This window comes from Streptomyces sp. NPDC051018 (assembly GCF_044456085.1).
Classification (GTDB): Bacteria; Actinomycetota; Actinomycetes; order Streptomycetales; family Streptomycetaceae; genus Streptomyces.
Map to the genome: position 1 here is coordinate 4,632 of NZ_JBITFN010000020.1, position 57,671 is coordinate 62,302.

Below are 57,671 nucleotides of genomic sequence, written 5' to 3' on the forward strand. Positions count from 1 at the left end.
CGACGGCGGTCGCCAATGGTGATCTGTCGCAGAAGGTCACGGTCGATGTGGCCGGGGAGATGCTGGAGCTGAAGAACACCGTCAACACGATGGTGGACCAGTTGCAGTCCTTCGGTTCCGAGGTGACGCGCGTCGCCCGGGAGGTCGGTGTGGAGGGGCGCCTAGGGGGGCAGGCGGGCGTCCCCGGCGCGGCCGGGACCTGGAAGGACCTCACCGACTCGGTGAACACGGCCTTCCGTAATCTGACCGGCCAGGTACGGGACATCGCGCAGGTGACGACGGCGGTCGCCAATGGTGATCTGTCGCAGAAGGTCACGGTCGATGTGGCCGGGGAGATGCTGGAGCTGAAGAACACCGTCAACACGATGGTGGCTCAGCTGTCCTCGTTCGCCGACCAGGTCACGCGTATGGCCCGGGACGTGGGGACGGAGGGCCGTCTCGGCGGTCAGGCGCGTGTCGACGGTGTCAGCGGTACGTGGAAGGAACTGACCGACTCCGTCAACTTCATGGCGGGGAACCTGACCTCGCAGGTCCGGCAGATCGCCCAGGTGACGACGGCGGTGGCGCGGGGTGATCTGTCGCAGAAGATCGATGTGGACGCGCGGGGCGAGATTCTTGAGCTGAAGAACACCATCAACACGATGGTGGACCAGCTCTCCGCCTTTGCCGAGCAGGTGACACGGGTGGCCCGCGAGGTCGGCACCGACGGCCGGCTGGGCGGTCAGGCGCAGGTGCCGGGCGTCGCCGGTGTGTGGCGCGATCTGACGGACTCCGTGAACGGCATGGCGGGCAACCTCACCGCTCAGGTCCGTAACATCGCGCAGGTCGCCACGGCGGTGGCGCGGGGTGATCTGTCGCAGAAGATCGATGTGGACGCGCGGGGCGAGATTCTTGAGCTGAAGAACACCATCAACACGATGGTGGACCAGCTCTCGGACTTCGCCGAGCAGGTGACCATGGTCGCCCGCGAGGTCGGCACCGAGGGCATGCTGGGCGGGCAGGCGGAGGTGCAGGGCGTCTCCGGGACCTGGAAGGACCTCACCCAGTCCGTCAACTCGATGGCGAACAATCTGACGTCCCAGGTCCGCAGTATCGCCGAGGTGACCACCGCCGTCGCCAAGGGCGATCTGTCGAAGAAGATCACCGTCGACGCCAAGGGCGAGATCCTCGAACTGGTGACGACCGTGAACACGATGGTGGACCAGCTGTCCGACTTCGCGGACGAGGTGACCAGGGTCGCGCGTGAGGTCGGTACGGAGGGTGTCCTCGGCGGTCAGGCGCGGGTGCGGGGTGTCACCGGCATCTGGAAGGACCTCAGTGACAACGTCAATCTGATGGCCAACAACCTGACCAACCAGGTGCGCAACATCGCCCGGGTCTCGGCGGCCGTCGCCAACGGCGATCTGACGAAGAAGGTGACGGTCGAGGCCCGCGGTGAGTTCGCGGAGCTGGCCGAGACCGTCAATACGATGGTGACGACCCTGTCGTCGTTCGCGGACGAGGTCACGCGGGTCGCGCGCGAGGTGGGTACCGAGGGCGAACTCGGCGGTCAGGCACAGGTCCCGGGGGTCTCCGGCACCTGGAAGGACCTCACCGAGTCGGTGAACTCGATGGCGTCCAATCTGACCTGGCAGGTGCGGCAGATCGCCACTGTCACCACCGCGATCGCCAAGGGCGATCTCACCAGGAAGATCGACATCGACGCCCGGGGCGAGATCCTGGAGCTGAAGACCACCATCAACACGATGGTCGACCAGCTCTCCTCGTTCGCCGGGGAGGTCACCCGGGTGGCCCGGGAAGTGGGTACGGACGGGCAGTTGGGCGGTCAGGCCCGCGTACGGGACGTCGACGGCACCTGGCGCGATCTGACCGAGTCCGTGAACGAGATGGCCGGGAATCTGACCCGGCAGGTGCGCGCGATCGCCGCCGTCGCCACCGCGGTGACCCGCGGTGATCTCAATCTGAAGATCGATGTGGACGCGGCCGGGGAGATCCAGGTCCTCCAGGACAACATCAACACGATGATCGCGAATCTGCGGGACACCACACTCGCCAATGAGGAGCAGGACTGGCTCAAGGGCAATCTGGCCCGGATCTCCGGTCTGATGCAGGGCAGGCGCGATCTCGACGATGTGGCCTCCCTGATCATGAGCGAGCTGACGCCGGTGGTCTCGGCGCAGCACGGCGCGTTCTTCCTTGCGATGCCGACGGGCGGCAGCTCGGATGTCTCGGGCAGCGGGGAGATCTCGTACGAGCTGGTCATGCGCGGCAGTTACGGCTACTCCGCCGGTCTGATGCCCACGTCGTTCCGGCCGGGAGAGACGCTGATCGGGACGGCGGCGGAGGAGAAGCGGACGATTCAGGTCAATGTGCCGCCGGGGTATCTGAAGATCTCCTCGGGGCTCGGGGAGGCGTCTCCGGCGCATGTGATCGTGCTGCCGGTGCTCTTCGAGGGGAAGGTGCTCGGGGTGATCGAGCTGGCGTCGTTCCAGCCGTTCACCCAGATCCAGCGGGACTTCCTGAACCAGATCGCCGAGATGATCGCGACGAGTGTCAACACCATCAGTGTGAACACCAAGACCGAGGTGCTGCTGAAGCAGTCGCAGGAGCTGACCGAGCAGCTACGCGAGCGGTCGGCCGAGCTGGAGAACCGGCAGAAGGCGCTCCAGTCGTCCAACGCGGAGCTGGAGGAGAAGGCGGAGCTGCTGGCGCAGCAGAACCGTGATATCGAGGTCAAGAACACCGAGATCGAAGAGGCCCGGCAGGTGCTGGAGGAGCGGGCCGAGCAGCTGGCGGTCTCGATGCGCTACAAGAGCGAGTTCCTGGCGAATATGTCGCACGAGCTGCGGACACCGCTGAACTCGCTGCTCATCCTGGCGAAGCTCCTCGCGGACAACGCGGAGGGGAATCTCTCGCCCAAGCAGGTGGAGTTCGCCGAGACGATCCACGGCGCCGGTTCGGATCTGCTGCAGCTGATCAACGACATCCTCGATCTGTCGAAGGTCGAGGCGGGCAAGATGGACGTCAGCCCGACCCGGATCGCGCTGGTGCAGCTGGTCGACTATGTGGAGGCCACCTTCCGGCCCCTGACGGCGGAGAAGGGGCTCGACTTCTCCGTACGGGTCTCTCCGGAACTGCCCGCGACCCTGCACACCGACGAGCAGCGGCTCCTTCAGGTGCTGCGCAATCTGCTGTCGAACGCGGTGAAGTTCACCGACTCCGGTGCGGTGGAGCTGGTGATCCGGCCGGCGAGCGCGGATGTGCCGCAGTCGATCCGGGAGCAGCTGCTGGAAGTCGGCTCGCTCCAGGACCCGGACGCCGATCTGATCGCCTTCTCGGTCACCGACACCGGGATCGGGATCGCGGCGGGCAAGATGCGGGTGATCTTCGAGGCGTTCAAACAGGCCGACGGGACGACGAGCCGCAAGTACGGCGGTACGGGGCTGGGGCTCTCGATCAGCCGGGAGATCGCGCGGCTGCTCGGCGGTGAGATCCACGCGGCGAGTGAACCCGGCCGTGGCTCGACGTTCACGCTCTATCTGCCCCTTCACCCCAGTGAACCGCCGGCCGGCGGCTCGGGGCCGGGGGCCGACCAGATGGCGGAGATCAGCGCTCCGACCGAGCGGCCCGAGCGGATGGTGCCGGGTGAGTCCGGTCCGGCCGCGCTCTTCCGCCGTCGCCGCAAGGCGCTGAGCGGTGCGCGGGAGCGGGCGGCGCTTCCCACGGCCGCAGGGCAGGCGGACGGCGGAGCCGGGTCCGGGCAGGAGGGCGCGGCCGGGAGGGCCCGGGGCGGCCGGGACGAGGGGCCCCAGGAGGCGGCCCCGGAGCCGAGGCGTACGTTCAGCTTCGACAATGAGAAGGTACTGATCGTCGACGACGACATCCGCAATGTCTTCGCGCTCACCAGCGTGCTGGAGCAGCACGGTCTGTCGGTGCTGTACGCGGAGAACGGCCGGGAGGGTATCGAAGTCCTGGAGCAGCACGACGATGTGACGGTCGTGCTGATGGACATCATGATGCCGGAGATGGACGGGTATGCCACGACGACCGCGATCCGCAGGATGCCGCAGTTCGCGGGGCTGCCGATCATCGCGCTGACCGCCAAGGCGATGAAGGGCGACCGGGAGAAGGCCATCGAGTCGGGTGCCTCCGACTATGTGACCAAGCCGGTGGATCCCGACCATCTGCTCTCGGTGATGGAGCAGTGGATGCGAGGAAAGTGAGCGAATTGTGTTCGGATCTCTGTCAGTTGTTGACTGACTGTGGCTGAAGGTGTGTGAGACGGTGTGTTTCGGGGAACCTTCTGGTCTCCCGCTGCGTTTCCGCTGCGTGCACAGTGACATCCCGGTGACAGGGTGTGTCGACGGGCAGGGTGCGGCTACCATGACCGGCACAAGGACGGGCGGCGCAAGGGAGTCGTCCCCTGGGGCGGCGCCCGGTGCGCCCTCCGTGCTCATGGAGCCGGGGAGGCCCCAAGCCGGGGCGAGGAGGACGGGGCATGGTGCAGAAGGCCAAGATCCTCCTGGTCGATGACCGGCCGGAGAATCTGCTGGCGCTGGAGGCCATTCTCTCCGCGCTCGATCAGACGCTGGTGCGGGCATCGTCAGGGGAGGAAGCGCTCAAGGCGCTGCTGACAGACGACTTCGCGGTCATTCTGCTTGATGTGCAAATGCCCGGAATGGATGGTTTCGAGACGGCCGCACACATCAAGCGGCGTGAGCGGACGCGGGACATCCCGATCATCTTCCTCACCGCGATCAACCACGGCCCCCACCACACCTTCCGGGGATACGCGGCCGGCGCGGTCGACTACATCTCGAAGCCGTTCGACCCCTGGGTGCTGCGTGCCAAGGTGTCGGTCTTCGTCGAGCTGTATATGAAGAACTGCCAACTGCGCGAGCAGGCGGCCCTGCTGCGGCTCCAGCTCGAAGGCGGCGGCAGGCCCGCGGCGGGATCCAACAACAAGGAGCCGGCCGGGCTGCTCGCCGAGCTGTCCGCGCGGCTCGCGGCGGTCGAGGAGCAGGCCGAAGCGCTCTCCAAGCAGCTCGACGACGACTCCGCCGACGCGGCGGCCGTCGCCACCGCCGCCCATCTCGAACGCAAACTCACGGGTTTGCGCAGGGCCCTGGACGCACTGGAGCCCGGCACCGGCGGAGCGCCGACGCTGCCCTCGCAGAACTGACGGGGTGGCCGGAAAGGTGCCCCACCGGTAGGTCCCAGCTGGGACGGGCGTCCAGCAGAGGTCCGAAGCCCCTGCGCGCCGTACGCGCGCGGGCCGGGGGAGCGCTGTCGCGGCGTGGCCACCTCGTTCTGATCCGATCCGCGGAAAACGCGCGGCGGCCGGGCAAAAGGCCGGGCAGTGGCGGGGCGGGACAGGCAGGGGCGGGCCCGCCGCGTCGCGCATGAAGGGCCATGCCGCGAGGAACGGCTCGCTCACGCTCGGTGGCTGAGGGGGCGTCACCTCGGCGCCTCTCCGGGGCGACACGTGGGGGTGAACCCGTGGGACACGTGTCCCACGCCTCTCGCACCGGTAACCTCACCATCATGGCCTCACGTACGTCCGGCAAGGGTTCCCAGGGCACGGCCGGCACCGCGAAGCCGCGCCCCGGGCGTACGAGCGGTGCCCCCGCGGCCGCGAAGAAGGCGGCTCCCGCGAAAAAGGCGGCGGCCAAGAAGTCCGCACCCGCGAAAAAGGCAACTGCCAAGCCGCCCAGGAAAGCGGCGGCCAAGAAGCCCGCGCCCAAGCCGGCGCCGTCGCCCACAGGGGGCGTGTATCGGCTCGCGCGCGCCCTCTGGCTCGGTCTCGCGCACGCCGTGGGAGCGATGTTCCGCGGTATAGGGCGTGGAGCCAAGGGACTCGACCCCGCCCACCGCAAGGACGGCCTCGCACTGCTGCTGCTGGGCCTCTCCCTGATCGTCGCGGCCGGGACCTGGTCCAATCTGCGCGGCCCGGTCGGCGACCTGGTCGAGATGCTGGTGACCGGTGCCTTCGGCCGGCTCGACCTGCTGGTGCCGATACTGCTGGGCGCGATCGCCGTGCGCCTGATCCTGTATCCCGAGAAGCCCGACGCCAACGGCCGGATCGTGATCGGCCTCTCCGCCCTCGTCATCGGCGTACTCGGCCAGGTCCACATCGCCTGTGGCTCCCCGGGACGGGACGACGGCACCGAGGCCATGCAGGACGCCGGCGGTCTGATCGGCTGGGCCGCGTCCAGGCCGCTGATCTTCGCCATGGGCGAGGTGCTCGCCGTACCGCTGCTCCTTCTGCTCACGGTGTTCGGTCTGCTCGTGGTCACGGCGACGCCCGTGAACGCCATTCCGCAGCGTCTGCGGCAGCTCGGTGTCAGGCTCGGTCTCATCCAGCCCGGGTACGAGCCCGGCGCGGACGGTGAGGCCACCGGTGACGACGAGCGTTACGAGGAGCAGTGGCGTGATGCCGTACCCGTGCGCGGGCGGCGCTCCGCGCGCCGGAGCGATGCGCCGGAGTACGACCCCGACCAGGCCGAGGCCGATGCCCTCCGGCGCCGCAGGCCCCGCAGGGCGTCCGTGCAGCCCGCCATGGACCGTCCGATGGACGCCGTGGACGTGGCGGCGGCAGCGGCGGCGGCCCTCGACGGCGCCGTGTACAACGGTCTGCCGCCCTCCCCGCTGGTCGCCGATCTGACCAAGGACGTCACGGCCGACCGGCAGCGGGCCGCGTCCCCGGTGCCGTCGGCGCGTGAGCCGGAGCGGCCCCCCGCCGGACCCGGGGCGGGTTCTTCCGTACCGGACCTCACCAAACCCGCGCCCGAGGAGAGCCAGCCGCTTCCGCCGCGTGCCGAACAGCTCCAGCTCGCCGGGGACATCACCTACTCCCTGCCCTCGCTCGATCTGCTGGAGCGCGGCGGCCCCGGGAAGACGCGCAGCGCCGCCAATGACGCCGTGGTCGCCTCGCTGACGCAGGTCTTCACGGAGTTCAAGGTCGACGCGGCCGTCACCGGGTTCACCCGGGGGCCGACGGTCACACGTTACGAGGTCGAGCTGGGCCCGGCCGTGAAGGTCGAGCGGATCACCGCGCTCACCAAGAACATCGCGTACGCCGTCGCCAGCCCCGATGTCCGGATCATCTCCCCGATCCCCGGCAAGTCCGCGGTCGGGATCGAGATTCCCAACACCGACCGCGAGATGGTCAACCTCGGTGATGTGCTGCGGCTGGCGGACGCGGCCGAGGACGACCATCCGATGCTGGTGGCGCTCGGCAAGGACGTGGAGGGGGGCTATGTGATGGCCAACCTCGCGAAGATGCCGCATGTGCTCGTCGCGGGCGCGACCGGATCCGGCAAGTCGTCCTGCATCAACTGCCTGATCACCTCGATCATGATAAGGGCGACCCCCGAGGACGTCCGGATGGTGCTCGTCGACCCCAAGCGGGTCGAGCTGACCGCGTACGAGGGCATTCCGCATCTGATCACGCCGATCATCACCAACCCCAAGCGCGCGGCCGAGGCGCTCCAGTGGGTCGTGCGCGAGATGGATCTGCGCTACGACGACCTGGCGGCGTTCGGGTACCGGCACATCGACGACTTCAACCAGGCCATTCGCAATGGCAAGGTCAAGCTGCCGGAGGGCAGCGAACGCGAGCTCCAGCCCTACCCGTATCTGCTGGTCATCGTGGACGAGCTGGCGGATCTGATGATGGTCGCCCCGCGCGATGTGGAGGACGCGATCGTCCGGATCACCCAGCTGGCGCGCGCGGCCGGGATCCATCTGGTGCTGGCCACCCAGCGGCCGTCCGTCGATGTGGTCACCGGTCTGATCAAGGCGAATGTGCCCTCGCGGCTCGCCTTCGCCACCTCGTCGCTCGCCGACAGCCGGGTCATCCTGGACCAGCCAGGCGCGGAGAAGCTGATCGGCAAGGGCGACGGGCTCTTCCTGCCGATGGGCGCGAACAAGCCGACTCGTATGCAGGGCGCCTTCGTGACCGAGGAGGAGGTCGCGGCCGTCGTCCAGCACTGCAAGGACCAGATGGCCCCCGTCTTCCGCGACGACGTCACGGTCGGCAGCAAGCAGAAGAAGGAAATCGACGAGGACATCGGCGACGACCTCGATCTGCTGTGCCAGGCCGCCGAACTGGTCGTCTCCACCCAGTTCGGGTCCACGTCCATGCTCCAGCGCAAGCTGCGCGTCGGCTTCGCCAAGGCGGGCCGGCTGATGGATCTGATGGAGTCCCGGAACATCGTCGGACCCAGCGAGGGCTCCAAGGCGCGTGACGTTCTGGTGAAGCCCGACGAATTGGATGGAGTGCTGGCCGTGATCCGGGGGGAGTCTCCCTCCTAGGACGTCCGAGGCGTCCTGGGCGTCAGCGCGTCGGGGCGTCACGGCGTCCCGGAGCCAGGCGTCACCGGCCGAGGATCGGAGCGAGGAGGCGGGGACTGGCCTTCAGATGCCGCTCAGACGTCGGTGTCCGCCCCGGCTCCGGCTTCCGCTTCGGCGTCGGTGTCCGCTCCGGTTCCGCCGGCGGTGGCCCTGGCTCCGGTTCAGGTGTCGGTTCGGTGTCGGTTCAGGTGTCGGCGGGTGTCCCCCGGGGCCCGTCCGGCCCCTTCGGGAGAGGCGCCTCCCGCCATTCGGGCGGGCGCGACTCACCCGTACGGGAGGCAGAGCAACCGTTTCCCCCGGCGCTACGTCAAGTTGGAGAAGGGGACGGAAAAATGCGTTCCACCATCACGGATGTGCCGGCCATTCCGATGGCGTACAAAGTCCCTCCGACCGGTTGCCCCACCCTTTCGTACCACCCATAGACTGAACCTCCGGCAGGTGGTTACACGCTCGAAAGGCGCCCTCGTGTCCATCGGCAACTCCCCCGAAGACGACCGGCCTTCCGACCAGGACGCCCGGCCTTCGGTCGGCTACGTGCTCCAGCAGGCCCGTATCGATTCCGGCCTGACCGTCGACGAGGTCAGTGCCACCACCCGCGTACGCGTCCCGATCGTCCACGCGATCGAGGAGGACGACTTCTCCCGCAGCGGCGGCGACGTCTACGCCCGCGGGCACATCCGCATGATCGCGCGCGCCGTCGGCCTCGACCCGGCCCCGCTGGTCGAGCAGTACGACGCCGAGCACGGCGGGCGGCCGGCGCCGACCCCCGCCGCGCCGCTGTTCGAGGCCGAGCGGATCCGGCCCGAGCCCCGCCGCCCCAATTGGACCGCGGCGATGGTCGCCGCGATCGTCGCCGTGGTCGGATTCGTCGGCTTCACCCTCTTCAGCGGCGACAGCGACGACGGCGGCAAGAGCGGTCAGGTGGCGGAGGGCCCCACGGCCGACAAGTCGAGCGGCACGAAGAAGCCGTCCACCGACAAGCCCCCCGGCCCCAAGCCTGTCCCGTCGGGGAGCGACGCCATCGCCGCCGTGCCCAAGGACAAGGTGACGGTGAAGCTGACCGTGCTCCAGGGCAGGAGCTGGATTTCGGCCAAGTCCCACAACGGCAAGCAGATCTTCGACGGAACGCTCGAAAAGGGCGAGTCCAAGATCTTCCAGGACGACCGGCGCATCGACCTCGTCCTCGGGAACGCGGGGGCGATCGAACTGTTCGTGAACGGCAAGCAGGTCCGGAACGAGTTCGAGCCCGGCCAGGTCGAGCGGCTCTCGTACACCAGGGGAGACCCCGAGGCAGGCTAGAACAAGCGATTCCCAGGGCCGGTTCACACGGCTGACACCGCAGCTCGCAGGGCCCCCGGCGCCGCAAGGCCGGGAGCCTCGGGCAAGGGTGCCCGCCTGGACGAAGTAGTGTTGAGCCCATGCCCGAACGCCGTACCGTCGCCCTCGTCACTCTTGGCTGCGCCCGTAACGAGGTGGACTCGGAGGAGCTAGCAGGCCGTCTGGCAGCGGACGGCTGGGAGCTGGTCGAGGAAGCCGCCGACGCGGATGTCGCGGTCGTCAACACCTGCGGCTTCGTCGAAGCGGCCAAGAAGGACTCCGTCGACGCCCTCCTGGAAGCCAACGATCTCAAGGACCACGGCCGCACCCAGGCCGTGGTCGCCGTCGGCTGCATGGCCGAGCGGTACGGCAAGGAACTGGCCGACGCGCTGCCCGAGGCCGACGGCGTCCTGGGCTTCGACGACTACGCCGATATCTCCGACCGGCTCCAGACCATCCTCAGCGGTGGTGTCCACGCCTCGCACACTCCCCGTGACCGGCGCAAACTCCTTCCGCTCAGCCCGGTCGAGCGCCAGGGGGCGACCGATGTGGCCCTCCCCGGGCACGGCGGGGCCGCCGTGCTTCCCGAGGCGCCCGCCGATCTCCCCGAGGGAGTCGCGCCGGTCTCCGGCCCTCGCGCACCACTGCGGCGCAGGCTCGGCACCAGCCCCGTCGCGTCCGTCAAGCTCGCCTCCGGCTGTGACCGGCGGTGCACCTTCTGCGCCATCCCGTCGTTCCGGGGCTCCTTCATCTCCCGGCGCCCCGGCGACGTCCTCGGGGAGACGCGCTGGCTGGCCGAGCAGGGCGTGAAGGAGGTCATGCTCGTCTCGGAGAACAACACCTCGTACGGCAAGGACCTCGGCGACATCCGGCTGCTGGAGACGCTGCTTCCGGAGCTGGCGGCGGTCGACGGCATCGAGCGGGTCCGGGTCAGCTATCTCCAGCCCGCCGAGATGCGGCCCGGGCTGATCGATGTGCTGACCTCCACACCCGGCGTCGCGCCCTACTTCGATCTCTCCTTCCAGCACTCCGCGGCCGGGGTGCTGCGGTCGATGCGGCGCTTCGGCGACACCGAGCGCTTCCTCGACCTGCTGGAGACCATCAGGGCCAAGGCCCCGGACGCCGGTGTGCGCTCGAACTTCATCGTCGGTTTCCCGGGCGAGAGCGAGGCGGACTTCGCCGAGCTGGAGCGCTTTCTCACCGAGGCGCGGCTGGACGCCATCGGGGTGTTCGGCTACTCGGACGAGGAGGGTACGGAGGCGGCCTCGTACCCGGACAAGCTGGACGAGGAGATCGTCGCCGAGCGTCTCGCGCATCTGTCCCGGCTGGCGGACGAGCTGACCGCGCAGCGCGCCGAGGAGCGGATCGGGGAGAGCCTGGTCGTGCTCGTCGAGTCCGTCGACGGCGAGGACGGCGCGATCGGCCGGGCCGCTCACCAGGCGCCGGAGACGGACGGCCAGGTCGTCTTCACCTCCCGCGAGGGACTGGTACCCGGCAGCATGGTCAGGGCCGAGGCCGTCGGTACGGAGGGTGTCGACCTGGTGGCCCGGTACCGCGGTCTTCCGGAAGGGGATCATCAGGTTCCTGCGGTGGGTGCGGTGGCAGCCGGTACGGGTGCGGCTCCGGGGCCGGAGCATGCGGTCACGGTGGGTGCCGGTGCTCCTGGTACCGGTACCGCGGCTCCGGCCGGCGCCGGGCAGACGGTGACCCTGGCCGCCTCGCATGCCTCCGGCGGGCCGGAGGGCGGCCGCCGGGTCCCGGGCGAGGAGGCGGGCAGATGACCGGAGTGCCGGCATCCGCGGGGGGCGGGACCGGAAGGCCCGCACCCGGCGGCAAGCTGGGCGCTGCGGCCGTCAATCAGGCCAGCCTCTGGAACATCGCCAACATCCTGACCATGATCCGGCTGGTGCTGGTGCCCGCCTTCGTGCTGCTGATGCTCCAGGACGGCGGATACGATCCGGTCTGGCGGGCCTGGGCCTGGGCCGCGTTCGCCGTCGCCATGATCACCGACGTTTTCGACGGCCATCTCGCACGTTCGTACAACCTTGTCACCGACTTCGGGAAGATCGCCGATCCGATCGCCGACAAGGCGATCATGGCGGCCGGTCTGATCACCCTGTCCGCGCTCGGCGATCTGCCGTGGTGGGTGACCGGTGTGATCCTCTTCCGTGAGCTGGGGATCACGCTGATGCGGTTCTGGGTGATCCGGCATGGAGTGATTCCGGCCAGCCGCGGCGGAAAGCTCAAGACCCTCGCCCAGGGCACGGCAGTCGGGATGTACGTCCTGGCGCTGACCGGGGGGCTGGCGACGCTCCGATTCTGGGTGATGGCCCTCGCCGTCGTGCTGACGGTCGTCACGGGCCTGGACTATGTACGCCAGGCGGTCATGCTGAGGCGCAGGGGACTGGCCAAGGAGCGCGGCACCGCCCTGGACGAGCGGTGACGCAGGCCCGCACCACGGCGGAGCGGGTGCTCGCGCTGCTTGCGGAGCGTGGCGAGACCCTTGCCGTCGCCGAGTCCCTCACGGGCGGTCTGGTGGCCGCGGAGCTGACCTCCGTACCCGGGGCATCGGCGGCCTTCCGCGGGTCCGTGACGGCCTATGCGACGGCTCTCAAACAGGAGCTTCTCGGTGTGGACGGGACCCTTCTGGCGGAGCGTGGCGCGGTGGACCCCGAGGTGGCGCGGCAGATGGCGGCGGGAGTCCGGACCGCCCTGGGGGCGGACTGGGGCATCGCCACGACCGGCGTCGCGGGCCCCGAGCCCCAGGACGGCCGCCCGGTCGGAACGGTCTTCGTGGCCGTATCGCGACCCCGCGGAGGTGAGAAAGTGGCCGCGCTGCGGTTGAACGGCAGCCGGGCGGAAATCCGTAGAGAGAGTGTACGGAGCGTGCTCGGGCTGCTCTCCGGCGAACTCCGGGAAAATGCGCGGGCACAGGATACGGAACAGAACGGGGGGAATTGATGTTTGCAGCCCTGAGTGAACACGACATCGCTCCCCGCACGGCCGCAGCGCGAGGCGGTACGGTGGGGCGTGAAGGATGCGGCTACGCGGTCCGAGGAGGGAGCCACCGATGATTCTGCTCCGTCGCCTGTTGGGTGACGTGCTGCGTCGGCAGCGCCAGCGCCAGGGCCGTACTCTGCGCGAAGTCTCCTCGTCCGCCCGAGTTTCGCTCGGCTATCTTTCCGAGGTGGAGCGGGGGCAGAAGGAGGCTTCCTCCGAGCTGCTCTCCGCGATTTGCGACGCGCTTGACGTACGGATGTCCGAGCTCATGCGTGAAGTGAGCGACGAACTCTCGCTGGCCGAGCTGGCCGAGTCGGCAGCGGCGAGTGAGCCGGTGCCTGCGCCAGTACGCCCGATGCTCAATTCCGTCTCCGTGACGTCGGTGGCGGGTGTGCCGACGGAGCGGGTGACGATCAAGGCGCCGGCGGAGGCCGTCGACGTCGTTGCTGCCTGACCCGTCGTCCCTGCGGCCCCTGTGCCGCCGGTGCGAGGTTCGGAGCGGTCCGGTTCGAGTGGCTCGGTTCAGGTCCGAGCCGTAGTGAATACGGGCCGAGCCCCGGTCGCTGCCCCGTGAGGGCGGCGGGCCGGGGTTTCTGCGTTGGGCGGGGTTGTTGCGTTGGCCGGGGCTTTTCGTTGGGCGGGTTTTTTCGTTGGGCGTGAGTGGGTACCCGCGGTGATGGCCTGGTCATGGGCGTGGAGACGGGTACCAGGTGTGCGGTCTGCCCGAGGCGCGGGGTGCCGGGGCGGTGCTCCCGGGTGGGGGTGGTCGCTCAGGGGTGTGCGTGGGGCGCGGTGGCTGTGCGGGGTTCTGGGGCCGGTGGCCGGTGACCTGTGGCTTCGGCCCTCCGGGATGATCGACCGACCGGATCAGTACCGGGGTGAGGGCGGTGAGGGCATCGCGTACCCCCCGAAATGTTCCGTCGAGGCCGATATGTCATGGTGGGACATGGTTGTGCAATCGACTGGAGGAACGCATGTCTGTCGTGAAGAGCCCGCTGTCCGATGCCGACCTGAAGACGGTCGGAGAAGCACTTCAGGGGGCGCTCGTCGATCTGGTGGACCTCGGGCTCGTGGCCAAGCAGGTCCATTGGAATGTCATGGGGCCGCGCTTCCGTTCCGTCCATCTCCAGCTCGACGAGGTCGTCGACACCGCCCGGCTGCACTCGGACACCGTGGCGGAGCGCTGCTCGGCGATCGGGGTGACCCCGGACGGGCGTGCCGCCACCGTGGCTGCCCAGAGCGCGATCGGCACTACCCCCGACGGCTGGATCAAGGACGTCGACGCCGTCCGCATCCTGGTGGACGGGCTCGGCGCGGTGATCGCCCGTATGCGTGAGCGCATCGCGGCGACCGCGGATCCGGACCCGGTGAGCCAGGACATCCTGATCGGGCTCACGGCCGACCTGGAGAAGCACGCGTGGATGTTCCAGGCCGAGAGCGTCTGACCTGGTCGGTGGCGCCTGGCGAGCCGGAGGTTCTGTGGTCGGCAGGTTCGGTGGTCCGGGAGGTTCGGCGGTTCCGTGACCTGATCGATCAGCCTTCTGGTGGGCGGTGGCCGCCTGCCGCATCCGGGGGCGTCCGTCAGGCGGCCCCTGATGGCGAGGAAGAGGGTCCCGAGGCCCCCGAGGAGTTGCGCACTCCTCGGGGGCCGTCGTGCTTCCAGGGGCGGGGTGCCGGGCACGGGCCGAAGGTCTGCCGGTGGCGGACAGGGGGTGTGGCGTCCGGGCGATACGGATTCGGTGCCGGTGCCGGTGTCTGCCCGGGAGCTGTGACTACACCTTGCAGAATCCGTCCTTCAGGGCCTGGTTGAGCTCCTTGCCCTGTGACTCGCTCGTGTTCACACCCTTGTAGCTGAAGCGCTGCGCCGCGAGCCAGTCCAGCTTGGGGGCCTTCGCGTGGATCGCCGCGCACTGGTTCAGCGCGCCGAGGACGGCCTTCTCCTCGTGCTTGGCCGCGTCCGGGGCCACCTTGGCGATGGTGGCGATCAGTTCGGCGCGCTCGGCCCCGGTGGGCTCCTCCGGGACGCCCGCGGCCTTGCGGGCACTCGCCTGTTGCTCCGAGGTCACTCCGTCGGCAGTGCCGGTGCCCTGGGTTGACGGCTTGTCCGAGGCCCGCTTCTCCGGCTCGGGCTCCGCACCGCAGGCGGTGAGAGTCAGGAGCACGCTGATGACGGCGGCCGTGGTGATGCGGGTACGCATGTTTCTCCTGGGACAGTTGTTGGGACCGTCATCATCGAGCACCTGTGCGCATGGCGTGGGGAAAACGGCGAAGCGCGCACCCCGGCGGGGTCATCGGTGTCCTGGCACACCGGACTTGTCATGCCTTGGCGGTCGCGGTCGGCGGGAGCGGGGGTGCGTTGTGGGCGTGAACCGCGTGCGTCCGGCGTTCTCGGGGTGGAGTGGGTCCATGGGCGTGTGGGGGGTGCGGGGCGGGAGGGCCCGCGAGGCGGACAGGAGGGCTTCTCGGGCTCAGCCGGGCCCCGAATGGGCGTGCCGTCCGTTCTGCATGGTTCTGGATGCGGCACGGGTGGTCCCGGGGGAGACTTCCGATGGATGTTCCGGGCGCAGGTGCGTGGACCGGGAGCGTACGGGCCGTGTGAGCCCCCTGGGCGGGCCCGGCGCCCGGTGCCGGGCGTACGACTGTCGTGCCGGTGCCAGGTGCTGATGTATGCGTTTGGCGCCTGGCCGGTACTTCGGGCCGGTCCGGTGTACGGGTCCGGCGAACGGAGCCATGGACCCGTGGACAGGCGTGTGGGCACTCCGCGCGCGCCCAGGTCCCGTGCGCCGGGCTTGCATCCGGTGCGCCTCCCTCGGTGGGGTGGCGCCGGGCTAGCGTGGACCGGAGGGAGGCAGCCATGGTGCGACGCGAGTGCGTCCTCGTGCCGGTGGCCGCTCGCGGGCTCGTGCTGGCCGTGCTGATGGGCGGCGGGCTGTGGTGGTGGGCCGTCCTGAGGCTGGTGCTCGTACCGGAGCGGACCGGGCTCGTGGAAGGAGCCGTGGCCGCAGGCGGGTGGGGGCTGAGCCTGCTGCCGGTCCATGTGACGGCGTTCAGAGGCACTTCCGCGGGTGCGGGTGCGGGTGCCGGTGGTACGGGTGGTGCTGTGGGTGCCGATGGTACGGGCGCTGTCGGGGATGCCGGGGGCGGTGAGGTCACCAGGGCATGGCGACACCGCCGTTCGGGCGGATGATCTGACCGGTTGTGAACGAGGAAGCGTCCGAGGCCAGATACAGCACCGCGTGGGCGATGTCCTCGGGCTCTCCGACGCGGCCGAGCGGGGAGATCCGGACCATCGCCGCCTCTGCCTGCCGTTGGAGCGAGGCGTCATGGCGGTCGGTCATGGGTGTACGGACCCAGCCTGGGGCGACGGCGTTCACCCGGATGGCGTGCGGCCCCAGTTCCGTCGCGAGGGTCCGGGTCAGCTGGACCACCGCCGCCTTGGCCGCGCTGTAGCAGAGGAGGCCGGAGTTCGCGGCGTCCACGGCCCCGGAGGCCATGGTGACGAGGGAGCCGGCGGTGCCCGCCGCGATCATGGCGCGGGCCGACTCCTGGCACGCGTACAGGACGCCCTTGAAGTTGACGGCCAGCACCCGGTCGAGGTCCTCGTCCCGGGTCTCCAGGACCGTGCCGCTGTGCATGATCCCGGCGATGGCGGCGAGGATGTCGAGCCGTGCCGCCGCGGTCACGGTGGCGACCGTGGCCTTCACCTGCGCGCGGTCGGTCACATCGAGTGGGTGGACGTACGCCGTTCCACCGGCGTCGGCGATCAGTTCGCGTGTGCCGGCCAGTCCCTTCTCGTCGATATCGGCGCAGTGGACCGTGGCCCCGGCCTCGGCCAGCAGCGCGGCGGATGCCCTGCCGATCCCGCCCGCCGCCCCGGTGATCAACGCGGTCCGTCCCGTGAGGTCGTACGCCTTGAGTGGCATGCCGGGACCGTACGACCGAATCTGATGGGTAGTCAATTATCTTGCCGGGCACCGGCCCACGGGGCGGCGGGTGGGTTCGGCCGGGGAGTTCGTCGACCGGCCGGTCCAGCGGGTGGCTCGCCGGGCGGCCGGTCCGTCCCGTCCGCCGGTCCTCAGGGGGCGGTTCCGTCAGGGCGCCGATGCGTCAACGGCTGGTCCGCGAGGCTGCCGATCTGGGAGGTGACTGGCCCGTGAGGCGGCTGATCTGGGAGGCGGCTGGCCCGTGAGGGGGGCCGGTCCGTCAGGCGGTCGGGCCGGACTGACAGCCCGGGCACCAGTAGGTGACGCGCTCGCCTCCGCCGCCGTCGCCCTGGGTCGCCTTGCGGATGAGGGATCCGCAGCGCAGACAGGGCAGGCCCTCGCGGCCGTAGACGTACAGCCGGGAGCTGCGGGCGGCAGCGGTGCCTCCGGGCGTGGTCCGGCGGTCGAAGGTGCTCTTGTTCGCGTCGAGGAGCCGGTGGGCGGTGACGACCAGCCGCTCGGGAACCCCTTCGGGCAGGCCGCCGACCGGGAGCCAGGGAGTCACCCGCGCCAGGAACGCCAGCTCCGACTTGTACACATTGCCGATCCCGGCGAGATTGCGCTGGTCGAGCAGAGCCTCGCCGAGTGCGCGGCCCGGGTCGGAGAGCAGATTCGCCAGGGCCGTCCCCGTGTCCCAGTCGGGGCCCAGCAGATCCGGTCCGAGATGGCCCACGACCCCGGCCTCGTCCTCGGTGCGCAGCAGCGCCAGCACGGGCAGCCGGTAGCCGACGGCCGTGTGGGAGACATTGCCGAGGACGGCCCTGATCTGGTGCGCGGGGCCGCCGTGCCAGCGCCGGCCTGTTTCGAAGACGCGCCAGGCACCGTCCATCCGCAGATGGGAATGGAGGGTGAGGCCGCCCTCGATCCGGGTGAGGAGATGCTTGCCGCGCGGGGTGACGTCCAGCACCGTCCTGCCGGTGAGGTCGGCGGTGGCGAACCGGGGAACCCGCAGGTCGAACCGGGTGAGGCTGCGCCCGGCGAGGGCGTGGTGCAGGCGCTTCGCGGTCTGCCAGACGGTGTCTCCTTCGGGCATGACATCCATGATGCGGGACGGTGGCGTCCGCTGTGTCAGGGCCGCAGTCGCAGCCCCCGGGGTGTGGCGTGGAAGCCCGCCGACTCCAGGAGCCGGGAGAGGGGCGAGGACAGCGCCGGGACGCCGTTGGCCCGCTCTACCGTCACGGTGCCGAGCGCGCCCGCCCGGGCGGCTTCCGCGAGGGCCCCTGCCGCCGCGAGGAGCGCGGGGGAGTCGTGGTCGGCCGACCAGGCCAGCAGCGACTTTCCGCCACGCTCCATGTACAGCGTCAGCTCGCCGTCGACCAGGACCACCAGTGAGCCGGCCTTCCGGCCGGGCTTGTGGCCGGCCCCGTCCGGGGGCTCGGGCCAGGGCAGGGCGGCTCCGTACGCGTTGGCGGGGTCGGCGGCGGCCAGGACCACCGCCTCGGGCGCGGTACGTCCGTCGCCGCGCTCCCTGGCGGTCGCCGCCGCGCGCAGCCGGTCCACCGCGCCGTCCATGGCGAACTGGGCGGCCCCCAGCCCCTCCACCACATAACCCCTGCGCGCCTGGCCGCTGTCCTCGAAGGCGGACAGGACCCGGTACGTTGCCGAGAACCCGCCCTCGACCCCCTCGGCAGCGACCGCGCCCCGGGTCACCACCCCGTGGCGGTCCAGCAGGGTACGGGCCAGCGCGTGCGCGCGGTGCGTCGGATCGGGCTCGGCGGCCGGGAGCAGCGACCATCGGCCGCTCACGGTCGGCGGGCCGCTGCGGGAGGCGGGCCGGGCCGCCGCCGTGAGGCTTCCGTATCTGCCCCGGGGCACGGTCCGCTTCGCCCGGTGGGCCGTGGAGCCGGCGGTGCGGCCCGAGCCGAGCAGCGAACGCAGCGGTGACAATGTGTCATTGGTGAGCCGCCCGGACCAGGCGAGATCCCAGATGGAGTCGGCCAGCTGCGGATCCGTGGCGTCCGGGTGGGTGGTGGCCCGGACCTGGTCGGCGATCTGACGGAAGAACAGGCCGTACCCGGGCGCGAGGGCGGTCAGTACGGATTCGTGGAGTGCGGTGAACTCCAGGGGATGGGGCCGGGGGAGGAGCATCGGCGCGGCATCGGCGAGATAGAGGGAGATCCAGCCGTCCTTGCCCGGCAGAGCGCCCGCGCCCGCCCAGACGACCTCGCCGGTGGTGGTCAACTCGTCCAGCAGGGCCGGGCCGTACCCCTGGACGCGGGAGGGCAGGATCAGCTTCTCCAGTGCGGAGGCGGGGACGGCGGCTCCCTGGAGCTGCTCGATCGCTCGCGCCAGCCCGTCGATCCCGCGCAGACCGTGGCCGCCCAGATGCTGCCACTGGGGGAGGAAGGTGGCGAGCGCGGCCGGCGGGACGGGCTCCAGCTCATGGCGCAGCGCCGCCAGGGAGCGGCGGCGCAGCCGGCGCAGCACGGTCGCGTCGCACCACTCCCGGCCGATGCCGGAGGGATGGAACTCGCCCTGCACCACCCGGCCTCCCGCGGCCAGCCGCTGAAGGGCCCCGTCCGTGACGGCCGCGCCGAGACCGAAGCGCTCCGCCGCCTGTGCCGAGGTGAACGGGCCGTGGGTGCGGGCGAACCGGGCCAGCAGATCGCCCAGCGGATCCCTGACGGGCTCGGTGAACGCCTCCGGGACTCCCACCGGCAGCGCGGTGCCCAGCGCGTCCCGCAGCCGGCCGGCGTCCTCGACCGCCGCCCAGCGGTCCTCGCCCGCGACCCTGACCCGGATCGCCCGGCGGGACTTGGCGAGCTCTTCCGGCCAGCGTGGATCCGAGCCGCGCTCGGCCAGTTCGGCGTCGGTCAGCGGGCCCAGCACCCGCAGCAGATCGGCGACACCCTCCTCGTCCTTGATCCGACGGTCCTCGGTGAGCCACTGGAGCTCGCGCTCCAGCTCGGTGAGGACATCGGGGTCGAGCAGCTCACGCAGCTCGGCCTGGCCCAGCAGCTCGGAGAGGAGCCGGGAGTCCAGGGAGAGGGCTGCCGCGCGCCGCTCGGCGAGCGGTGAGTCCCCCTCGTACAGGAACTGGGCGACATAGCCGAAGAGAAGTGAGCGGGCGAAGGGCGAGGGCTCGGGTGTCGTCACCTCGACCATCCGGACCCTGCGGGACTCGATGTCGCCCATCAACTCGGTGAGTCCCGGCACGTCGAAAACGTCCTGGAGGCATTCCCGCACCGCTTCGAGGACGATCGGGAAGGAGCCGAACTCGCCGGCCACTTGGAGCAGCTGGGCCGCGCGCTGGCGCTGCTGCCACAGCGGAGTGCGCTTGCCGGGATCGCGCCGGGGCAGCAGGAGGGCCCGCGCGGCGCACTCGCGGAACCGTGAGGCGAACAGCGCGGAGCCGCCCACCTGGTCCGTGACGATCGAGGCGATCTCGCCCTTGTCGAAGAGGGCGTCGGCCGCTCCTACGGGGGCCTGCTCGCTGTCGAACGCCGTGTCCGTATGGACCGGGTCCTGGTCGAGCAGGTCCAGGCCCATCAGATCGGCGTCCGGGAGCCGCAGCACGATGCCGTCGTCGGCGTGCATCACCTGTGCGTCCATGCCGTACCGCTCGGCGAGGCGGGCGCCGAGGGCCAGTGCCCAGGGTGCGTGCACCTGGGCGCCGAAGGGGGAGTGGATCACCACCCGCCAGTCGCCCAGCTCGTCGCGGAACCGCTCCACGAGGATCGTCCGGTCGTCGGGCACATGCCCGCAGGCGCGGCGCTGCTCGTCGAGATAGGCGAGGACATTGTCGGCGGCCCAGGCGTCCAGGCCCGCGGCCAGCAGTCTCAGCCGGCCGTCCTCCTCGGAGAGGGCGCCGACCTCCCTCAGGAACGCGCCCACCGCGCGCCCCAGTTCGAGCGGTCGGCCCAGCTGGTCGCCCTTCCAGAACGGCAGCCTGCCCGGCACCCCGGGGGCGGGGGACACCAGCACCCTGTCCCGGGTGATGTCCTCGATACGCCAGGAGGTGGTGCCCAGGGTGAAGACATCGCCCACCCTCGACTCGTACACCATCTCCTCGTCCAGCTCCCCGACCCGCCCCCCGCCCTTCTTGGGGTCCGCGCCCGCGAGGAAGACGCCGAACAGCCCGCGGTCGGGGATCGTGCCGCCCGAGGTCACGGCCAGGCGCTGTGCGCCCGGCCTGCCGGTGACGGTGCCCGCCACCCGGTCCCAGACCACACGGGGACGCAGCTCGGCGAAGGCATCGGAGGGATAGCGTCCGGCGAGCATGTCGAGGACGGCCGTGAAGGCCGATTCCGGCAGCGAGGCGAACGGCGCGGCCCGGCGCGTCAGCGCCAGCAGGTCGTCCGCCTGCCAGGTGTCCAGCGCGACCATGGCGACCAACTGCTGCGCCAGCACGTCCAGCGGATTGGACGGGATCCGCAGCGCCTCGATGGAGCCCGTGCGCATCCGCTCGGTGACCACGGCGGCCTGGACCAGATCGCCCCGGTACTTCGGGAAGACGACACCCGTGGAGACCGCGCCGACCTGATGGCCCGCACGGCCCACCCGCTGGAGGCCGGAGGCCACGGACGGCGGTGACTCGACCTGGACGACCAGATCCACCGCGCCCATGTCGATGCCCAGCTCAAGGCTGGAGGTGGCCACCACGGCGGGCAGCCGGCCCGCCTTGAGATCCTCCTCCACCAGGGCGCGCTGCTCCTTGGAGACCGAGCCGTGGTGCGCGCGGGCGAGCAGGGCAGGGGCGCCCTGAGCGGCACCCGACTGGGCCATGATCTCGGCCGGTGTGCCCGCCCCGGGCCGGCCGGTGGCGGAGTCGGGCGAGTCGAACGGGGTGCCGGTGGCTCTCTCGTACGCGATCTCGTTCAGCCGGTTGCACAGGCGCTCGGCCAGGCGGCGGGAGTTGGCGAAGACGATGGTGGAGCGGTGCGACTGGACGAGATCGGCGATCCTCTCCTCGACATGCGGCCAGATCGAGGGTTTGTCGCCGCCGTCACCGGAAGAGCCCGGCGAGGACTCGGAGGCCGGTGACCCGCCCAGCTCCCCCAAATCCTCGACCGGTACGACCACCGACAGATCGAACTCCTTGCCCGACCGGGGCTGGACGATCTCCACCTTCCGCCGGGGGGAGAGATACCGGGCCACCTCGTCCACCGGGCGCACCGTCGCCGACAGACCGATACGGCGGGCGGGGCGCGGCAGCAGCTCGTCCAGCCGCTCCAGCGACAGGGCGAGATGCGCGCCCCGTTTGGTCCCGGCGACCGCGTGCACCTCGTCCAGGATCACCGTCTCCACGCCCGCGAGCGCGTCCCTCGCCGAGGAGGTGAGCATCAGGAACAGCGACTCGGGTGTGGTGATCAGGATGTCCGGCGGTCTGGTGGCCAGGGACCGGCGCTCGGCGGGCGGGGTGTCGCCCGAGCGGATACCGACCCGGACCTCCGGCTCGGGAAGTCCCAGCCGCACCGACTCCTGGCGGATGCCGGTGAGCGGACTGCGGAGATTGCGCTCCACATCGACCGCCAGGGCCTTCAGCGGTGATACGTACAGCACCCGGCAGCGCATCCTGGCCTCGGCGGGCGGGGGCGTGGACGCCAGCCGGTCCAGAGCGGCCAGGAAGGCCGCGAGCGTCTTGCCCGAGCCCGTCGGGGCGACGACCAGGACGTCCGAGCCCTCCCCGATCGCCCGCCATGCCCCTTCCTGCGCGGCGGTGGGCGCGCTGAAAGCTCCCGTGAACCAGCTCCGGGTCGCGGGAGAGAAGGAGTCGAGCGCAGTCCTGGCCATGCCCCCCATCGTGCACCGCACCACTGACAATCGACGGCCGCTCCGGGAAAGTGCAGCTCAGAAGGGGTGCGGCGGCGGATGCGGCGGCGCGGGAGGCACAATGGCCGCATGAGCGGTCCGGTACGGAGCGAATCGGCGAGGCACTGGCGGTACGACGGGCTGCCGGGCCTCGAACTGCTGCGCGCCCGCTATGTCCGGCACACCTTTCCCCGTCACAGCCACGAGAGTTTCCTCCTCGGCTCGGTCATCAGCGGCGTGGAACGGATGCGGGTACGGGAGGGCGTCGTCGACGCGGGCCCCGGCGAGGTCATCCTGTTCAATCCGGAGCAGCCGCACGCCGCCCGCTCCAAGGACCCCGACGGCTGGGCTTACATCGCCCTGTACCCCGCGGCGGAACTGGTCCGGGAGATTGCGCGCGAGGTGAGTACCGTACGCGGGACGCCCGGCTTCCGCGAGGTTCTCGTCGACGACCCCGGAACCGCCGCGCTGATCCCCGGCGTCTACCAGGCGGCCGAGGCGGGCAACGCGCTCGCCGCCGACAGCCTTCTGCGGGTCGCCGTGGCCAGGCTGCTCGGCAGTCACGGCGGCAGCCCGGCCTCCTCCCGTACGCCGAGGACATCCGGCGCCCGTACGGCGGCCCTGGCCAGGGCCCTGCTGGAGGAGCGTATGACCGAGCCGCCCTCCCTGGAGCGGCTCGCGCTCGAACTCGGCACCAGCCCCTTCGCGCTGCTGCGTGCCTTCAAGGCGCAGTACGGAATGCCGCCGCACACCTGGCTCACCGACGCCCGCGTACGCCGTGCCCGTGGCCTGCTGGACTCCGGGACAGCGCCCTCCGAGGTGGCGGTCGCCGTGGGCTTCAGTGACCAGCCGCATCTGAACCGTCATTTCACCCGGATCGTGGGTGTGCCACCCGGCGCGTACCGCAAAGAGCGCGCGGGGCGTGCGCGCTCCTTAGGCGCATCGCGGCCTTCTGGAGCGGGCCCGGCACGGAGCCCGAATCCGCTGCCGCCCCAGGGCCGGGGGCCGTGGGGGAGCCGGGGCGCGGTGCCCGGGGACGGGAACCGCGACGGAGACGGGACGCCGCGTGCAGGGCGCAAGAATGTACAAGAACGGTGAGCCGTCTTCCGCGTAGCCTGCGCCGGATGGCAGAGAAGACCGCTCCCATGGAGAGCCCTCCCCCAGACCGCCCGGCGTCCTCACCGAGGACGCCGGGTACCGCCGAGCCCGCGTCCAAGCCGGACTCCGCCGTCGTCCGTGACGCGCTGGGCGTGGGTGTGGCGGTCGGACTCTCCGGATTCGCGTTCGGTGTGACCTCCGCCGGGTCCGGGCTCAGTCTTCTCCAGACCTGCGCGCTCAGCCTGCTGGTCTTCACCGGAGCGTCGCAGTTCGCCCTGGTCGGAGCGATCGCGGCGGGCGGCAATCCGTTCACGGCCGCCGCCGGGGCCTTCTTCCTCGGCGTGCGCAACGCCTTCTACGGACTGCGGCTGTCGCAGCTCCTCGCCCTGCCCCGGTTCGTACGGCCCCTCGCCGCGCACTGGGTGATCGACGAGACGACCGCCGTCGCCCTGGCCCAGCCGACACGGCGGGCCGTGCGCCTCGGCTTCACCGTGACGGGCGCGACGCTCTATGTGCTGTGGAACCTGACCACGCTCCTCGGGGCGCTGGGCGCCGAGGCCATCGGGGACACCGACGCCTGGGGGCTGGACGCCGCAGGCCCCGCCGTCTTCCTGGCGCTGCTCGCGCCCATGCTGCGTACCGCCACCGAGCGGGCGGTGGCCGGGCTCGCCGTCGTTCTCGGGCTCGGCCTGCTTCCCGTGCTGCCCGCCGGAGTGCCCGTGCTGGTCGCCGCACTGGCCGCGCCCGCCGTGCTGTGGGTCAAGGGGCGGGGGATGAGACTCGGTACCGCAGGAGCGAAACGTTTCGGAGATGCGGGCGGCGGGAGCGCCCCCACGGCGACGGAGAGCAGCGACGGCACGGAGGACGACGAGGTGGGGACGGCGGACGGCAGGGAAGGGTCCCCGGACGGCCGGGGAGACACGCCGGAGGACAGGAAAGCCGGGCCGGGCGGCCGAGCAGGCACGGCGGACGGCGGAGCGCGGGACAGCCGGGAGGACGGTGGGAAGCGATGACCGTCTGGATCGCGATCGGAGCGACCGTCGTCGGCTGCTATCTCGTCAAGCTGGCCGGGCTGCTCGTCCCCGCCAGCGCCCTGGAACGCCCGCTCGTCCAGCGCCTGGCGGCCCTCCTCCCGGTCGCCCTGCTGGCCGCCCTCACCGCTCAGCAGACCTTCAGTTCGGGCGGCAGCCTGGAAGTCGACGCCCGCGTGGCCGGGGTTGCCGCCGCCGCCCTGGCACTGGTCCTGCGGGCGCCGTTCCTGGTCGTCGTCGCGGCGGCGGTGGTGGTCACGGCGGGGGTGCGGGCGATCGGCGGCTGAGGTGCCCGGGCCGATGTGCCCAGCCGAGGTGGCCAAGGCAAGGGGCCAGGGCCGAGGCGCCTGCGCTCAGGTGCCCGGGCTGAGTGCCCGAGTCGCCTGCACTCAGGTGCTCGCCCCGGGGGGTCTGCGCTCAGGTGTCAGGTGCTCGCGCGGAGCCGCCCGCGCCGGTCAGCCGATGACGCGTCCGTACGCACCGAGCGTGCGCAGCGCCTCGATCGTCACCATGGGCCGGGCCTCCAGCGCGATCGTCGGTGCCCACTGACGCCAGGTGACCGGCCAGCCGCCGTCCTCCCGCTGCTCGCCCGCCAGGTGCTCCAGCGAGCGTTCCATCTCCCTGTCCGTGAACCAGCGCCGGGCAAGCGACCGGGGCGTAGGGGCGTAGTCGTACGGATGGTGGTGCTCGCCCGGCGCGTAACCGTCGGCGACCGGGTAGTCGCCCGGCCGGGCGGGGTCCAGCACGGCGAGCCGCTGCTCGCGCACCAGCCGTCCCAGCCGGTCCGCGGCGGCCTCCGCACGGGCACGGTCCGGGACACCGTCCAGGAAGGCGACCGCGGCTTCGATCTCGTACGGATGGGACTTCTCCAGCGACTCCACGGCCGCCCAGCAGAAGTCCGTGGCACGGAACAGCCAGGCGTGCCACACCTCGTTGCGGTGCAGCAGCCCGACCACCGGGCCGGTCGTCAGCAGCTCTCCCGGCGGGTTGTCCACGACGGGGATGAACGGCGCCGCCGGATAGCCGCGCTGTGAGGGATGGATCGCCGGGAGAGCGCCGTCGGAGGTCGACACATCGGTGAAGTAGCGGCACATCCGCTCCACGCGCAGTCCGCCGCAGCGGCCGATGGAGTCCAGGACGCGCAGGGCGTGAGCCGTGTGCAGGGGCTGACTGACCGGACCGCGCAGATCCGGTTCCAGGGCGTGGCCGTAGCCGCCGTCCTCGTTGAGATACGGGGAGAGCGCCGCCTCCACGGCTTCGGGGGCGCCCCCCAGGAAGTGGAACGCGAAGCGCCGTTGTTCGAGCACCCGGGCGGTGAGCCAGATGAAACGCTCGGCACGGGCGAGGGGCGAGGCAGATGAGGGGCTTGTTCCGGATCCGGCCATGTCCCGACCGTACGGCGGAAAGGGCCGGCACGGTACGGAAGAGGCGGGTCGCACCCCCTGGGGCGGGATACTGACGTCATGCGGTTGACGATTTTCTGGGAGCGGATGGCGGACCACTTCGGGCCGGCGTACGCGGAATCCTTTGCGCGGGACCATGTGATGGCCGAACTCGGTGGCCGTACGGTCCATGAGGCGCTGGACGCGGGCTGGGAGACGAAGGACGTGTGGCGGGCCGTCTGCGCTGCCGTCGACATCCCTGCCGACAAGCGGTGATCCGCCCGGAGGGCAACCGGGAGCCCGATGAATCCCGGGGCCGTCGCCGAGTGGCCCGAGACCTTCAGGAACCCGGAACGCCTCGGGCACCCCGGAGGTCCGGGGCGATCGGAAGGCGCCGGGGGCCCGGTTCCCGCGGGGCGCCCGGTACGCGTTCGCTCCGGTCCTCGGGAGAACGCCGGGCGGCTCCTCACGGGCGCGGGACCTGGGCGACACTTTCCCGGTGGCCCCGATGAGCGACAGACATGATCAGGACAGAACCGACCGGAGAACCGTGCCTGCCCAAGGTGTGACCCCGAGCCAGTCGGCCGACGGCACCCCCGAGAACGCGCCCGGAGGGGGCGCCGCTTCGGGTGTGCCCTCGGAAGGCGTGACTCCGCCGAACGTCCCGCCGACCACTTCGGTGACCGGCGCCTCCGGGGCAGCCCGGATGCCCCGCTGGCTGCCCCGTGCCATCGTGCTCGCGCTGGCCCTCTACGCGTGCTTCCAGCTGGGCAGCTGGGCCTTCCACCAGCTCATCGGGCTGCTGATCAACCTCCTCATCGCCTTTTTCCTGGCGCTCGCGATCGAGCCCGCCGTGGGCAGGATGGCGGCCCGTGGAATGCGGCGAGGACTCGCCACCTTCCTGGTCTTCTTCGGAATCCTGGTCGCGGGGATCGGCTTCGTGGTCCTGCTCGGGTCGATGCTCGCCGACCAGATCGTGACCATGGTCGAGGACTTCCCCGAGTATCTGGACTCGGTCATCAACTGGATCAACCAGACCTTCAGGACGGAACTCTCCCGGGTCGAGGTCCAGGACAGCCTGCTGCGCTCGGACTGGCTCCAGAAGTACGTCCAGAACAGCGCGAGCGGGGTCCTGGACGTCTCCGCGACCGTGCTCGGCGGGCTGTTCAAGCTGCTGACGATCTTCCTGTTCTCGTTCTACTTCGCGGCCGACGGACCGCGGCTGCGCCGCGCGATCTGCTCCGTACTGCCGCCGGCCAAGCAGACCGAGGTGCTGCGCGCCTGGGAGATCGCCGTCGACAAGACGGGCGGCTACCTCTACTCGCGCGGTCTGATGGCACTCATCTCCGGAGTCGCCCATTTCGTCCTGCTGGAGATCCTGGGGGTGCCCTATGCCCCCGCGCTCGCCGTCTGGGTGGGTCTGGTCTCACAGTTCATCCCGACCATCGGCACCTATCTGGCGGGCGCGCTGCCGATGCTGATCGCCTTCACCGTCGATCCCTGGTACGCGGTGTGGGTGCTCGGATTCGTCGTGGTGTACCAGCAGTTCGAGAACTATGTGCTCCAGCCCAAGCTGACCTCGAAGACCGTCGACATCCACCCCGCGGTGGCCTTCGGCTCGGTCGTGGCCGGCACGGCCCTGCTGGGCGCGGTCGGCGCGCTGATCGCGATCCCCGCGGTCGCCACCCTCCAGGCGTTCCTGGGTGCGTATGTGAAGCGGTACGACGTGACCGACGATCCGCGGGTCCACGGCCACCGGCGGCGAGGCGGTCGGCTGCTGGACCGGATCCGCGCGGTGCCGGGGATACGGCGCCCCGCTCCGGACACCCCGGGGGCCCCGGGCGCTTCCGGCACCCGGGACACACCGGATTCTCCCGGTACTGCGCCCGACTCGCCGGACCGCGACTGAGGTACCGCCGGGGCGCATCGGCGGCCCGGGCGAGGTGAGCCGCGGCAAGCGACCCGTCATCCGGGGCCGCTCCCGTCCCCGCGCCCGGCGGTGGGTGGCGGCCCGGCGGCCGGGTCGGGGCTGGTGGGAAGGGGTCCGCGGCACCGGCGGATGGGCTCACGGGCGGGCGAGAACAGGCGGCGGCGCGCCGGGGCGTGTGCTTGACACTGAAATCGAACATCCATTCTTATGGAGGTTCCGGCGCTCCGGGAATCCTGGAGTTGTCCACAGGCTGGAGGGCGTCGGGGCCCATTGTCAGTGGCAGGGGTTAGCGTCTTTGACGTGAAGCGATCGACTCAAGCAAATCGGGTGGAACCCATGGCAGGAACCGACCGCGAGAAGGCGCTCGACGCCGCGCTCGCACAGATTGAACGACAATTCGGCAAGGGTGCGGTGATGCGGCTGGGCGAGCGGCCGAATGAGCCCGTCGAGGTCATCCCCACCGGGTCGACCGCGCTCGATGTCGCGCTCGGCGTCGGCGGGCTGCCGCGCGGCCGCGTGGTGGAGGTGTACGGCCCCGAGTCCTCCGGTAAGACGACCCTGACCCTGCACGCCGTGGCCAATGCGCAGAAGGCGGGCGGTGCGGTCGCCTTCGTGGACGCCGAGCACGCCCTCGACCCGGAGTACGCGAAGAAGCTGGGCGTCGACATCGACTCCCTCATCCTGTCCCAGCCGGACAACGGCGAGCAGGCCCTTGAGATCGTCGACATGCTGGTCCGCTCCGGCGCGCTCGACCTGATCGTCATCGACTCCGTCGCCGCGCTGGTGCCGCGGGCCGAGATCGAGGGCGAGATGGGCGACTCGCATGTCGGTCTCCAGGCGCGGCTGATGAGCCAGGCGCTCCGGAAGATCACCAGCGCGCTGAACCAGTCGAAGACCACCGCGATCTTCATCAACCAGCTCCGCGAGAAGATCGGCGTGATGTTCGGCTCGCCGGAGACCACGACGGGTGGCCGCGCGCTCAAGTTCTATGCCTCGGTGCGTCTGGACATCCGCCGTATCGAGACCCTGAAGGACGGCACCGACGCGGTGGGCAACCGCACACGTGTGAAGGTCGTCAAGAACAAGGTCGCGCCGCCCTTCAAGCAGGCCGAGTTCGACATCCTGTACGGGCAGGGCATCAGCCGCGAGGGCGGTCTGATCGACATGGGCGTGGAGCACGGTTTCGTCCGCAAGGCCGGTGCTTGGTACACGTACGAGGGCGACCAGCTCGGCCAGGGCAAGGAGAACGCGCGCAACTTCCTGAAGGACAATCCCGATCTCGCCAATGAGATCGAGAAGAAGATCAAGGAAAAGCTGGGCGTGGGCGTCAAGGCGGAGGCTCCGGCCGCCGAGCCGGGGACGGACGTGGCGGGTGCCGCGGCTCCCGCCGATGAGGCGGCGAAGTCCGTGCCCGCGCCCGCCGGCAAGGCCAAGGTGGCCAAGGCGGCGGCGACCAAGAGCTAGCGATGGCCCGGCGCACCGAATGGCCGGGCGACAGCTCCGACTCGTCGAGGGCCGGGAAGGAGCTGTCGCCCCAGGATCCGGCGGAGCGGGCGCGGGCGATCTGTCTGCGCCTGCTCACCGGCACCCCGCGTACCCGTAAGCAGCTCGCGGACGCGCTCCGCAAGCGGGAGATCCCCGAGGAGGTCGCGGAGGAGATCCTCTCCCGCTTCGAGGATGTGGGCCTGATCGACGACGCGGCGTTCGCCGGGGCGTGGGTGGAGTCCCGGCACCACGGCCGGGGCCTTGCCCGGCGCGCGCTGGCGCGCGAGCTGCGGACCAAGGGCGTGGACGCCGCCCTGATCCATGACGCGGTCGAGCGACTGGACTCCGAGCGCGAGGAGGAGACCGCCCGCGCGCTCGTCGCCCGCAGGCTCCCCGCCACCCGGGGCCTCGACCGCGACCGCCGTATCCGCCGACTCGCGGGAATGCTCGCCCGCAAGGGGTACGGGGAGGGGATGGCCCTTCGCGTGGTCAGACGGGCGCTGGAGGAAGAGGGGGAGGACATGGAGGACATACCCGGGGGTTTTTAGTGCGGCGGCCGGACGGTTCACCGCACTGGTGACGCCCGAGGCGCGGCCGTCCCACCGGGCGGGAGCCGGCCGTCCGTGCCCGGAGCGCGTGTCATACGCCCGCGCTCCGGTGCACATCGGGCGGGTGCCGGCTCCACCGGCCAGGATGCCGGCCTCACCGGCCGACGGCGGGCTGCGGCCGGCTCAGCTCTCTGTCGGGAGACCGGCCGCCTTCCAGGCCTGGAAGCCACCGATGAGGTCGGTCGCGCGGTAAAGGCCCAGACGGCGAAGGGAGACGGCAGCCAGGGAGGACGCGTAGCCCTCGTTGCAGACGACCACCACGCGGAGGTCATGGCCGACCGCCTCCGGAGCGCGATGACTGCCCAGCGGGTCCAGCCGCCACTCCAGTTCATTGCGCTCCACGACCAGGGCGCCGGGGATCAGTCCGTCGCGCTCGCGCAGGGCCGCGTAGCGGATGTCCACCAGCAGGGCTCCGGCTGCGGCCTCGTCGAATGCCTGCGCGGGCCCTATCCGGTCCAGCTCCGCACGGACCTGTTCCAGGAGTTCGTCGATGCCGATCGGCTCGCTCACTGCCAGTCCTCCGGACGCTCGACCTGCTCGAGACGGAGCACCGCGCCGGTCCGGCTGAAGCGGCGGATGAGCGGCAGCGGCGGATAGTAGGCGTGGACCGAGACGGCGTGCCCGGAAGGCGACTCGTTCAGCACCTCATGTACGTGGTGCCGGCCGAACGCGCGCCCCTGACCCGCCGTCACCCGCCGCTCGCGGTCCAGGTCCTCGTGCAGTTCGAGGGTCTTCCAGCCACCCGCGGGAAGCCGTACGGCGAGGGAGTTCTCGGTCAACTCACCTGCCGCTGTGGCGAAGGCGCCCAGGGACTCGGCGTGGTCGTGCCAGCCGGTGCCTGTGCCGGGCGGCCAGCCGATCAGCCACGCCTCACTGCCGCCCGGCCCTTCGAGACGTACCCAGGTGCGGCCCTCGGGGTCGAGGGGGAGGGAGGCGACCAGCTCGGCGTCGGCCGCTGCCTCCCGTACGAAGTCGAGCAGTTCGGCCGAGGTCGGTGACGCGGCCGGGGAAGACGTAGTGGATGTGCCGGGAGACGGGAAGGCGGATGGGGACATGGAGAACCGTCCTGGGAAATCGCTGGGGGCGCGCGGACACGGCGGGTGTCGCGGCGCGGGGAAAGGGCGAATTCAGCAGGACGGTCGACACACGCAGCCCGCGTAACGGAGGAGATCCATATGGACCCTCCGCCACAGGCGCACATCGGTGTCGGTCACGCTCCGGAGTACACCATGCGGACCCTCCATGGTCAATTGACGTCCGCGGTACGGTCACTGCGCGCCGAAGAAGGGGCGCCGCCGCGCGCCGCGTCGGCCGCCGCGTACAACTCCGCGGGCCGTACACCGCTGAACGCGGCGACGAGGTGTCCGTCCGGGCGTACGAGCAGGACCGCGTGTGCGGGTGCGCCCGGGTAGTTTTCCGTCACCAGCAGCTCGGCGCGTACCGGCAGCGCGGACACCGCCGCTGCCAGCCTCGGCATCACCCCGGCGCTCTGCCAGTGCCGCCGGTCCCAGACCCCGGTACCGGGCGCGACCAGCAGGACCAGCAGCTGTCCCCGCCCCAGCCGGTCCCGGAGCCGGGCGCTCGTCCCGTCGGGCGCCGTCACCCGTACGTCCTCGACCGGGGCGCCCGCCTCCGTGCCGACGGGGATCTGCGAGGGAGCGTATTCGGGTGCGAGGGGGGAGTGCGCGTAGACGGGGGGCGCTCCCAGGGGACCCTGCCCCAGATGCCCGTCGGTGAGGAGGGTGTCGTGGCCGCGCGTGGCGCCCGGCAGATAGGTGCGCAGGGCGTTGCCGCCGCGCAGTATCGGCAGTGCCTGGTCGGCGGCGCGCAGCCTGGCCGCCACACAGGTCCGGCGCTCGGCCTGGTAGCTGTCGAGCAGGGTGGGGGACCCGCCGTGGTGCCAGGCGAGCGCGAGCTTCCACGCCAGGTTGTCGGCGTCGCGCAGTCCCTCGTCCAGACCTTGTGTGCCGAGTGCGCCGAGCAGATGGGCCGCGTCGCCGGCGAGGAAGGCCCGGTCCACGCGCCAGCGGCGCGCGAGACGGTGGTGGACCGTGTAGACGCCGGTGTCGAGGAGTTCATAGGGCGGGGTGCCGTCGCACCAGCCTGCGAGGGTGTCGCGTACGCGGGCCACCAGGGTGTCGGGGGTGACCAGTTCGCCCCCGGACGGCAGCAGCCAGTCCAGCCGCCACACGTCGTCCGGCAGGGGCCGTGCCGTGACCTCCTCGCCGCCCGAGCGCCAGGGCGGCTGGCGGTGCAGCAACGCTTCGTCGGGCCAGGGGAGTTCGGTGCGCAGGGTCGCCACGGCGTGCCGTTCCACCGCCGTCCGCCCGGGGAAGCGGATGCCGAGGAGCTTGCGGACGGTGGAACGCGCACCGTCGCAGCCCACCAGATGGCTGCCGCGCCACCAGGTGGCCCGTGGACCGCGGGTGTGGACGGTGACTCCCCGGGAGTCCTGTTCCAGGGAGTCCAGCCGGCTCTCGGTGACCGGTTTGATCAACGGCTGGGCGGCGACCGCGTCCCGCAGACCGCGGGTCAGGGCGTGCTGGGGGATGTGGAGGGGGGAAGGGACGGTGTCGGTGCCCAGTGCCTGCTGCCGTACCTCCTGCTTGCGACGCAGGGAGCGCCAGCCCGTCCAGCGGGCTCCCTCGTCACGCACCGTGGTGCAGCCCAGCCGCTCCATCAGGGCCGCGGTGTCCGGGCGCAGTACCACCGTGCGGGCGGGCCGCGGTTCGTCTCTGCCGCCGCCCTCGTCGAGCACGACGGAGGGCACGCCCTGCTGTGCGAGGGCGAGCGAGAGCGCGAGTCCGACCGGACCGGCGCCGACGACGATCACCGGGTCCACGGCGTGACTCCTCGGGCTCGGACGGTCGTACGGCTGGGTGCGGTGGAGCCCCGGTACGCGATCACAGAACGTATGCAACCTACTGGGGGTGCCTGCGTCAAGTGACGAGGGAGCGGCATGGCGCCCACTGATCCCGCCGAAGCGGAAGAGGCGGGTTGGGCGGAGGAAAGAGGCGGAAAAGGGCGAGAGGGAGAGCGTAGACGGGCGGGGGAGCGCCGCAGGGGTGCCACGCCGGGCGCGCAGAGAGGCGGTGGCGCCGATGCGCCACCGCCTCCTGTGGAACGGGGAACTCCGATCCCACCTGTGCGGACCACGTCAGGTTGGCCACCGCCTCCGGCACCGGTGCGGTCCCGGCCTCCCGGTCACCGGGCGGCCGCCACCGTCCGGGCGGCGGACCCGAGCGCCGCCCGGACGGTGGTTCGGAGCGCCCGACACCTCCTCGTCCGCCGGAACTTCCGCGAACCTGCCGTCGGCCGGACACGAACCTCCGCCGTGAACCCGGCGGGGCCCTGCGTTGGCCGGATGTGAACCTTCGCCATGGGCCCTGCCCGGGCCCGCCCCAGGCCAGGTGCGGGCCCGGGCGGCCGGCCGGGAACCGCCGCCGGCCCGACGGATTACGCGGTCGGCCGACCGGGACCTCCGGCGGCCGTACACCGGAAGTCCCGATGGCACTCCGTCAGACCTTGCTGATCCCCGTGCCCATCTCCTCGATGTCGACGACCGCTCCCGTGCTCTTCTTCGCGCGCCGTACCCGGCCTTCCAGCCAGCTCGCGAAACCGGTGAGCGCGAAATTGAGGGCGATGTAGATCAAGGAGATGACCGTGAGTGCGGCGATGGTGTTGGCGCCGTAGTTGGCGGTGATCGCGCGGTTCTGGTACAGCAGTTCGGAGAAGCCGAGGATCGCTCCACCGAGGGCGGTGTCCTTGACGATGACCACCAACTGGCTGACCAGCGCGGGCAGCATCGCGGTGACCGCCTGCGGCAGCAGGACGTACGTCATGGTCTGGCCCTTGCGCATCCCGATCGCCTGGGCGGCGTCGGTCTGGCCCCGGGGCAGCGAGAGGATCCCGGCCCGGACGATCTCCGCGATGACGGACGCGTTGTAGAGGACCAGCCCGATGATCACCGCGTACATCGGCCGCAGATCCGAGTCCACATCGGAGAACTGGACGAGGAACTGGGAGGCGAAGACCATCAGCAGCAGGACCGGGATGGCGCGGAAGAACTCGATCACCGCTCCCACCGGGCCCCTGACCCAGGCGTGGTCGGAGAGCCGGCCGATGCCGAGAGCGGCGCCGAGCGGGAGGGCGATGACGACGGAGACGGCGGCCGCCTTGACCGTTTCCCAGAGCCCCGGCAGCAGGAAGGTGGTCCACGCCTTGGAGTCCTTGACGAACGGGCTCCACTTCTCCGCCGCCAACTGGTCCTTGTCGGCCATGGTGGCCAGGACCCACCACAGGGTGAGGCCGAGCGCCACCAGGAACAGCACGGTGTAGGCGATGTTCCGGGCCTTCGCCTTGGGACCCGGCTCGTCGTACAGAACGGAACTCATCGTTTCACCGCCACTCGCTTGGCCACCCAGCCCAGCAGCAGACCGGTCGGCAGGGTCAGGACGATGAAGCCGAAGGCGAAGACGCCGAAGACGGCGAAGAGCGCGTCGGACTCGTTCTCGACCATCGTCTTCATCAGGGCCGATGCTTCCGCGACACCGATCGCCGACGCCACCGTGGTGTTCTTGGTGAGTGCGATCAGCACATTGGTGAGCGGTGTGACGGCCGAACGGAACGCCTGGGGAAGAATGACCAGGGTCAGTACCTGGAAGAAACCGAAGCCCAGGGCGCGGGCGGACTCCGCCTGGCCGACGGGAACGGTGTTGATACCGGAGCGCAGCGCCTCGCACACGAAGGTGCCGGTGTAGGCGATAAGGCCCAGGACGGCCATCCGGAATCCGATGTCCGCGAGGTCCTTACCGCCGAGGGTGACACCCATGGTCGAGGCCAGGCCCAGGGAACAGGCGACGAGGACCACCGTCAGCGGGGTGTTGCGGACGATGTTGACGTAGCCCGTGCCGAAGGCCCGCATCAAGGGGACGGGGCCGACGCGCATACCGGCCAGCAGTGTTCCCCATATCAGGGAGCCCACCGCCGAGTAGACGGTGAGTTTGACCGTCATCCAGAACGCGTCGAGCAGGTCGTACTGCGGGGAATCGAGGAAATCGAACACGTTGACCCGCGATCTCTCCTGGTGGGTAGATGGCGCGTGCCACCGGCCGCCGAGGCCGGTGGCACGCCACCGCTGGCCTCAGCTCGCGTCGATCGCCGGCGCGGGCTCGTACTTGTAGTTGGCCTTGCTGAAGTTGGCCTGGACGAACTTCTCCCAGGAGCCGTCGGACTTCATCTTCTCCAGCGCCTTGTTGATCTTGCCCTTGAGGTCGCTGTTGCCCTTCTTGACACCGATGCCGTAGTTCTCGTCGCTCAGCTTGAGGCCGGCCAGCTTGAACTTGCCCTGGTGCTCGGGCTGGGAGGCGTAGCCGGCCAGGATGGCGTCGTCCGTGGTCAGAGCGTCGACGGACTTGTTCTCCAGGCCGGTCAGACACTCGGAGTATCCGCCGAGTGTCTGGAGGTCCGCCTTGGGGGCGAGTTCGTCCTTGACGTTCTGGGCGGAGGTCGAGCCGGTGACCGAGCAGAGCTTCTTGCTGTTGAGGTCCTCGGCCTTGGTGATGCCGGTCTCGTCGTTGCGGATCAGCAGATCCTGGTGGGCGAGGAAGTACGGACCGGCGAAGTCGACCTTCTCCTTGCGCTTGTCGGTGATCGAGTAGCTGGCGGTGATGAACTCGACGTCACCGTTGGCCAGCATGGTCTCGCGCTGGGCGCTCGGAGTCTGCTTCCACTCGATGTCCTTGGCGTCGTAGCCGAGTTCCTTGGCCACATAGGTCGCGACGTCGACGTCGAAGCCGGTGTACTTGCCGTCCTTGGTCTTCAGACCGACACCGGGCTGGTCGAACTTGATCCCGATGACGATCTTGTCGCCGCCGCTGCCGGAGTCGCCGTCGTCGCTGCCACACGCGGTCGCGGCCAGGGAGAGGGTCAGAACCGAGGCGATCGCCGCGGTTGCCTTGCGGGCGCGGAGCTTCATGGTGAAATCCCTTACGTCGTGGTTCGCCGTTGCGTGAGCCTGTCCGCCGGCTGTCGCGGGGCCCGGGTGCGGAATCCGGTTACGGGCCCGTCGGATCGGTACGGGCCCGGGCCGGACACGTACCCGGGGCGGCCGGAACCGAGGGGAGGCGCCGATCCTTTGGGACAGCCGGTGTGCTGAGGGGGTGACGTGACTGCTGGGGTCAGTGGTGCAGGATCTTCGACAGGAAGTCCTTGGCCCGGTCGCTGCGCGGGTTGCTGAAGAACGCGTCGGGCGCGGCCTCTTCGACGATCCGGCCGTCGGCCATGAAGACGACCCGGTTGGCGGCCGAGCGGGCGAAGCCCATCTCATGGGTGACCACGACCATGGTCATCCCGTCCCGGGCGAGCTGCTGCATCACTTCCAGCACCTCGTTGATCATCTCGGGGTCGAGCGCCGACGTCGGCTCGTCGAAGAGGATGACCTTGGGGTCCATCGCCAGCGCCCGGGCGATCGCGACCCGCTGCTGCTGCCCGCCGGAGAGCTGCGCGGGGTACTTGTCGCACTGCGAGCCGACGCCGACCCGGTCGAGCAGCTCACGCGCCCGGCGCTCGGCTTCGCCCTTGTCCTTCTTCCGGACCTTGATCTGGCCCAGCATGACGTTCTCCAGGACCGTCTTGTGGGCGAAGAGATTGAACGACTGGAAAACCATGCCGACATCGGCGCGCAGCCTGGCGAGTTCACGGCCCTCCTGGGGCAGTGGTTTTCCGTCGATGGAGATTGCACCGGAGTCGATTGCCTCCAGGCGGTTGATGGTGCGGCACAGAGTGGACTTACCGGACCCGGAGGGCCCGATGACGACCACGACCTCTCCTCTGGCTATGGTCAGATCGATGTCCTGAAGAACATGCAGCGCACCGAAGTGCTTGTTGACATTGCTCAGTACGACCAGGTCGTCCGCGGCGGGAACGGCATCCCCGACGACCTTGGACACTGACACTCCGCTCATCGGCCCACAGCTCCGTCCTCGTCGATTGGGAGGACCTTAGTGACGCGGTGCGACCAGCGTCATTACATCTGAGCGGAAATTGAGGATAACGATCCGGCCTCCGGCAGGTACTTTCGGTGAAGGGGTTTGAGAGGTGGCGTACCGGGTGGATAACGGAAGCCTGGAGGGGCTGAATCCCTCTTGACTGCCCGGTGGGAAATCGGCCTAGATGCCGTGGTACACCGGAGCGGGTACGCCGATCGTCCAGCTCGACCGCACCACCGTAGGGGGGCCATGAGACTGCTGCTCGTCGAGGACGACGACCATGTCGCCGCCGCCCTGTCGGCGGTGCTCGCCCGGCACGGGTTCGAGGTGGTGCATGCCCGCAACGGCGAGGAGGCACTGCACGCCGTACTCCCCGCCGCGCACCCCGGCAAGGCGCCTTTCGGGGTCGTGCTGCTCGATCTCGGGCTGCCCGATCAGGACGGGTACCAGGTCTGCGGAAAGCTCCGCAAGATCACGTCGACACCCGTGATCATGGTGACCGCGCGGGCCGATGTACGGTCCCGGATCCACGGCCTCAACCTCGGGGCCGACGACTATGTGGTCAAGCCGTACGACACCGGTGAGCTGCTGGCCCGTATCCACGCGGTCGCACGCCGGACCTCCCACAACGAGGAGGCGGCCGCGGCCGCCCCGGACCACTTCCTGCGGCTCGGTCCGGTGAGCATTGAGCTGCCCACCCGGCGCGTCAGCGTCGGCGGTGACGATGTGCAGCTGACACGCAAGGAATTCGATCTCCTGGCGCTGCTGGCCCAGCGGCCGGGGGTCGTCTTCCGCCGGGAGCAGATCATCAGCGAGGTGTGGCGCACCAGCTGGGAGGGGACAGGTCGCACCCTGGAGGTCCATGTGGCCTCCCTGCGCTCCAAGCTGCGGATGCCCGCGCTGATCGAGACCGTGCGCGGTGTCGGCTACCGGCTCGTCGTGCCGAGTGCGTGACCGACCTCTGTGCGTACCCGACTCCTTCCGCTGCTCATCGTCCTCATGGCGGGGGTACTGCTCGCCCTCGGCTTCCCGCTCGCCGTGAGCATCGCCGCCGCGCACCAGCAGAAGGTGGTCGTCGACCGGATCGACGACACCGTACGGTTCGCCGCGCTCGCGCAGTTCGTCACCGAGGGCCCGGGCGGAATCGATGAACGGGGGTCCACGCTCAAGGACCAGCTCAAGCGCTACCACGACACCTACGGCATCAACGCGGGCGTCTTCCACCGCGACGGACAGCGCTTTATGGCCCGGTCGCCCGAGAACTGGACCGTGCCCCCGGACGGCTCCGGTCAGCAGGCATTCAGGGAGGCACTGTCGGGACGGCGCAGCCAGGACCCGCCTCAGGTCTGGCCCTGGCAGGACGACGGCCGCCTGGTCGTCGCCTCGCCGGTCGTCCGGGACGGCGATGTCGTCGCCGTCGTCTTCACCGACTCGCCCACCGGGCAGTTGCGGGCCCGGATCCTGCGGGGCTGGCTGCTGATCGTGGCGGGGGAGAGCGCGGCGATGCTGCTCGCCGTGGGCGCGGCCTTCCGGCTCACCGGCTGGGTGCTGAGGCCCGTACGCGTGCTGGACGCGGCCACCCACGACATCGCGACCGGACAGCTGAACTCGCGTGTCGCGGTGGCCGGCGGCCCTCCGGAGCTGCGGCGCCTGGCCCGTTCCTTCAACGAGATGGCCGACAACGTCGAAGGGGTGCTGGAGCAGCAACGGGCCTTCGTCGCCGATGCCTCCCATCAGCTCCGCAACCCTCTGGCCGCTCTGCTGCTGCGCATCGAACTCCTCGCGCTCGAACTGCCCGACGGCAACGAGGAGATCGCCTCCGTCCGCACCGAGGGCAAACGCCTCAGCCAGGTCCTCGACGATCTGCTCGACCTGGCGCTGGCCGAGCACTCCTCCGCCGCCCTCGGACTCACCGATATCGGTGAACTGGCCGCCGAGCGCGTCGCCGCCTGGCGTCCTCTGGCCGAGGAGAAAGGCGTCCGGCTCATCGGGGACACCTCCGCCGTCACCGCTTGGGCTGACCCGATCGCGCTCTCCAGCGCACTGGACGCCGTCGTCGACAACGCGCTCAAGTTCACCCCGCCCGACGAGGCGGTGACCGTCGCGGTCGCCTCCCATGGCAACACCTCCACGATTGTGATCACCGACGGTGGTCCCGGGCTGTCGGACGAGGAACTGGCCCGTATCGGCGACCGCTTCTGGCGCAGCGGCCGCCACCAGAACGTCAAGGGCTCCGGACTCGGCCTCTCCATCTCCCGTGCCCTCCTCTCGGCGGGGGGCGGCACGATCTCGTACGCCCACCATGAGCCTCGGGGCCTGAAGGTGACCCTCAGCGTCCCCCGTACACCCCCGGCGGTTGTGCCCCGGGCGGACTGAACCGCCCGGCGCCCCGCCCCGGGGCCCACCACGGTCCCGCGTCATGACGCATGCCCCTCGGGCAGGTCGCCGCCGGTGGGAGTCATGAGCGGTGGGCCCGCGCGGATTGGGCCATGGCCCCGCTTGGGCCGACCGGTCTCAGCGGGTTGCCGGTCCGTGCAGACCGCAGGCACTGCGTGACCGCCGGTTCCCCGACCGCGCGGCCCGCGCCACCGCGGGCTGCGCGGGCTCCGTCAACGCCTACGGCTTGACCGAGCTGTAGTAGCGCTTCGCCCCTTTGTGCAGGGGCAGCGGAGCCGTGTATATCGCGGTCCGCAGGTCCACCAGCTGGGCCGGATGGACCGTGCGGCCTATTCGGTCCCTGCTCTTGATCACGGTACGGGTGAAGCCCTCGACCATCGCCTCGTCCATGGTGTCCGTGGTCACCAGGAGATTGGCCACGGCCATCGTCGCCACCGGGCGACCGCCCTGCATCTGGAGATAGGCGTCGGGCGGCATCACGGCCAGGCGGTAGTAGCTCGTCGCGTCGCTTGTGGTGTGCACCTCCTCTATCAAGCCGGACTCCAGTGGCACCAGGCGTATCGGATAGCGCTCCGACATCTTCTCGACGGCGCTGGTCGGCAGCCCGCCCGACCAGAAGAAGGCGTCGAGTCTGCCCTTCTCCATCCGGTCAGGTGCGGTGTCTATCCCCAGCGGCACGGGTGTGACGTCCCTGTCCGGGTCGAGCCCCGCCGCGAGGAGCAGCCGCTCGGCGATGATCCGGACGCCGGATCCCTCCTGCCCGACCCCGACGCTCTTGCCGCGCAGGTCCCCGACCTTCCGCACACGCGAGTCCCGGGGCACCACCAGTTGCACATAGTCGTCGTACAGCCGGGCACAGCCCCTCAGCCGATCGGCCCCCGGCCTGCCCTCTCGCTGGTACTTAGCCACGGCGTCGGCCGTGGCGATGGTGAAGTCGGCCTCTCCCGAGGCCACCCGGGCGAGATTCTCCTGCGAGCCCTCGCTCTGCCGGAGGTCTATGTCGACATCCGGCAGATCGCGGGCGAGGGCGTCCTCCAGCAGGACGCCATACCGCTGGTACACGCCGTTCTGGACGCCTGTGCTGAAGGTGATCCGGCCGCTGGGCGCGGAATCCCCGAGAGACAGGACCCACCACAGGAGCAGACCGAGCACCACGACGAACGCCGTGGCCGCGATGAGAACGCGACGACGGCTGACGCGGAGCAGGACCTGGAACATGCTTGCGATCCTGCCAGTCCGCTCGCCGTGCTGGCCAGGCCCTGTCCAGTTGACGCCAAAGGTGGAACGGGGGCCTCCGAACACCTGCGCCCGTCCAACGGCTCCGGGACGCCGCCCCCAGGCCCGATGGCCCTGGTGGATACGGGTCCGGGGTACCGGGCCGGAGGCGCTCGCACCACCGCCTACTCTTGATGCATGAGCAGCAGGGACCGGAGCGGAGCAGTGGACGTCAAGCGAACGTACGAGGTGCGCACCTACGGGTGCCAGATGAACGTCCACGATTCCGAACGGCTCTCCGGCCTGCTGGAGAACGCCGGGTACGTCCGCGCGCCCGAGGGCGCCGACGGCGACGCCGATGTCGTCGTCTTCAACACCTGCGCGGTCCGCGAGAACGCCGACAACAAACTCTACGGCAACCTCGGACGCCTCGCCCCCATGAAGACCAAGCGGCCCGGCATGCAGATCGCCGTCGGCGGCTGCCTCGCCCAGAAGGACCGCGACACCATCGTCACCCGCGCGCCCTGGGTCGACGTCGTCTTCGGCACGCACAACATCGGCAAGCTGCCCGTCCTGCTGGAGCGCGCCCGGGTGCAGGAGGAGGCGCAGGTCGAGATCGCGGAGTCGCTGGAGGCGTTCCCGTCGACGCTGCCGACCCGCCGGGAGTCCGCGTACGCCGCCTGGGTCTCCATCTCCGTCGGCTGCAACAACACCTGCACCTTCTGTATCGTGCCCGCGCTGCGCGGCAAGGAGAAGGACCGCCGCCCCGGCGACATCCTGGCCGAGATCGAGGCCCTCGTCGACGAGGGCGTCTCCGAGATCACCCTGCTCGGCCAGAACGTGAACGCGTACGGCTCCGACATCGGCGACCGCGAGGCATTCGGCAAGCTGCTGCGGGCCTGCGGGCGGATCGAGGGCCTGGAGCGGGTCCGGTTCACCTCTCCGCACCCCCGTGACTTCACCGACGACGTCATCGCCGCGATGGCCGAGACACCGAATGTGATGCCCCAGCTGCACATGCCGCTCCAGTCGGGTTCGGACGGTGTGCTCAAGGCGATGCGCCGCTCCTACCGGCAGGAGCGATTCCTCGGAATCATCCGGAAGGTGCGCGCCGCGATCCCGCACGCCGCCATCTCGACCGACATCATCGTGGGCTTCCCCGGCGAGACCGAGGAGGACTTCGAACAGACGATGCACACGGTCCGCGAGGCCCGCTTCGCGAACGCCTTCACCTTCCAGTACTCCAAGCGCCCCGGCACCCCGGCGGCGACCATGGAGGGCCAGATCCCCAAGGAGGTGGTACAGGCACGTTACGAGCGGCTGGTCGCACTCCAGGAGGAGATCTCCTGGGAGGAGAACAAGAAGCAGGTCGGCCGCACCCTCGACGTCATGGTCGCCGAGGGCGAGGGCCGCAAGGACGGCGCCACCCACCGCCTGTCCGGCCGGGCCCCCGACAACCGCCTGGTCCACTTCACCAAGCCGGCCGACGAGGTGCGGCCGGGCGACGTGGTGACCGTCGAGATCACGTACGCGGCCCCGCACCATCTGCTCGCGGAGGGCACGACGACTTCGGTACGCCGGACCCGCGCGGGGGACGCCTGGGAGAAGCGGAACGCGACGGACGCCGCGAAGCCCGCCGGCGTGCTGCTGGGTCTGCCGAAGGTCGGCGTCCCGGCCCCGCTGCCCGCCGCGGCACCCGGCTGCGGGACCGACTGACTGCTCGGATCACCCGGGCCCTTCGGCGCGGCCCCCGCCCGGAGCGACGCCGACACGGCCGTGTCCTGCGTCGCCGGGGCCCCGTACCGTTCCAGCTGTCGTCCCGTCCGCCGTCCGCACGCGGTCCGCCGACCCCGCTTGTCCCGGGCCGCCGCACCCGCGTCAGGCCGCCGATCACGCATTAAGGTGACGATCATGCTTGTCGCCGCCGCAGTATGCCCCTGCCCGCCGCTGCTCGTGCCCGAGGTCGCCGCGGGCGCCGCGCCCGAGCTCGACGCGGCGCGGACCGCATGCTCCGACGCGCTCGGAGTGCTCGCCGCCGCGCGGCCCGATCTGCTCGTCGTGGTCGGTACCGCGGGGCAGGAGGAGCGCGGTGCGTACCCGGCGGGAGCGACGGGTTCGTTCCGGGGGTTCGGTGTCGAACTGGAGGTACGCCTCGGCGCCGGGGACCAAGCGGAACGGCGGCTGCCGCCGTCCCTGGCCGTCGGAGCGTGGCTGCTCGACCACAGCCGCTGGGGCTCCCCGGTGGAGGGTCTCGGGATCGCCGACTCGCTCGCCCCCGGGCCGAGCCGGGAAAAGGGCCGGGAGATCGCCGGTCGGGCCGAACGGGTGGCCCTTCTGGCCATGGGCGACGGAAGCGCCTGCCGTACGCTCAAGGCCCCGGGCTATCTGGACGAGCGTGCCGCGGGCTTCGACGCCCTCGCCGCCGATGCCCTCGGTAGCGCCGACACCGGAGCACTGGCAGGGCTGGACGTGTCTCTGGCCTACGAATTGAAGGTGGCGGGCAGGTCCACCTGGCAAGTGCTGGCTGGAGCCGCCGAGGACGCGGGACTCACCGGCCGGCTCCTCTACGAGGACGCCCCCTACGGCGTCGGCTACTTCGTGGCCTCCTGGTCCTAGGCCCCCACAGAGTGCCCCAGGGCTCATGGAACCCGCTGCCGGGCCGGAAACACCGGGAGCTCCTCTGGGGGGAGCGTGCGGGCCCGGCGGCAGGGCCGAAACACACCGGACGGCCGCGGAGCGCTTGGTTCCGTGGCCGTCCGTGCGCCGTTTCCGCGCCCCGCTCAGGCGGCGGGCGGCGGCGAAGCGGGAGGCGGCGGGGTGCCGCCGTCGTCCTTGTGGGCGATGCGGTCCAGTGCCTCCTTGGCCTTGCCGGTACCGGACTCGATCTTCCCGCTGTACTTGCCCTTGGTCCGCGAGTCGACCGCCTTCGCTGCCTTGTCCAGGCCGCTCTCGATCTTGCCCCCGTGCTGCTGCGCGAGGTCGGAGACCTTGTCCTTGGCCGGGGCGAGCTTGGCCTTCAGCGTGTCCATGAGGCCCATGGGCCACCTTCCCTCGTAGCGACGGCGGCAACCGGCGGCTGCCGCCCGTACCGACTACTTGCGGGCGCCCTCTCCGGTCTCGCTGTCCGCGGCATCCCCGGCCGACTGCTGCCGGGGAATCTCCACGCCCTCGGCGACCGCGGCCACGACCTCCTCGGCCTCAGGGGCCTCGGCAGCCGCGGCCGTATCGCCGCTTCCGGTGTCAGCCGATGCCTCGACGGTCGTCCGGGACTTACGGCTGAACCATGAGAAAACGCCCATATTTACTCCATAGCGTACTCGTGCGGCCGAGGTTCCGCGCCGCCGGGTGCGCCCTGTTGCGTCTCCCCGGGAACGCCGGTCCGAAACCGGCGCGCGAAACCTCGGAACAGGCAACGAAGGCCCCGCTCCGTCGTCACCTCGCTCGTTCGGGGACACGTGCGGGCGTTTGGGAGACTGGGACCGTGAGAAGTGCAGCTCCCGCTCCGCGGGTCATCGCCGTCGTCGGCCCCACAGCGGCCGGAAAGTCCGATCTGGGTGTCTTCCTCGCCCAGCAGCTGGGCGGTGAAGTCGTCAACGCCGACTCCATGCAGTTGTACCGGGGGATGGACATCGGCACCGCCAAGCTGACGCCCGAAGAGCGCTGCGGTGTCCCACACCACCTCCTCGACATCTGGGACATCACGCAGACGGCGAGTGTCGCCGAGTACCAGAAGCTCGCGCGGGCCGAGATCGACCGGCTCCTCGCAGAAGGCCGTACCCCGGTCCTCGTCGGCGGCTCGGGGCTGTACGTACGAGGAGCCATCGATGCCCTCGAATTCCCCGGCACCGACCCCGCCATCCGTGCCCGGTTGGAGGAGGAACTGATCACCGCGGGCTCCGGAGCCCTGCACGCGCGCCTCACCGCGGCCGACCCCGAGGCCGGAAGCGCGATCCTGCCCAGCAACGGGCGCCGGATCGTCCGGGCGCTGGAAGTGATCGAGATCACCGGCAAGCCGTTCACCGCCAATCTGCCCGGCCATGACGCCGTCTACGACACGGTCCAGATCGGTGTGGACGTCGCTCGCCCCGAGCTCGACGAGCGGATCGCCAGGCGTGTCGACCGGATGTGGGAGGCGGGGCTCGTCGACGAAGTACGTGCACTTGAGGCGCGGGGGTTGCGTGAGGGGCGTACGGCATCACGCGCTCTCGGCTACCAGCAGGTCCTCACGGCGCTCGCGGGAGAGCGTACGGAGCAGGACGCGCGCGACGAGACCGTCCGCGCCACCAAGCGCTTCGCGCGCCGTCAGGATTCGTGGTTCAGACGCGATCCACGGGTGCATTGGTTGAGTGGGGCGGTGGAGCACCGAGGGGAACTTCCGCGACTGGCGCTGACGTTGATCGAACGAGCGGTTACAGCCTGATCACGTGATGGCATCGGGACGCCATGCCCGTCAATCAGGCGCCCCCGACCGTGCCATCATCGAGCATCGATCGACGTGGAGTCCGAGTTGGGAGGGCGCGTGGCGATGGAGGCCGGCCCTCACGACACCGAGCAGCAGCCACGGGACGCCGTGGACGGAGTGGCCCGTCTGAGCCCGGACGGACCGGACGACCAGGACCTGCTGACGGACGAGGTCGAGGTCGAGTTGCGTCCCGCCCGCAGGCTGCGGATCTGGCAGCTCGCGCCCATCGTGACCCTGGCCGCGGTCGGTTCCCTGATGTTCGCCTTCCCGCTCGCGTTCGGTACGGGTGACGGCGGTGCCGTCGTCGCCATGCTGGGCCTGCTGATCAGCTGCTGTGCCGCCGGCTGGGGCGTGATGGCCGCCCGCCGCGTGGGCCACACCTGGCCGGGCCTGCCGCCGCGCGGTTCCGGGGAGCGTCCGGACTGGCGTGTTCTCGCCCTCTACGTCGGGGTGGGCCTCCTGATGGTCGCCCTGGCCGTCTGGCGCGTGGCCCGCCTCCGCTGACTCCCTGAGCAGCCGGGCGTCGTCGGCGGCCGATGTGGTCCCCGTCGCGCTGCGCGGGCCGCTGTCGGCCCCTCCTCGTACGATGGACGTCGTGACCACCGCACAGCCTTCACCGACCGCGTCGACCGGTGCCATCGCCTTTCTCAAGGGGCATGGCACCGAGAACGACTTCGTGATCGTCCCCGACCCCGGCAACGAGGTCGACCTGCCCGCCTCCGCCGTCGCCCGGCTCTGTGACCGGCGCGCGGGCATCGGCGGCGATGGCCTTCTCCATGTCGTGCGCTCCGCGGCGCACCCCGAGGCCCGGGCCATGGCGGACGAGGCCGAGTGGTTCATGGACTACCGGAACGCGGACGGATCGATCGCCGAGATGTGCGGCAACGGCGTCCGTGTCTTCGCCCGCTACCTCCAGCTCGCGGGCCACACCGGGGCAGGCGACCTCGCCGTCGCCACCCGCGGTGGTGTGAAGAAGGTCCACCTCGCGAAGAGCGCGACACCCTCAGAGGACGGCGACATCACCGTCTTCATGGGCCGCGCCACCCTTCCCGGGGAGAGCGTCACCGTCACCGTGGACGGCCGCGCCTGGCCCGCGCGCAACGTCGGCATGGGCAACCCGCACGCGGTGGTGTTCGTCGACGACCTGGACCACGCGGGCGATCTGCGCTCCGAGCCCTCCTTCGCCCCGGCCGCCGTCTACCCGAACGGGGTCAACGTCGAGTTCGTGGCCGACCGGGGCGAGCGCCATGTCGCCATGCGGGTCCACGAAAGGGGCTCGGGCGAGACCCGCTCCTGCGGCACGGGCGCGTGTGCCGTGGCCGTCGCCGCGGCCCGCAGGGACGGTGCCGACCCTTCGGCGACCGGCGTTCCCGTCACCTACACCGTGGATCTGCCCGGCGGACGGCTGGTCATCACGGAACGGCCCGACGGTGAGATCGAGATGACGGGACCGGCGGTCATCGTGGCGGAGGGTCATCTGACACCTGCCCTCCTCGCACACTCCGGAACCGCCACCGGATAGAGCTTCGCTCGAATGGGTGATCCGGTTCACGCTCGGCAAGAGCCGGACTGCTCCACGTGGTGGGCTCGGTAGCATCAAGCACCGGCCCGGAGGGCACCCCTGCTCTTCCCACCGCCGGTCGAATGCCGCCCGGAGGTGCCCCATGAGTGCAGAGGCCGCCAACCCTGGTGCCCACAGCCGCAGACGCGGCCGCCCCAGGATCGACCTCCGCAGGCTGGGCCGCGCCGCGCTCCTCGGCCCGGCCGGCCGGGACCGCCTGCCCGATGCGATCGGGCATGTCGCCGATGCGCACCGGGCGCACCACCCCGACGCGGATCTCGCGACCCTGCACAAGGCCTATGTGCTCGCGGAGACGTCCCACCGGGGGCAGTTCCGCAAGAGCGGCGAGGCGTACATCACCCACCCGCTCGCCGTCACCCTGATCCTCGCCGAACTGGGCGCGGAGACCACCACCCTGACGGCGTCGCTCCTCCACGACACCGTCGAGGACACCGAAGTGACGCTCGAGCAGGTCAAGACGGAGTTCGGGGCGGAGGTCGCGTATCTGGTCGACGGGGTTACCAAGCTGGAGAAGGTCGACTACGGCGCGGCGGCCGAGCCCGAGACCTTCCGCAAGATGCTCGTCGCCACCGGCAACGACGTCCGTGTGATGTCCATCAAGCTGGCCGACCGGCTGCACAACATGCGCACCCTCGGTGTGATGCGCCCCGAGAAACAGGTCCGTATCGCCAAGGTCACCCGCGAGGTCCTCATTCCGCTCGCCGAGCGGCTCGGTGTACAGGCGCTCAAGACAGAGCTGGAGGACCTCGTCTTCGCGATCCTCCACCCCGAGGAGTACGAACGCACCCACGCCCTGATCGCCGGCAACACCACGGCGGGCGCCGCGCTCGACTCCATGGCCGAGCGCTTCCGGGCCGTACTGCGTGACTCCGGAATCACCGCCGAAGTCCTGATCCGGCCCCGGCATTTCGTCTCCGTGCACCGCGTCAGCCTCAAGCGCGGCGAACTGAGGGGCACCGACTTCGGACGGCTGCTCGTCCTGGTCGGCGAGGACGCCGACTGCTACGGGGTGCTCGGCGAGCTGCACACCTGCTTCACACCGGTGATCTCCGAGTTCAAGGACTTCATCGCCGCACCCAAGTTCAATCTGTACCAGTCGTTGCACACCGCCGTCGCCGGGCCGGACGGTGCGGTCGCCGAAGTCCTCATCCGGACCCACCAGATGCACAAGGTGGCCGAGGCCGGAGTGATCGCGCTCGGCAATCCGTATCCGCCCGCGGAGGGACCCGGGGCGGAACCGGCCGAGGGGGAGCGCGCCGACCCGACACGGCCCGGCTGGCTCTCCCGGCTGCTGGAGTGGCAGGAGTCCACCCCCGACTCCGACACGTTCTGGACTTCTCTCCGCGCCGATCTGGCGCAGGACCGCGAGATCACCGTCTTCCGCGCCGACGGCCGGATGCTCGGACTTCCCGCGGGCGCGAGCTGCGTCGACGCGGCCTACGCCCAGTACGGCGAGCTGGCCCACGCCTGCATCGGGGCCCGCGTCAACGGCCGTCTGGCGACGCTGAGTACCGTTCTCAAGGACGGCGACACCGTCCATCTGCTGCTCGCGAACGACGCGCAGGACCCGCACCAGACCCACGGCCCGCACCACCAAGGGGCCCGGCCCGGATCCGGCCTCCGGAGCGGCGCCCCCGAGGCCGAGAGCGCACGGCTTCCGCGTGACGGCGAGGGTGCGCGGGTCAACCCGGACACCGTGTCCGGGCCGTCGCCCGACTGGCTCGACCATGCCCGCACGCCCGCCGCGCGCATCGCCATCACCGCGTGGCTCGACGCCAACCCGGCAGGTGAGGACGTGCCGGCGGTGACGCGCCGCAGGCCCGTTCCCGCCGCCGCCGGCCGTCCCAGCACCGCGGACGCCGTCGTCGACGTGCCGGACGCGACCGTACGGCTCGCCGGGTGCTGTACGCCCGTGCCGTCCGACCCGGTCACGGGCTTCGCGGTACGTGGCGGAGTGGTGACCGTGCACCGTGAGGAGTGCCCCGCCGTCTCCCGGATGAAATCCCTGGAACGCGAGCCGGTCACCGTGCGCTGGGGAGACGCCGCCGGCTGCCGGGTGACCCTGGTCGCCGAGTCGTTCGGCCGCCCCCGGCTGCTCGCCGATCTCACCGAGGCCATCGCCGCCAAGGGCGCGGCCGTCGTCTCGGCCACCGTCGAACCGCCGAGCCAACAGCGTGTACGGCACACGTACACCCTGCAACTCCCCGACGCGGCCGGACTTCCCTCGCTGATGCGTGCCATGCGCGATGTGCCGGGGGTGTACGACGTCAGCCGCACCCAGCATCCAGCGGCCACCGGATGACCTCGTTCGGGTGGCGTGACGCGCGGCGCCGGGACCGGCGCCGCAGCTCGCTGGTAGCGGTAGTGCATGCTGCCCGAACCCCCCGCTCCCTCCGAGTTCCCCACGGGATCCCACCCGCCTCCCCTCGCGCGCCGCGGTGGGCCACGGCGGCTGCTGCGCGCGGCCCTGCCGGCCCTCGCGTCCGCCGCCCTCGTCGCCGCGGCCGTTCCGCAGCCCGCGCCGCCACCGCTCGGTATCGGTGACCCGCTCTTCCCTCAGCTCGGCAACCCCGGATACGACGTCCTCGCCTACGACATCGATCTCACCTACCACGGCAGCAACACCACCCCCCTGGACGCCGTGACCACGATCGACGCGCGTGTGACCGAACGCCTGGAACGGATCAACCTGGACTTCACCCACGGCACCGTGCACGCGGTCAGGGTGAACGGCGTCCGCGCCGACTTCGTGACCGCCGGGGAGGACCTGGTGGTGCAGCCGGTCAGGGCACTCCCGCGCGGCGCACGCGCGCGTGTCACCGTCGAGCACACCAGCGACCCCCGGGGTGCGAAGGAGGCCGGCGGCTGGCTGCGGACCGGTGACGGGCTCGCCATGGCGAACCAGGCGGACGCCGCCCACCGGGTGTTCCCGTCCAACGACCACCCCGCGGACAAGGCGTACTTCACCTTCCGTGTCACCGCCCCCAGCGAGCTGACGGCAGTGGCCAACGGCGTCCGGAAGTGGCGGAAGCGGAACGGCTCGACCACCACCTGGGCGTATCGCACCCGCCACCCCATGGCCACCGAACTCGCCCAGGTCTCCATCGGCCGCTCGGCCGTCCTGACCCGGGAGGGGCCCGGCGGACTGCCCCTGCGCGATGTGGTGCCCGCGAAGGACACCGCGGTCCTGGAACCCTGGCTGCGGAAGACACCGGCCCAGCTGGAGTGGCTGAAGCGGAAGGTGGGCCGCTACCCGTTCGAGACCTACGGAGTACTCGTCGCGGACGCCCGTACCGGCTTCGAGCTGGAGACGCAGACCCTTTCCCTCTTCGAGCGCCCGCTCTTCACCACTGCCTCCCTCCCCGAGTGGTACGTCGACTCGATCATGGTCCATGAGCTGGCCCACCAGTGGTTCGGCAACAGCGTCTCCCCCCGTTCCTGGTCGGATCTATGGCTGAACGAGGGGCACGCCACCTGGTACGAGTCCCTCCACGCGGAGGTGAACGGCGGCTACACCCTGGAGGCGCGGATGCGCGAGGCGTACCGGCGCTCCGATCAGTGGCGGGCCGACGGCGGCCCGCCCGCGGCCCCGAAGCCCCCGGCGCCGGGACAGAAGATCAGTCTCTTCCGGCCGGTGGTGTACGACGGTTCCGCCCTCGTCCTGTACGCCTTGCGGCAGACGATCGGGGCGGACGCGTTCGACCGGTTGCAGCGGGCCTGGGTCCGGGAACACCGTGACGGGACGGCGAGCACGGCGGACTTCACCCGGCTCGCCTCGCGGATCGCGGGACGCGACCTCACGGCCTTCCTCCGGGCTTGGCTGTACGAGAAGCGCACACCGCCGATGCCGGGCCATCCGGACTGGCGGAGCACCGCCCCGAGAGCCGGGGCCGAGGCTCCCGCGCGGCGACAGCCCGAGGTCCGCGGACACCCGTGGGCCGGGGCCCGGAGTACGGCGGACCGGGCACCGCGGAGCGTGGCGGGCGGACGTCCCCGGCCCGGTAAACCGGGATGACGGGCCCGGTGGCACCGTGCGACCATCGAGATGTCGGGCGATGCCGCCTGTGCCGGGTATCCGTCGCGTTCGAGGTGCGAAGTCATCGCGCACGCCATACGGGAATCAATCGGGACCGTCACACGTTGTGACCGACGAAGGCTGTTCGGAGGCCCGACCCTCCGATGCGGCCGGCAGTGCAGATCTCCCATCGACGTAAGGATCCAATGACCTCCTCTTCATCCCCTTCCCAGGACGAGCAGAGCTTCGACAAGCAGAGCTTCGCCGAGACGCGCACCGAGAGCCTTCGGGCCGATGCCCTGATGGAAGAGGACGTCGCCTGGAGCCACGAGATCGACGGAGAGCGGGACGGCGATCAGCTCGACCGCTCCGACCGTGCCGCGCTGCGGCGCGTCGCGGGCCTCTCCACCGAGCTCGAGGACGTCACCGAGGTCGAGTACCGGCAGCTGCGCCTGGAGCGTGTGGTGCTGGTCGGCGTATGGACCTCGGGGACGGTGCAGGACGCGGAGAATTCCCTCGCGGAGCTCGCGGCCCTCGCAGAGACGGCGGGTGCGCTGGTGCTCGACGGCGTCATCCAGCGCCGCGACAAGCCGGACCCCGCCACGTACATCGGTTCGGGCAAGGCGCAGGAGCTGCGGGACATCGTTCTCGAATCCGGCGCCGACACCGTCGTGTGCGACGGTGAGCTGAGCCCGGGCCAGCTGATCCATCTGGAGGACGTCGTCAAGGTCAAGGTGGTCGACCGCACCGCCCTGATCCTCGACATCTTCGCCCAGCACGCCAAGTCCCGAGAGGGCAAGGCGCAGGTCGCGCTCGCGCAGATGCAGTACATGCTGCCGAGGCTGCGCGGCTGGGGTCAGTCGCTGTCCCGGCAGATGGGTGGCGGCGGCAGTGGCGGCATGGCCACCCGAGGGCCCGGTGAGACCAAGATCGAGACGGACCGGCGGCGGATCCGCGAGAAGATGGCGAAGACTCGCCGCGAGATCGCGGAGATGAAGACCGGCCGTGAGATCAAACGGCAGGAGCGCCGGCGCAACAAGGTGCCGTCTGTCGCGATCGCCGGGTACACCAACGCCGGGAAGTCCTCGCTTCTCAACCGCCTCACCGGCGCCGGAGTCCTCGTGGAGAACGCGCTGTTCGCCACGTTGGACCCGACCGTACGCCGGGCCGAGACACCGAGCGGCCGTCTCTACACCCTGGCCGACACCGTGGGGTTCGTCCGGCATCTGCCGCACCACCTCGTGGAGGCGTTCCGCTCCACCATGGAGGAGGTCGGGGACTCCGATCTGATCCTGCATGTGGTGGACGGTGCCCATCCCGCGCCGGAGGAGCAGCTGGCCGCCGTGCGCGAGGTGATCCGCGATGTGGGCGCGGTGAACGTGCCCGAGATCGTGGTGATCAACAAGGCGGACGCGGCCGATCCGCTGGTGCTCCAGCGGTTGCTGCGCATCGAGCGGTACGCGATCGCGGTCTCGGCGCGGACGGGCCAGGGCATCGACGAGCTGCTCGCGCTCATCGATGTCGAACTGCCCCGGCCCGAGGTCGAGATCGAGGCTCTCGTTCCGTACACCCAGGGCGGTCTGGTTTCACGGGTGCATGCCGACGGCGAGGTTCTCTCCGAGGAACACACCACGGAGGGCACCCTGCTCAAGGCGCGTGTCCATGCGGAGCTGGCCGCCGCGCTGGCACCCTTTCTTCCGGTGACCAGCAGCTGACCGTTGCGTACGGCGGGTAGGAGTCCCGCGACCGCGGGTACGGGTGCGCTCGCCCGTCCGGCGCGGTTCCGACGGCCACCGAAGCGCCCGTTCCTCCAGGTGAGGGGCGGGCGCTGTGCTGTGCCGGGACGGCTGCCGGGGGACCGGGCCGATGAGCCGCCCGTTCGCCCACCGCGTAAGTGCTCGGCCGAGCTCAGAAACGCTCGAGTCCTGTGCCGGACGCCTTGGAGCGGACCGGCACAGGACTCGGAGGACGGTGCTCGATGAACCGTCCGGCGGGCTACCGGCCCGCGAACTTCTTGCTGACGGCGTCGTAGATGCCCTTCGCCTCCGGGCCGAGGCGCGGTCCGGCGAGCCAGCCGGCCGAGACCGGGCCGATCGAGGTGTTGGACACCAGGGCGGGCTTGCCGTCCTGGCCCCTGGCCACCCAGCCGCCGCCGGACGAACCGCCGGTCATGGTGCATCCGATGCGGTACATCGTCGGCTGATCGGCCTTGATGGAGAGCCGTCCGGGCTTGTCCCCGCACTGGAACATCCGCTGGCCGTCGAAGGGCGGCGCGGCCGGGTAGCCGGTCGCCGTCATCCTGTCGATCTTCGGTGCGGCCGGGGCGTTGAAGTCCACCGGCAGTGCCGAACCGACCGTCTCCTCCAGCGACTTGCCCGAACCGCCTTTCTCGGGGGTGACATGGATCACGGCGAAGTCATAGGGCGCGCCCTGGCCACCGGTCGGAGCACCCTGGTTGATCCACTGGTCCGAGGTCTGCGCCCAGTCGCCCCACCACACACCGTGCGGAGCGATCTCTTCCTTGGGCGCGCCCTCCAGCTGTGCGGTGGGCCTCGCGGTGTCGTTGTACGAGGGGACGAAGGCGATGTTGCGGTACCAGCCGCCCTTCTTTCCCGCGTGGACGCAGTGGCCCGCCGTCCACACCATGTTCGATTTGCCCGGGTTGGCCGGGTCCTGGACGACGGTCGCGGAACAGACCATCGAGCCCTGGGGGCCGTCGAAGAAGACCTTCCCGGCCTCCGGGGCGTTCGTCCGGTAGGGAGGCTTCACCTGCTGTGCCTCGACAGCGGCGGGGGTCGGGTCGGTGACAGCCTCATCGCCGGAAATGTCGTTGTCGACCGGCTGCTCCGGAGGCTTGTCGGCGTCCCGCATCCGGTCCGGGTCCCACAGGCCCTCGATGATCGGGTTGATGTAGTCCGTGGCTTCGCGGAGCCACTTCTCCCGGTCCCAGTTCTTCCACTCGCCGTCGCGCCACTTGTCCAGATCGATCCCGTGCTCCTTGAGCCTGTCCTTGATGTCGTCCGGGATGGTGATCCCGCCGTCGGTGGGCAGGCTCGTGGGAACGGTCGGCTTGTCGCCCGCGTTGTCCTCGCCCGGGCCGCAGGCGGTGGCCGTCAGCGCGAGCGCGGCGGCTATGGAAGCCGCCGCCAGCATTGGGCGAATGGGTCGCATGTCGTGATCCCCCTGGGACTTCGGTGCTTTTGAGCTTCTGAACAGTGGAACCGCAGTGGTGAACCGTGCAACTGCCGGAACCGCCGGGAACCTTACAAGCCCGCGCACCTCCCGGACGAGGCCCCCCATGGTTCCGGTGCTGATGGGGACGGCTCACAGGCGCTCGTCGGTTCCGTGGCTCCACGGTTCCACCACCGCGAACGATCTTTTCCCCGCCCGTGATCCACGGCGTCCACCGTCGTTGGTAGATACGGGGATACGGGAGTCGCAGAGACAGCGTGCGGCCTCGGACGGCGGCGTGGGGACGCCGTACCGATGTGCGACGCACCTGTGACAGCGCAACAGTTACCGCTGGAGGTCCAACAGCCGTGGCCGTGACCGAACCTGCGCCCGCGCCGCCGTCCCCGCACGAGGGGATCCTGCCACGCGAGTCCGCCGCCCGGACCTACGCCCGTTCGCTGCCCATCGTTCCCGTACGCGCGAAGGGCCTTACGATCGAGGGCGCGGACGGACGGCGTTATCCGGACTGCCTCTCCGGTGCGGGGACACTCGCCCTCGGGCACAACCACCCGGTGGTACCGGAGGCGAGCAGCAGGGTCGTCGACTCCGGGGGGCCTCGGCAAGTCCTGGACCTGGCCACCCCCGAGAAGGACGCCTTCACGACCGAGCTTTACGCCACCCTGCCCCCGGCATTCGCCCGAGACGCGCGGATCCAGTTCTGCGGACCGGCGGGCACGGGCGCCGTCGAAGCCGCGCTCAAGCCTGTCCGTACGGCGACCGGGCGCGGTGGGCTGCTCGCCTTCACCGGCGCGTACCACGGCATGACCGTGGGCGCCCTCGGCGCCTCCGGCGGCGCCACCGATGTCCGTGTGACCCGGCTGCCGTTGCCGCAGGACTACCGCTGTCCGTCCGGTGTGGGCGGCGAGCGCGGTGCCGAACTGGGTGCCCGCCGGATCGAGAACCCCCTGGACGATCCGAAGAGCGGGGTCCCCGCGCCGGCCGGGATGATTCTCGAACCGGTGCAGGGGGGAGGGCGGTGTCTTCCCGGCCCCCGGCACCTGGCGGCGCCGGATACGTCGGACCACCGCCGGCCGAGCGATCCCCCTGATCGCAGACGAGGTACAGACGGGGGTCGGGCGCACCGGCACCTTCTGGGCCGTGGAGCAGAGCGGGATCGTGCCCGATGTGATGGTGCTGTCCAAAACGATCGGCGGCTCCCTTCCCCTCGCGGTGATCGTCTACTGGTCCGAGCCCGACGCCCGGCGGCCCGGTGCCCACGGCGGCACCTTCCGCGGGAACCGGGCCCCCGTGGCGGTCGGCGCCGCCACCCTCGCCTTCGTACGTACGCAGGGGCTCGCCACACACGCCGCCGCCCTCGGCGCGAGGGTGCTGGGCCAACCGCGGGCGCTTGCCGCGGCACACCCCGTCGTCGGCGATGTACGAGGACGCGGCCTCATGCTCGGCGTCGAACTCGTCGGCCTGTACGCCGAACCGGCGGACACGCTGATGCACCGCCCTCGCCCCAGTTGGCCTCAGCGCTCCGGCAGGAGTGCCTGGACCGCGGGCTGATCGTCGAACCCGGCGGACGCCACTCCGCTGTCGTACGGCTCCCTCCTCCTCTCACGCTCACCGATGAACAGACCGGGTCCGTCCTCGGCCGCTTCGCCGAAGCCCTGGCCGCGGCCGAACGCTCCACTCGGCCGGAGCGCTGACCGGCCCCCTGCCACCGGGCCCTCGTCGGGAGTCCGGGCGCATCCGGCGCACCCGTTACCCGGCCACCCCTCCGATACGTCCGGCAGGACCGAAGCCGCGGAGCCGGCAGCCGGCACCCGTCGTCCGCACAGAACAAGGAAGCCCTCCGTGAACGCCACCCCCACCCCCGCACCCGACACGTCCCCGGCCACCGGGACCCACGGCCCGGCGGCCCACCTCCGAGGCCAGGGCAGAACCCACGGCCCCGACACGGCCGGGGTGCCGACGGTGCCGCGCCAGCACACGGGGACCCAAGGCGAACAGCGTTCGCACCCGGCGACTCCGGGCCCGGAAGCCCCGGCAGGGGAACTCCTCGACCATCCGGACCCCCACCGGGCCGCAGACGCGGCAGCCGTCGAGAACCTGCTCCGCTGCTGGGTGCGGGAGAAGGACATCGACCGGCCCTATGGGCCGACCCTCCGCATCCCGCTCCACAGCAGCGGCACGGCGCTGCTCGTCCCCGTCCGCTACTGGTCACCCGGGGGCTGGCACCGCTTCGGCGCGCCCGTACTGGAAGAAGCGCTGCGCGACGCACCCGCCGTCGACGCCGTAACACTCGCGGCCCTCATCAGCCGGGAGGCCGGACAGAGCACGGGAACCGACCTCGTCGGCCGGGTCGCCGACTCCGTGCGCCATACAACCGCCTTTGTCGCCGAGCGCCGTGCCCGTCCCGGACCCTCGCCCGAGGCTGACCTCTTTCTCACCGCCGAGCAGTCCCTGCTGCTCGGCCACCCCCTGCATCCCACGCCCAAGAGTCGCGAAGGGCTCTCCGAGACCGAGGCCCGTCGCTACGCCCCCGAGTTGTACGGCTCCTTTCCTCTGCACTGGATGGCGGTCGACCGGTCCGTCCTGGCCACCGAGTCGGCCTGGACCGAACAGGGCCGTCTCCTGAGCGCCGAGCAGCTCACCACCCGGCTGCTCGGGGACCTTCCGTTGCCCGAGCACACCGTCCCCCTGCCTCTGCACCCCTGGCAGGCCCGTGAGCTGATGCACCGGCCCGCCGTCGCGTCCCTGATCGACGCCGGGCTCCTCCACGACCTCGGTCCGTACGGCGACCCCTGGTATCCCACATCCTCCGTCCGGACCGTCCACCGCCCCGGCGCACCCGCCATGCTCAAGCTCTCTCTCGGTGTACGCATCACCAACTCCCGTCGTGAAAACCTCCGCAAGGAACTCCATCGCGGGGTCGAGGTCCACCGGCTGCTGCGGACCGGACTCGCGGGGCAGTGGCGCGCGGCCCACCCCGGCTTCGACATCGTCCGAGACCCCGCCTGGCTCGCCGTCGACCACCCCACCGGCAACGGGAAGGTCTCCGGTGCATCCCCGGGCGCCCCCGAGCCGGTGACCGGACTCGACGTGGTCCTGCGCCACAATCCCTTCGGCTCCCGGGACGACGCCGTCTGCATCGCGGGGCTGACATCGCTCCGGCCCTGGCCCGGCCGTAACACGGTGCACTCGCGGCTCGCCGACATCGTCACGCACCTGGCCGCGCGCACGGGCCGACCGACCGGAGCTGTCGCCGCCGAGTGGTTCCTGCGCTACCTGGACCAGGTCGTCCGCCCGGTGCTGCGGCTGGACGCCATCGCGGGCGTCGCCCTCGAAGCACACCAACAGAACACGCTGGTACTCCTCGACCCCGACGGCTGGCCCACCGGTGGCCGCTACCGCGACAACCAGGGCTACTACTTCCGGGAGTCCCGTCGTGCCGAACTCCAACACCGCCTTCCCGGTATCGGCTCACTCAGCGATACTTTCGTCTCCGACGAGGTCACCGACGAGCGGTTCGCCTACTACCTCGGCATCAACAACGTGCTCGGTCTGATCGGAGCTTTCGGAGCACAGCGCCTCGCCGATGAGCGCGTCCTCATCGCCGCCTGCCGACGGTTCCTCACGTCGGCGGCAGGCCTCGGCTCCCCACTTCCCGCCCTGCTCCTGGAAGCACCCACCCTGCGCTGCAAGGCGAACCTTATGACCCGTCTGCACGGCCTCGATGAACTCGTCGGCCCTGTCGACACCCAGTCCGTCTACGTCACCATCGCCAACCCCTTCCACTCCTGAACGGTCTCCCCGTCCCCTGCCATGTCCTGTCCATCTCCTTCATCCCCTTCCGTCCGCTTGCTGCGGCCCGTGGTGTTGCAAGCCCGTCAC

General features: G+C 70.6%; 44 protein-coding genes and 2 pseudogenes. 29 read left to right on the forward strand and 17 right to left on the reverse strand.

Going from position 1 to position 57,671, the window contains the following annotated elements; genetic code table 11:
* The 9 genes and pseudogenes from ACIBCM_RS27935 to ACIBCM_RS27975 form a co-directional block, all read left to right on the forward strand.
* On the forward strand, nt 1–4,223 hold a 4,223-nt coding region (locus ACIBCM_RS27935), incomplete at its 5' end, for a HAMP domain-containing protein (RefSeq protein ID WP_399247884.1).
* Nucleotides 4,224–4,498: 275 nt separating this feature from the next.
* Nucleotides 4,499–5,182 (forward strand): two-component system response regulator, encoded by a 684-nt coding sequence (locus ACIBCM_RS27940; RefSeq protein ID WP_389272257.1) that lies wholly within the window; start codon nt 4,499–4,501, stop codon nt 5,180–5,182.
* Nucleotides 5,183–5,544: 362 nt separating this feature from the next.
* Nucleotides 5,545–8,316: a DNA translocase FtsK gene (locus ACIBCM_RS27945; RefSeq protein ID WP_399247886.1), complete on the forward strand. Its 2,772-nt coding sequence runs from the start codon at nt 5,545–5,547 to the stop codon at nt 8,314–8,316.
* 504 nt (nt 8,317–8,820) lie between these two features.
* The gene (locus ACIBCM_RS27950) at nt 8,821–9,654 is read left to right on the forward strand and encodes a helix-turn-helix domain-containing protein (RefSeq protein ID WP_399247888.1); all 834 of its coding nucleotides are present in this window, start codon (nt 8,821–8,823) and stop codon (nt 9,652–9,654) included.
* A gap of 119 nt (nt 9,655–9,773) precedes the next feature.
* A pseudogene (rimO, locus tag ACIBCM_RS27955) lies at nt 9,774–11,240 on the forward strand (30S ribosomal protein S12 methylthiotransferase RimO); the annotation flags it as partial.
* Between the two features lie 209 nt (nt 11,241–11,449).
* Complete coding sequence (pgsA, locus tag ACIBCM_RS27960) at nt 11,450–12,115, forward strand: CDP-diacylglycerol--glycerol-3-phosphate 3-phosphatidyltransferase (protein WP_399247890.1); 666 nt, start codon at nt 11,450–11,452, stop codon at nt 12,113–12,115.
* Complete coding sequence (locus ACIBCM_RS27965; RefSeq protein ID WP_399247892.1) at nt 12,112–12,633, forward strand: CinA family protein; 522 nt, start codon at nt 12,112–12,114, stop codon at nt 12,631–12,633. The genes pgsA and ACIBCM_RS27965 overlap by 4 nt, the downstream gene beginning before the upstream one ends.
* Nucleotides 12,634–12,742: 109 nt before the next feature.
* Nucleotides 12,743–13,126, forward strand: a complete 384-nt coding sequence (locus ACIBCM_RS27970) for a helix-turn-helix domain-containing protein (RefSeq protein ID WP_019889909.1) — start codon at nt 12,743–12,745, stop codon at nt 13,124–13,126.
* 520 nt (nt 13,127–13,646) lie between these two features.
* Entirely contained in the window at nt 13,647–14,117 is a 471-nt protein-coding gene (locus ACIBCM_RS27975; protein ID WP_399247895.1) for a Dps family protein, read from the forward strand.
* 327 nt (nt 14,118–14,444) lie between these two features.
* Here the strand turns inward: ACIBCM_RS27975 and ACIBCM_RS27980 are convergent, their stop codons facing one another.
* Nucleotides 14,445–14,870, reverse strand: coding sequence for a hypothetical protein (locus ACIBCM_RS27980; protein WP_399247897.1), 426 nt, complete (start codon nt 14,868–14,870; stop codon nt 14,445–14,447).
* Nucleotides 14,871–15,526: 656 nt separating this feature from the next.
* On the opposite strand from ACIBCM_RS27980, the gene ACIBCM_RS27985 reads away from it, so the two are divergent.
* A complete protein-coding gene (locus ACIBCM_RS27985) occupies nt 15,527–15,859 on the forward strand; it encodes a hypothetical protein (protein WP_399247899.1) in 333 nt (110 codons plus the stop codon).
* On the opposite strand, the gene ACIBCM_RS27990 is transcribed toward ACIBCM_RS27985, so the two are convergent.
* From ACIBCM_RS27990 to ACIBCM_RS28000, 3 genes are all read right to left on the reverse strand, one after another.
* Nucleotides 15,822–16,595, reverse strand: a complete 774-nt coding sequence (locus ACIBCM_RS27990; protein ID WP_399247901.1) for an SDR family NAD(P)-dependent oxidoreductase — start codon at nt 16,593–16,595, stop codon at nt 15,822–15,824. The two genes, ACIBCM_RS27985 and ACIBCM_RS27990, sit on opposite strands and share 38 nt — an antisense overlap.
* A gap of 280 nt (nt 16,596–16,875) precedes the next feature.
* Nucleotides 16,876–17,688, reverse strand: a complete 813-nt coding sequence (locus tag ACIBCM_RS27995; protein ID WP_399247903.1) for an Fpg/Nei family DNA glycosylase — start codon at nt 17,686–17,688, stop codon at nt 16,876–16,878.
* 35 nt (nt 17,689–17,723) lie between these two features.
* Entirely contained in the window at nt 17,724–22,388 is a 4,665-nt protein-coding gene (locus tag ACIBCM_RS28000) for an ATP-dependent helicase (protein ID WP_399247905.1), read from the reverse strand.
* Nucleotides 22,389–22,496: 108 nt separating this feature from the next.
* On the opposite strand from ACIBCM_RS28000, the gene ACIBCM_RS28005 reads away from it, so the two are divergent.
* Genes ACIBCM_RS28005 through ACIBCM_RS28015 form a run of 3 tightly spaced genes read left to right on the forward strand, consistent with a single transcriptional unit; the run spans nt 22,497 to nt 24,822 of the window.
* Complete coding sequence (locus ACIBCM_RS28005; RefSeq protein WP_399247907.1) at nt 22,497–23,504, forward strand: AraC family transcriptional regulator; 1,008 nt, start codon at nt 22,497–22,499, stop codon at nt 23,502–23,504.
* Nucleotides 23,505–23,530: 26 nt separating this feature from the next.
* On the forward strand, nt 23,531–24,517 hold the full coding sequence (locus ACIBCM_RS28010) for an AzlC family ABC transporter permease (protein WP_399247909.1): 987 nt from the start codon (nt 23,531–23,533) through the stop codon (nt 24,515–24,517).
* Nucleotides 24,514–24,822, forward strand: a complete 309-nt coding sequence (locus tag ACIBCM_RS28015) for an AzlD domain-containing protein (protein WP_399247911.1) — start codon at nt 24,514–24,516, stop codon at nt 24,820–24,822. Before ACIBCM_RS28010 ends, ACIBCM_RS28015 begins: the two co-directional genes overlap by 4 nt.
* Before the next feature lie 168 nt (nt 24,823–24,990).
* Here the strand turns inward: ACIBCM_RS28015 and ACIBCM_RS28020 are convergent, their stop codons facing one another.
* On the reverse strand, nt 24,991–25,920 hold the full coding sequence (locus ACIBCM_RS28020; RefSeq protein WP_399247913.1) for a hypothetical protein: 930 nt from the start codon (nt 25,918–25,920) through the stop codon (nt 24,991–24,993).
* A 78-nt stretch (nt 25,921–25,998) separates the two neighbouring features.
* Here ACIBCM_RS28020 and ACIBCM_RS28025 point away from each other — a divergent pair, with 78 nt between their 5' ends.
* The 4 genes from ACIBCM_RS28025 (at nt 25,999) to recX (ending at nt 29,880) form a co-directional block, all read left to right on the forward strand.
* Nucleotides 25,999–26,193, forward strand: a complete 195-nt coding sequence (locus ACIBCM_RS28025; RefSeq protein WP_389272218.1) for a DUF3046 domain-containing protein — start codon at nt 25,999–26,001, stop codon at nt 26,191–26,193.
* A 430-nt stretch (nt 26,194–26,623) separates the two neighbouring features.
* Nucleotides 26,624–27,826: an AI-2E family transporter gene (locus ACIBCM_RS28030; RefSeq protein ID WP_399248054.1), complete on the forward strand. Its 1,203-nt coding sequence runs from the start codon at nt 26,624–26,626 to the stop codon at nt 27,824–27,826.
* 357 nt (nt 27,827–28,183) lie between these two features.
* Nucleotides 28,184–29,311 (forward strand): recombinase RecA, encoded by a 1,128-nt coding sequence (recA, locus tag ACIBCM_RS28035; RefSeq protein ID WP_399247915.1) that lies wholly within the window; start codon nt 28,184–28,186, stop codon nt 29,309–29,311.
* Between the two features lie 2 nt (nt 29,312–29,313).
* A complete protein-coding gene (gene recX / locus ACIBCM_RS28040) occupies nt 29,314–29,880 on the forward strand; it encodes a recombination regulator RecX (RefSeq protein ID WP_399247917.1) in 567 nt (188 codons plus the stop codon).
* A gap of 183 nt (nt 29,881–30,063) precedes the next feature.
* On the opposite strand, the gene ACIBCM_RS28045 is transcribed toward recX, so the two are convergent.
* From ACIBCM_RS28045 to ACIBCM_RS28080, 8 genes are all read right to left on the reverse strand, one after another.
* On the reverse strand, nt 30,064–30,456 hold the full coding sequence (locus tag ACIBCM_RS28045; RefSeq protein WP_399248056.1) for a rhodanese-like domain-containing protein: 393 nt from the start codon (nt 30,454–30,456) through the stop codon (nt 30,064–30,066).
* The gene (locus ACIBCM_RS28050; protein ID WP_399247919.1) at nt 30,447–30,995 is read right to left on the reverse strand and encodes a cysteine dioxygenase; all 549 of its coding nucleotides are present in this window, start codon (nt 30,993–30,995) and stop codon (nt 30,447–30,449) included. The genes ACIBCM_RS28045 and ACIBCM_RS28050 overlap by 10 nt, the downstream gene beginning before the upstream one ends.
* Before the next feature lie 72 nt (nt 30,996–31,067).
* A complete protein-coding gene (locus ACIBCM_RS28055) occupies nt 31,068–31,184 on the reverse strand; it encodes a putative leader peptide (protein WP_399247921.1) in 117 nt (38 codons plus the stop codon).
* A gap of 2 nt (nt 31,185–31,186) precedes the next feature.
* The gene (locus tag ACIBCM_RS28060) at nt 31,187–32,782 is read right to left on the reverse strand and encodes an FAD-dependent monooxygenase (RefSeq protein WP_399247923.1); all 1,596 of its coding nucleotides are present in this window, start codon (nt 32,780–32,782) and stop codon (nt 31,187–31,189) included.
* Nucleotides 32,783–33,458: 676 nt separating this feature from the next.
* On the reverse strand, nt 33,459–34,334 hold the full coding sequence (locus tag ACIBCM_RS28065; RefSeq protein WP_399247925.1) for an amino acid ABC transporter permease: 876 nt from the start codon (nt 34,332–34,334) through the stop codon (nt 33,459–33,461).
* Nucleotides 34,331–35,005, reverse strand: a complete 675-nt coding sequence (locus ACIBCM_RS28070; protein WP_399247927.1) for an amino acid ABC transporter permease — start codon at nt 35,003–35,005, stop codon at nt 34,331–34,333. The genes ACIBCM_RS28065 and ACIBCM_RS28070 overlap by 4 nt, the downstream gene beginning before the upstream one ends.
* Before the next feature lie 78 nt (nt 35,006–35,083).
* Nucleotides 35,084–35,917, reverse strand: coding sequence for a glutamate ABC transporter substrate-binding protein (locus ACIBCM_RS28075; protein ID WP_399247929.1), 834 nt, complete (start codon nt 35,915–35,917; stop codon nt 35,084–35,086).
* A gap of 202 nt (nt 35,918–36,119) precedes the next feature.
* Nucleotides 36,120–36,905, reverse strand: coding sequence for an amino acid ABC transporter ATP-binding protein (locus ACIBCM_RS28080; RefSeq protein ID WP_399247931.1), 786 nt, complete (start codon nt 36,903–36,905; stop codon nt 36,120–36,122).
* A 273-nt stretch (nt 36,906–37,178) separates the two neighbouring features.
* On the opposite strand from ACIBCM_RS28080, the gene ACIBCM_RS28085 reads away from it, so the two are divergent.
* Complete coding sequence (locus ACIBCM_RS28085; RefSeq protein ID WP_399247933.1) at nt 37,179–37,883, forward strand: response regulator transcription factor; 705 nt, start codon at nt 37,179–37,181, stop codon at nt 37,881–37,883.
* A 9-nt stretch (nt 37,884–37,892) separates the two neighbouring features.
* A complete protein-coding gene (locus ACIBCM_RS28090) occupies nt 37,893–39,305 on the forward strand; it encodes an ATP-binding protein (RefSeq protein ID WP_399247935.1) in 1,413 nt (470 codons plus the stop codon).
* A 240-nt stretch (nt 39,306–39,545) separates the two neighbouring features.
* Here the strand turns inward: ACIBCM_RS28090 and ACIBCM_RS28095 are convergent, their stop codons facing one another.
* A complete protein-coding gene (locus ACIBCM_RS28095) occupies nt 39,546–40,544 on the reverse strand; it encodes a TAXI family TRAP transporter solute-binding subunit (protein WP_399247937.1) in 999 nt (332 codons plus the stop codon).
* 195 nt (nt 40,545–40,739) lie between these two features.
* Here ACIBCM_RS28095 and miaB point away from each other — a divergent pair, with 195 nt between their 5' ends.
* Nucleotides 40,740–42,257 (forward strand): tRNA (N6-isopentenyl adenosine(37)-C2)-methylthiotransferase MiaB, encoded by a 1,518-nt coding sequence (miaB, locus tag ACIBCM_RS28100; protein WP_399247939.1) that lies wholly within the window; start codon nt 40,740–40,742, stop codon nt 42,255–42,257.
* Nucleotides 42,258–42,452: 195 nt separating this feature from the next.
* Complete coding sequence (locus ACIBCM_RS28105) at nt 42,453–43,157, forward strand: class III extradiol dioxygenase subunit B-like domain-containing protein (RefSeq protein WP_399247941.1); 705 nt, start codon at nt 42,453–42,455, stop codon at nt 43,155–43,157.
* Between the two features lie 164 nt (nt 43,158–43,321).
* Here ACIBCM_RS28105 and ACIBCM_RS28110 read toward each other — a convergent pair whose 3' ends face one another.
* Nucleotides 43,322–43,579 (reverse strand): antitoxin, encoded by a 258-nt coding sequence (locus tag ACIBCM_RS28110; RefSeq protein ID WP_389272166.1) that lies wholly within the window; start codon nt 43,577–43,579, stop codon nt 43,322–43,324.
* A gap of 54 nt (nt 43,580–43,633) precedes the next feature.
* Complete coding sequence (locus tag ACIBCM_RS28115; protein WP_399247943.1) at nt 43,634–43,840, reverse strand: gliding motility protein; 207 nt, start codon at nt 43,838–43,840, stop codon at nt 43,634–43,636.
* A 182-nt stretch (nt 43,841–44,022) separates the two neighbouring features.
* Here ACIBCM_RS28115 and miaA point away from each other — a divergent pair, with 182 nt between their 5' ends.
* The 6 genes from miaA (at nt 44,023) to hflX (ending at nt 52,315) form a co-directional block, all read left to right on the forward strand.
* Nucleotides 44,023–44,961: a tRNA (adenosine(37)-N6)-dimethylallyltransferase MiaA gene (miaA, locus tag ACIBCM_RS28120; RefSeq protein ID WP_399247945.1), complete on the forward strand. Its 939-nt coding sequence runs from the start codon at nt 44,023–44,025 to the stop codon at nt 44,959–44,961.
* Between the two features lie 105 nt (nt 44,962–45,066).
* Nucleotides 45,067–45,507 carry a hypothetical protein gene (locus ACIBCM_RS28125; RefSeq protein WP_399248058.1) on the forward strand — a complete coding sequence of 147 codons (441 nt, stop codon included), beginning with the start codon at nt 45,067–45,069 and terminating at the stop codon, nt 45,505–45,507.
* Between the two features lie 82 nt (nt 45,508–45,589).
* The gene (gene dapF, locus ACIBCM_RS28130) at nt 45,590–46,525 is read left to right on the forward strand and encodes a diaminopimelate epimerase (RefSeq protein WP_399247947.1); all 936 of its coding nucleotides are present in this window, start codon (nt 45,590–45,592) and stop codon (nt 46,523–46,525) included.
* Nucleotides 46,526–46,667: 142 nt separating this feature from the next.
* A complete protein-coding gene (locus tag ACIBCM_RS28135; RefSeq protein ID WP_399247949.1) occupies nt 46,668–48,887 on the forward strand; it encodes a RelA/SpoT family protein in 2,220 nt (739 codons plus the stop codon).
* A 66-nt stretch (nt 48,888–48,953) separates the two neighbouring features.
* A complete protein-coding gene (locus ACIBCM_RS28140; RefSeq protein ID WP_399247951.1) occupies nt 48,954–50,600 on the forward strand; it encodes a M1 family metallopeptidase in 1,647 nt (548 codons plus the stop codon).
* Between the two features lie 206 nt (nt 50,601–50,806).
* Nucleotides 50,807–52,315: a GTPase HflX gene (gene hflX, locus ACIBCM_RS28145; RefSeq protein WP_399247953.1), complete on the forward strand. Its 1,509-nt coding sequence runs from the start codon at nt 50,807–50,809 to the stop codon at nt 52,313–52,315.
* A 280-nt stretch (nt 52,316–52,595) separates the two neighbouring features.
* On the opposite strand, the gene ACIBCM_RS28150 is transcribed toward hflX, so the two are convergent.
* Nucleotides 52,596–53,771 carry a trypsin-like serine peptidase gene (locus ACIBCM_RS28150; RefSeq protein WP_399247955.1) on the reverse strand — a complete coding sequence of 392 codons (1,176 nt, stop codon included), beginning with the start codon at nt 53,769–53,771 and terminating at the stop codon, nt 52,596–52,598.
* 368 nt (nt 53,772–54,139) lie between these two features.
* Between ACIBCM_RS28150 and ACIBCM_RS28155 the strand changes: the two are divergent.
* Nucleotides 54,140–55,483: pseudogene (locus ACIBCM_RS28155) on the forward strand (aminotransferase class III-fold pyridoxal phosphate-dependent enzyme).
* A 148-nt stretch (nt 55,484–55,631) separates the two neighbouring features.
* A complete protein-coding gene (locus ACIBCM_RS28160; RefSeq protein ID WP_399247956.1) occupies nt 55,632–57,581 on the forward strand; it encodes an IucA/IucC family protein in 1,950 nt (649 codons plus the stop codon).
* Nucleotides 57,582–57,671 lie beyond the last annotated feature (90 nt).

Excerpts from the sequence above, each read along its gene's own strand:
- ACIBCM_RS27940 (WP_389272257.1), top strand. The coding sequence starts at position 4,499 with ATGGTGCAGAAGGCCAAGATCCTCCTGGTCGATGACCGGCCGGAGAAT.
- ACIBCM_RS27945 (WP_399247886.1), top strand. The coding sequence starts at position 5,545 with ATGGCCTCACGTACGTCCGGCAAGGGTTCCCAGGGCACGGCCGGCACC.
- pgsA (WP_399247890.1), top strand. The coding sequence starts at position 11,450 with ATGACCGGAGTGCCGGCATCCGCGGGGGGCGGGACCGGAAGGCCCGCA.
- ACIBCM_RS27970 (WP_019889909.1), top strand. The coding sequence starts at position 12,743 with ATGATTCTGCTCCGTCGCCTGTTGGGTGACGTGCTGCGTCGGCAGCGC.
- ACIBCM_RS27975 (WP_399247895.1), top strand. The coding sequence starts at position 13,647 with ATGTCTGTCGTGAAGAGCCCGCTGTCCGATGCCGACCTGAAGACGGTC.
- ACIBCM_RS27980 (WP_399247897.1), bottom strand. The coding sequence starts at position 14,870 with ATGCGTACCCGCATCACCACGGCCGCCGTCATCAGCGTGCTCCTGACT.
- ACIBCM_RS27985 (WP_399247899.1), top strand. The coding sequence starts at position 15,527 with ATGGTGCGACGCGAGTGCGTCCTCGTGCCGGTGGCCGCTCGCGGGCTC.
- ACIBCM_RS27990 (WP_399247901.1), bottom strand. The coding sequence starts at position 16,595 with ATGCCACTCAAGGCGTACGACCTCACGGGACGGACCGCGTTGATCACC.
- ACIBCM_RS27995 (WP_399247903.1), bottom strand. The coding sequence starts at position 17,688 with ATGCCCGAAGGAGACACCGTCTGGCAGACCGCGAAGCGCCTGCACCAC.
- ACIBCM_RS28000 (WP_399247905.1), bottom strand. The coding sequence starts at position 22,388 with ATGGCCAGGACTGCGCTCGACTCCTTCTCTCCCGCGACCCGGAGCTGG.
- ACIBCM_RS28005 (WP_399247907.1), top strand. The coding sequence starts at position 22,497 with ATGAGCGGTCCGGTACGGAGCGAATCGGCGAGGCACTGGCGGTACGAC.
- ACIBCM_RS28010 (WP_399247909.1), top strand. The coding sequence starts at position 23,531 with ATGGCAGAGAAGACCGCTCCCATGGAGAGCCCTCCCCCAGACCGCCCG.
- ACIBCM_RS28015 (WP_399247911.1), top strand. The coding sequence starts at position 24,514 with ATGACCGTCTGGATCGCGATCGGAGCGACCGTCGTCGGCTGCTATCTC.
- ACIBCM_RS28020 (WP_399247913.1), bottom strand. The coding sequence starts at position 25,920 with ATGGCCGGATCCGGAACAAGCCCCTCATCTGCCTCGCCCCTCGCCCGT.
- ACIBCM_RS28025 (WP_389272218.1), top strand. The coding sequence starts at position 25,999 with ATGCGGTTGACGATTTTCTGGGAGCGGATGGCGGACCACTTCGGGCCG.
- ACIBCM_RS28030 (WP_399248054.1), top strand. The coding sequence starts at position 26,624 with ATGCCCCGCTGGCTGCCCCGTGCCATCGTGCTCGCGCTGGCCCTCTAC.
- recA (WP_399247915.1), top strand. The coding sequence starts at position 28,184 with ATGGCAGGAACCGACCGCGAGAAGGCGCTCGACGCCGCGCTCGCACAG.
- recX (WP_399247917.1), top strand. The coding sequence starts at position 29,314 with ATGGCCCGGCGCACCGAATGGCCGGGCGACAGCTCCGACTCGTCGAGG.
- ACIBCM_RS28050 (WP_399247919.1), bottom strand. The coding sequence starts at position 30,995 with ATGTCCCCATCCGCCTTCCCGTCTCCCGGCACATCCACTACGTCTTCC.
- ACIBCM_RS28055 (WP_399247921.1), bottom strand. The coding sequence starts at position 31,184 with ATGGAGGGTCCGCATGGTGTACTCCGGAGCGTGACCGACACCGATGTG.
- ACIBCM_RS28065 (WP_399247925.1), bottom strand. The coding sequence starts at position 34,334 with ATGAGTTCCGTTCTGTACGACGAGCCGGGTCCCAAGGCGAAGGCCCGG.
- ACIBCM_RS28075 (WP_399247929.1), bottom strand. The coding sequence starts at position 35,917 with ATGAAGCTCCGCGCCCGCAAGGCAACCGCGGCGATCGCCTCGGTTCTG.
- ACIBCM_RS28080 (WP_399247931.1), bottom strand. The coding sequence starts at position 36,905 with ATGAGCGGAGTGTCAGTGTCCAAGGTCGTCGGGGATGCCGTTCCCGCC.
- ACIBCM_RS28085 (WP_399247933.1), top strand. The coding sequence starts at position 37,179 with ATGAGACTGCTGCTCGTCGAGGACGACGACCATGTCGCCGCCGCCCTG.
- ACIBCM_RS28095 (WP_399247937.1), bottom strand. The coding sequence starts at position 40,544 with ATGTTCCAGGTCCTGCTCCGCGTCAGCCGTCGTCGCGTTCTCATCGCG.
- miaB (WP_399247939.1), top strand. The coding sequence starts at position 40,740 with ATGAGCAGCAGGGACCGGAGCGGAGCAGTGGACGTCAAGCGAACGTAC.
- ACIBCM_RS28105 (WP_399247941.1), top strand. The coding sequence starts at position 42,453 with ATGCTTGTCGCCGCCGCAGTATGCCCCTGCCCGCCGCTGCTCGTGCCC.
- ACIBCM_RS28110 (WP_389272166.1), bottom strand. The coding sequence starts at position 43,579 with ATGGGCCTCATGGACACGCTGAAGGCCAAGCTCGCCCCGGCCAAGGAC.
- ACIBCM_RS28115 (WP_399247943.1), bottom strand. The coding sequence starts at position 43,840 with ATGGGCGTTTTCTCATGGTTCAGCCGTAAGTCCCGGACGACCGTCGAG.
- ACIBCM_RS28125 (WP_399248058.1), top strand. The coding sequence starts at position 45,067 with ATGGAGGCCGGCCCTCACGACACCGAGCAGCAGCCACGGGACGCCGTG.
- dapF (WP_399247947.1), top strand. The coding sequence starts at position 45,590 with ATGGACGTCGTGACCACCGCACAGCCTTCACCGACCGCGTCGACCGGT.
- ACIBCM_RS28135 (WP_399247949.1), top strand. The coding sequence starts at position 46,668 with ATGAGTGCAGAGGCCGCCAACCCTGGTGCCCACAGCCGCAGACGCGGC.
- ACIBCM_RS28140 (WP_399247951.1), top strand. The coding sequence starts at position 48,954 with ATGCTGCCCGAACCCCCCGCTCCCTCCGAGTTCCCCACGGGATCCCAC.
- hflX (WP_399247953.1), top strand. The coding sequence starts at position 50,807 with ATGACCTCCTCTTCATCCCCTTCCCAGGACGAGCAGAGCTTCGACAAG.
- ACIBCM_RS28150 (WP_399247955.1), bottom strand. The coding sequence starts at position 53,771 with ATGCGACCCATTCGCCCAATGCTGGCGGCGGCTTCCATAGCCGCCGCG.